Origin of the sequence: Nocardioides sp., assembly GCF_964228225.1 — a bacterium.
In the GTDB taxonomy this organism is placed as follows: domain Bacteria; phylum Actinomycetota; class Actinomycetes; order Propionibacteriales; family Nocardioidaceae; genus Nocardioides.
In genome coordinates this window covers 1-49,948 of sequence record NZ_CAXQZB010000034.1, presented here as the reverse complement: position 1 = coordinate 49,948, position 49,948 = coordinate 1, and the positions used below count along the sequence as shown (strand labels likewise).

General features: G+C 74.9%; 40 protein-coding genes. 15 read left to right on the top strand and 25 right to left on the bottom strand.

Features of this window, described 5'->3' with window-relative positions:
- Window positions 1-141, bottom strand: a 141-nt coding sequence (locus ACERUJ_RS07965) for an acyl-CoA dehydrogenase family protein (RefSeq protein ID WP_370247970.1), incomplete at its 3' end; no start/stop codon positions are given.
- Window positions 142-290: 149 nt separating this feature from the next.
- Here ACERUJ_RS07965 and glgX point away from each other — a divergent pair.
- Genes glgX through treZ form a run of 3 tightly spaced genes read left to right on the top strand, consistent with a single transcriptional unit; the run spans window position 291 to window position 6,612 of the window.
- The gene (glgX, locus tag ACERUJ_RS07960; protein ID WP_370247969.1) at window positions 291-2,567 is read left to right on the top strand and encodes a glycogen debranching protein GlgX; all 2,277 of its coding nucleotides are present in this window, start codon (window positions 291-293) and stop codon (window positions 2,565-2,567) included.
- Entirely contained in the window at window positions 2,564-4,837 is a 2,274-nt protein-coding gene (gene treY, locus ACERUJ_RS07955) for a malto-oligosyltrehalose synthase (protein WP_370247968.1), read from the top strand. Before glgX ends, treY begins: the two co-directional genes overlap by 4 nt.
- On the top strand, window positions 4,834-6,612 hold the full coding sequence (gene treZ / locus ACERUJ_RS07950; RefSeq protein ID WP_370247967.1) for a malto-oligosyltrehalose trehalohydrolase: 1,779 nt from the start codon (window positions 4,834-4,836) through the stop codon (window positions 6,610-6,612). Before treY ends, treZ begins: the two co-directional genes overlap by 4 nt.
- Before the next feature lie 11 nt (window positions 6,613-6,623).
- Here treZ and ACERUJ_RS07945 read toward each other — a convergent pair whose 3' ends face one another.
- The gene (locus ACERUJ_RS07945; RefSeq protein WP_370247966.1) at window positions 6,624-8,870 is read right to left on the bottom strand and encodes an MMPL family transporter; all 2,247 of its coding nucleotides are present in this window, start codon (window positions 8,868-8,870) and stop codon (window positions 6,624-6,626) included.
- Window positions 8,871-8,997: 127 nt separating this feature from the next.
- Here ACERUJ_RS07945 and ACERUJ_RS07940 point away from each other — a divergent pair, with 127 nt between their 5' ends.
- Entirely contained in the window at window positions 8,998-9,771 is a 774-nt protein-coding gene (locus tag ACERUJ_RS07940) for a TetR/AcrR family transcriptional regulator (RefSeq protein WP_370247964.1), read from the top strand.
- Between the two features lie 25 nt (window positions 9,772-9,796).
- Here ACERUJ_RS07940 and ACERUJ_RS07935 read toward each other — a convergent pair whose 3' ends face one another.
- The 4 genes from ACERUJ_RS07935 to ACERUJ_RS07920 are packed head-to-tail and all read right to left on the bottom strand — an operon-like array spanning window position 9,797 to window position 12,394.
- Complete coding sequence (locus ACERUJ_RS07935) at window positions 9,797-10,495, bottom strand: NAD-dependent deacylase (RefSeq protein ID WP_370247963.1); 699 nt, start codon at window positions 10,493-10,495, stop codon at window positions 9,797-9,799.
- 6 nt (window positions 10,496-10,501) lie between these two features.
- Window positions 10,502-11,188, bottom strand: a complete 687-nt coding sequence (locus ACERUJ_RS07930; RefSeq protein ID WP_370247962.1) for a class I SAM-dependent methyltransferase — start codon at window positions 11,186-11,188, stop codon at window positions 10,502-10,504.
- Entirely contained in the window at window positions 11,185-11,589 is a 405-nt protein-coding gene (locus tag ACERUJ_RS07925; RefSeq protein WP_370247961.1) for a hypothetical protein, read from the bottom strand. The genes ACERUJ_RS07930 and ACERUJ_RS07925 overlap by 4 nt, the downstream gene beginning before the upstream one ends.
- A 25-nt stretch (window positions 11,590-11,614) precedes the next feature.
- Window positions 11,615-12,394, bottom strand: coding sequence for an NYN domain-containing protein (locus ACERUJ_RS07920; protein WP_370247960.1), 780 nt, complete (start codon window positions 12,392-12,394; stop codon window positions 11,615-11,617).
- 104 nt (window positions 12,395-12,498) lie between these two features.
- Between ACERUJ_RS07920 and ACERUJ_RS07915 the strand changes: the two genes are divergently transcribed.
- On the top strand, window positions 12,499-13,656 hold the full coding sequence (locus ACERUJ_RS07915; RefSeq protein ID WP_370247959.1) for a hypothetical protein: 1,158 nt from the start codon (window positions 12,499-12,501) through the stop codon (window positions 13,654-13,656).
- Window positions 13,657-13,834: 178 nt separating this feature from the next.
- On the opposite strand, the gene ACERUJ_RS07910 is transcribed toward ACERUJ_RS07915, so the two are convergent.
- On the bottom strand, window positions 13,835-16,357 hold the full coding sequence (locus tag ACERUJ_RS07910) for a LuxR C-terminal-related transcriptional regulator (protein WP_370247958.1): 2,523 nt from the start codon (window positions 16,355-16,357) through the stop codon (window positions 13,835-13,837).
- A 155-nt stretch (window positions 16,358-16,512) separates the two neighbouring features.
- Between ACERUJ_RS07910 and ACERUJ_RS07905 the strand changes: the two genes are divergently transcribed.
- Together ACERUJ_RS07905 and ACERUJ_RS07900 are read left to right on the top strand one after the other, a co-directional pair.
- The gene (locus ACERUJ_RS07905) at window positions 16,513-19,068 is read left to right on the top strand and encodes a LuxR C-terminal-related transcriptional regulator (protein WP_370247957.1); all 2,556 of its coding nucleotides are present in this window, start codon (window positions 16,513-16,515) and stop codon (window positions 19,066-19,068) included.
- 80 nt (window positions 19,069-19,148) lie between these two features.
- The gene (locus tag ACERUJ_RS07900) at window positions 19,149-20,303 is read left to right on the top strand and encodes a hypothetical protein (RefSeq protein ID WP_370247956.1); all 1,155 of its coding nucleotides are present in this window, start codon (window positions 19,149-19,151) and stop codon (window positions 20,301-20,303) included.
- A gap of 243 nt (window positions 20,304-20,546) precedes the next feature.
- On the opposite strand, the gene ACERUJ_RS07895 is transcribed toward ACERUJ_RS07900, so the two are convergent.
- The 6 genes from ACERUJ_RS07895 to ACERUJ_RS07870 form a co-directional block, all read right to left on the bottom strand.
- Window positions 20,547-20,897, bottom strand: a complete 351-nt coding sequence (locus ACERUJ_RS07895; protein ID WP_370247955.1) for a type II toxin-antitoxin system RelE/ParE family toxin — start codon at window positions 20,895-20,897, stop codon at window positions 20,547-20,549.
- The gene (locus ACERUJ_RS07890) at window positions 20,879-21,124 is read right to left on the bottom strand and encodes an addiction module protein (RefSeq protein ID WP_370247954.1); all 246 of its coding nucleotides are present in this window, start codon (window positions 21,122-21,124) and stop codon (window positions 20,879-20,881) included. Before ACERUJ_RS07890 ends, ACERUJ_RS07895 begins: the two co-directional genes overlap by 19 nt.
- 32 nt (window positions 21,125-21,156) lie before the next feature.
- Complete coding sequence (locus tag ACERUJ_RS07885; RefSeq protein ID WP_370247953.1) at window positions 21,157-21,777, bottom strand: hypothetical protein; 621 nt, start codon at window positions 21,775-21,777, stop codon at window positions 21,157-21,159.
- Between the two features lie 463 nt (window positions 21,778-22,240).
- Complete coding sequence (locus ACERUJ_RS07880) at window positions 22,241-22,489, bottom strand: addiction module protein (RefSeq protein WP_370247952.1); 249 nt, start codon at window positions 22,487-22,489, stop codon at window positions 22,241-22,243.
- A 387-nt stretch (window positions 22,490-22,876) separates the two neighbouring features.
- A complete protein-coding gene (locus ACERUJ_RS07875) occupies window positions 22,877-23,140 on the bottom strand; it encodes a hypothetical protein (protein WP_370247951.1) in 264 nt (87 codons plus the stop codon).
- A 160-nt stretch (window positions 23,141-23,300) separates the two neighbouring features.
- Complete coding sequence (locus ACERUJ_RS07870) at window positions 23,301-24,245, bottom strand: 1,4-dihydroxy-2-naphthoyl-CoA synthase (RefSeq protein WP_370247950.1); 945 nt, start codon at window positions 24,243-24,245, stop codon at window positions 23,301-23,303.
- A 58-nt stretch (window positions 24,246-24,303) separates the two neighbouring features.
- On the opposite strand from ACERUJ_RS07870, the gene ACERUJ_RS07865 reads away from it, so the two are divergent.
- Both ACERUJ_RS07865 and ACERUJ_RS07860 read left to right on the top strand, forming a co-directional pair.
- Window positions 24,304-24,750 (top strand): nitroreductase family deazaflavin-dependent oxidoreductase, encoded by a 447-nt coding sequence (locus ACERUJ_RS07865; RefSeq protein WP_370247949.1) that lies wholly within the window; start codon window positions 24,304-24,306, stop codon window positions 24,748-24,750.
- A 52-nt stretch (window positions 24,751-24,802) separates the two neighbouring features.
- Window positions 24,803-26,308, top strand: a complete 1,506-nt coding sequence (locus ACERUJ_RS07860; protein ID WP_370247948.1) for an alpha/beta hydrolase — start codon at window positions 24,803-24,805, stop codon at window positions 26,306-26,308.
- A gap of 29 nt (window positions 26,309-26,337) precedes the next feature.
- Here the strand turns inward: ACERUJ_RS07860 and ACERUJ_RS07855 are convergent, their stop codons facing one another.
- The 9 genes from ACERUJ_RS07855 to ACERUJ_RS07815 form a co-directional block, all read right to left on the bottom strand.
- On the bottom strand, window positions 26,338-26,952 hold the full coding sequence (locus ACERUJ_RS07855; protein ID WP_370247947.1) for an amino acid-binding protein: 615 nt from the start codon (window positions 26,950-26,952) through the stop codon (window positions 26,338-26,340).
- An 81-nt stretch (window positions 26,953-27,033) separates the two neighbouring features.
- Window positions 27,034-28,905: an exodeoxyribonuclease V subunit alpha gene (gene recD, locus ACERUJ_RS07850; RefSeq protein ID WP_370247946.1), complete on the bottom strand. Its 1,872-nt coding sequence runs from the start codon at window positions 28,903-28,905 to the stop codon at window positions 27,034-27,036.
- Entirely contained in the window at window positions 28,902-32,279 is a 3,378-nt protein-coding gene (locus ACERUJ_RS07845; RefSeq protein ID WP_370247945.1) for a UvrD-helicase domain-containing protein, read from the bottom strand. Before ACERUJ_RS07845 ends, recD begins: the two co-directional genes overlap by 4 nt.
- Window positions 32,276-35,704, bottom strand: coding sequence for an exodeoxyribonuclease V subunit gamma (recC, locus tag ACERUJ_RS07840; RefSeq protein ID WP_370247944.1), 3,429 nt, complete (start codon window positions 35,702-35,704; stop codon window positions 32,276-32,278). The genes ACERUJ_RS07845 and recC overlap by 4 nt, the downstream gene beginning before the upstream one ends.
- 69 nt (window positions 35,705-35,773) lie before the next feature.
- Complete coding sequence (locus ACERUJ_RS07835; RefSeq protein ID WP_370247943.1) at window positions 35,774-36,268, bottom strand: PGPGW domain-containing protein; 495 nt, start codon at window positions 36,266-36,268, stop codon at window positions 35,774-35,776.
- 22 nt (window positions 36,269-36,290) lie between these two features.
- Window positions 36,291-36,821, bottom strand: a complete 531-nt coding sequence (locus tag ACERUJ_RS07830; RefSeq protein ID WP_370247942.1) for a nuclear transport factor 2 family protein — start codon at window positions 36,819-36,821, stop codon at window positions 36,291-36,293.
- Between the two features lie 143 nt (window positions 36,822-36,964).
- Complete coding sequence (locus ACERUJ_RS07825; protein ID WP_370247941.1) at window positions 36,965-37,951, bottom strand: SGNH hydrolase domain-containing protein; 987 nt, start codon at window positions 37,949-37,951, stop codon at window positions 36,965-36,967.
- A gap of 88 nt (window positions 37,952-38,039) precedes the next feature.
- On the bottom strand, window positions 38,040-38,789 hold the full coding sequence (locus tag ACERUJ_RS07820; RefSeq protein ID WP_370247940.1) for a lytic murein transglycosylase: 750 nt from the start codon (window positions 38,787-38,789) through the stop codon (window positions 38,040-38,042).
- A gap of 1 nt (window position 38,790) precedes the next feature.
- Entirely contained in the window at window positions 38,791-40,941 is a 2,151-nt protein-coding gene (locus ACERUJ_RS07815) for an acyltransferase family protein (RefSeq protein ID WP_370247939.1), read from the bottom strand.
- Window positions 40,942-41,113: 172 nt separating this feature from the next.
- Here ACERUJ_RS07815 and ACERUJ_RS07810 point away from each other — a divergent pair, with 172 nt between their 5' ends.
- Window positions 41,114-42,658: an adenylate/guanylate cyclase domain-containing protein gene (locus ACERUJ_RS07810; RefSeq protein WP_370247938.1), complete on the top strand. Its 1,545-nt coding sequence runs from the start codon at window positions 41,114-41,116 to the stop codon at window positions 42,656-42,658.
- A 34-nt stretch (window positions 42,659-42,692) separates the two neighbouring features.
- Entirely contained in the window at window positions 42,693-43,094 is a 402-nt protein-coding gene (locus ACERUJ_RS07805; RefSeq protein ID WP_370247937.1) for a limonene-1,2-epoxide hydrolase family protein, read from the top strand.
- An 85-nt stretch (window positions 43,095-43,179) separates the two neighbouring features.
- Here ACERUJ_RS07805 and tpx read toward each other — a convergent pair whose 3' ends face one another.
- The 3 genes from tpx to ACERUJ_RS07790 all read right to left on the bottom strand — a co-directional run bounded on the left by tpx (window position 43,180) and on the right by ACERUJ_RS07790 (window position 46,249).
- Entirely contained in the window at window positions 43,180-43,671 is a 492-nt protein-coding gene (gene tpx, locus ACERUJ_RS07800; protein WP_370247936.1) for a thiol peroxidase, read from the bottom strand.
- Between the two features lie 54 nt (window positions 43,672-43,725).
- Window positions 43,726-45,102, bottom strand: coding sequence for a lytic murein transglycosylase (locus ACERUJ_RS07795; RefSeq protein ID WP_370247935.1), 1,377 nt, complete (start codon window positions 45,100-45,102; stop codon window positions 43,726-43,728).
- Between the two features lie 187 nt (window positions 45,103-45,289).
- Window positions 45,290-46,249 (bottom strand): hypothetical protein, encoded by a 960-nt coding sequence (locus tag ACERUJ_RS07790; protein WP_370247934.1) that lies wholly within the window; start codon window positions 46,247-46,249, stop codon window positions 45,290-45,292.
- A 158-nt stretch (window positions 46,250-46,407) separates the two neighbouring features.
- Between ACERUJ_RS07790 and egtB the strand changes: the two genes are divergently transcribed.
- From egtB to ACERUJ_RS07770, 4 genes are all read left to right on the top strand, one after another.
- On the top strand, window positions 46,408-47,763 hold the full coding sequence (gene egtB, locus ACERUJ_RS07785) for an ergothioneine biosynthesis protein EgtB (RefSeq protein ID WP_370247933.1): 1,356 nt from the start codon (window positions 46,408-46,410) through the stop codon (window positions 47,761-47,763).
- The gene (gene egtD, locus ACERUJ_RS07780; RefSeq protein WP_370247932.1) at window positions 47,760-48,764 is read left to right on the top strand and encodes an L-histidine N(alpha)-methyltransferase; all 1,005 of its coding nucleotides are present in this window, start codon (window positions 47,760-47,762) and stop codon (window positions 48,762-48,764) included. The genes egtB and egtD overlap by 4 nt, the downstream gene beginning before the upstream one ends.
- A gap of 11 nt (window positions 48,765-48,775) precedes the next feature.
- The gene (gene ppgK, locus ACERUJ_RS07775) at window positions 48,776-49,570 is read left to right on the top strand and encodes a polyphosphate--glucose phosphotransferase (RefSeq protein ID WP_370247931.1); all 795 of its coding nucleotides are present in this window, start codon (window positions 48,776-48,778) and stop codon (window positions 49,568-49,570) included.
- The coding region (locus ACERUJ_RS07770; protein ID WP_370247930.1) for a hypothetical protein at window positions 49,567-49,948 on the top strand (382 nt) is incomplete at its 3' end. The genes ppgK and ACERUJ_RS07770, both read left to right, overlap by 4 nt.

Sequence of the window (49,948 nt, the reverse complement as noted above, 5' to 3'; positions counted from 1 at the left end):
GCCGGCCTCGAGCCAGAACTCCCGCGGGATGGCCTTGTTCGTGGCGTAGTCCTCCACGTGGGGGATCACCGAACGCTCCAGGAACTCACGCACCGAGGACCGGAACGCCTCGTGGTCCTCACCGTAGATCTCACGCTTCATGCGCGGGATTCTACTGGCGGGTAACACATCCCGGACAGGTGCGCCCGCCACCGCGCGGAGCGATCTCGGTCACACCGGGCCCCCGCGGAGCCTCCCCCGATGCGGAGCCGTGTGATTGGATCGATCCAACCCCCTGGAAGGCGGTCCTCATGACCACCCCCGACAGCCCCGACAGCCCCGACACGCCCGACACCGCCGGCACCCCGGCCGCGCCCGCGGTCTGGCCCGGCCAGGCGTACCCGCTCGGCGCGACCTACGACGGCAGCGGCACCAACGTCGCACTGTTCAGCGAGGTGGCCGAGGGCGTGGAGCTGTGCCTGGTCGACGACGGCGACACCGAGGGGTCCGCCGGGACCGGCGGGCACCGCGAGACCCGGATCGAGCTCACCGAGGTCGACGCGCACGTGTGGCACGCCTTCCTGCCCGGCGTCGGCCCCGGCCAGCGCTACGGCTTCCGGGTGCACGGCCCCTGGGACCCCGCCCGCGGGCTGCGCTGCAACCCGAGCAAGCTGCTGCTCGACCCCTACGCCAAGGCCACGACGCGCGAGATCACGTGGGGCCAGCCGCTGTTCGGCTACACCTTCGGCTCCCCCGAGGAGCGCAACGACGACGACTCCGGGCCGCACATGACCCTCGGCGTCGTCACCAACCCGTGGTTCGACTGGGAGGGCGATCGCGCACCCCGGGTGCCGTACCACGAGTCGGTGATCTACGAGGCCCACGTCAAGGGCCTCACCCACCGGCACCCCGAGGTGCCGCCGGAGCTGCGCGGCACCTACGCCGGCATGGCGCACCCGGCGGTGATCGACCACCTCACCCGGCTCGGCGTCACCGCGGTGGAGCTGATGCCGGTGCACCAGTTCGTGCACGACGCCACGCTGGTGGAGCGCGGGCTGCGCAACTACTGGGGCTACCAGACCCTGGCCTTCCTCGCCCCCCACGCCGCGTACTCGGTGGCCGACCCCGTCACCGGGGTGCGCGGCGGCGCGGGGCAGCAGGTGGCGGAGTTCAAGGCGATGGTCAAGGCGCTCCACGCGGCCGGCATCGAGGTCATCCTCGACGTCGTCTACAACCACACCGCCGAGGGCAACCACCTCGGCCCCACGCTGGGGTTCCGCGGCATCGACAACGCCGCCTACTACCGGCTGGTGGAGGACGACCCGCGCTACTACATGGACTACACCGGCACCGGGAACTCCCTCAACGTGCGCCACCCGCACGCGCTGCAGCTGATCATGGACTCGCTGCGCTACTGGGTCACCGAGATGCACGTGGACGGCTTCCGCTTCGACCTCGCCTCCGCGCTGGCACGGGAGTTCTACGACGTCGACCGGCTGGCCACCTTCTTCGAGCTCGTGCAGCAGGACCCGGTGGTCTCGCAGGTCAAGCTGATCGCCGAGCCGTGGGACGTCGGCCCCGGCGGCTACCAGGTGGGCGGCTTCCCGCCGCAGTGGTCGGAGTGGAACGGCGCCTACCGCGACACCGTGCGCGACTTCTGGCTCGGCGCGCCCTCGCGCGGCGCGTTCGCCTCCCGGGTGGCCGGCTCCTCCGACCTCTACGAGCACAGCGGCCGCCGGCCCTTCGCCTCGATCAACTTCGTCACCGCCCACGACGGGTTCACGCTGCGCGACCTGGTGAGCTACGACCACAAGCACAACGAGGCCAACGGCGAGGACTCCCGCGACGGCGAGGACCACAACCGGTCCTGGAACCACGGCGTGGAGGGCGAGACCGACGACGCCGCGGTGCTGGCCGCGCGCGCCACCAGCCAGCGCAACCTGCTGGCCACCCTGCTGCTCTCCCAAGGCGTGCCGATGCTGCTGCACGGCGACGACCTGGGCCGCAGCCAGGGCGGCAACAACAACGTCTACGCCCAGGACTCCGAGATCGCCTGGGTGGACTGGAGCCGCGTCGACCAGCCGCTGCTCGACTTCACCCGCGCGCTCATCGACTTCCGCCGCCGCCACCCCACCTTCTGCCGCCGCCGCTTCTTCACCGGCACCACCGTGCGCGCCGGCGACGGCGAGCGGCTCAACGACATCGTGTGGCTCGGCGTCTCCGGCGCGGCGCTGGAGGACGGCGACTGGGAGTCGGAGGAGACCCTGCTGGGGATGTACCTCAACGGCCGCGGCATCGCCGGGGTGGACCCTCGCGGCGAGCCGATCGTCGACGACCACGTGCTGCTGTACTTCAACCCCGGCGACGCCGTCACCCTCACCCTGCCGCCGGCCGAGTACGCCGCCCGCTGGGACGTCGCCTTCGACACCGGCTCCGCGGCGCCCACCGGCGCACCGCTCGCGGCGGAGCAGCAGGTGCCGATCGCGGCGCGCTCGATGCTGGTGCTGGTCGAGCACACCGCCCCCGAGGCCGCCCCCGACCTCTCGGCCGCGGCGAGCGTGGCCGCGCAGCAGGAGGGACGCGGATGAACGCGCCGCGGCGTCCGGTGAGCACCTACCGGCTGCAGGTCCGGGCGGCCTTCGACCTCCACGCCGCCGCCGCGCTGGTGCCGTACCTGGCCGACCTCGGCGTCGACTGGGTCTACCTCTCCCCGCTCCTGCCGGCCGAGCCGGGCTCCGACCACGGCTACGACGTCGTCGCCCACGACGACGTCGACGCCGCCCGCGGCGGTCGCGAGGGCCTGCGGGCGCTCGCCGAGGCCGCGCACGCCGCCGGGCTGGGCGTGATGGTGGACCTCGTGCCCAACCACATGGGCGTGGCCGTCCCGGCCCACAACCGCTGGTGGTGGGACCTGCTGGCCCACGGCGAGGCCTCCCGCTACGCCGAGGCGTTCGACGTCGACTGGGCCGCGGGTGCGGGCCGGGTGCGCATCCCCGTGCTCGCCGACGCCGACGCGCGCGGCGACGTGCAGCGCGCGGCGGGCCCCGACGGGCCGGAGCTGCGGTACTACGACCACCGGTACCCCGACGGCGCCGGCGTGGAGCTGGTGCCGTGGCGCGAGGCCGACCACCACCTGAACTGGCGCCGGTTCTTCGCCGTCACGACCCTGGCCGGGGTGCGGGTGGAGGTGCCGTGGGTCTTCGACGAGACCCACGCCGAGGTGGGCCGCTGGTTCGCCGAGGGCCTGGTGGACGGGCTGCGGATCGACCACCCCGACGGCCTGCGCGACCCCGCCGGCTACCTGCGCGACCTGGCGCGGCTCACCGGCGACGCCCACGTGGTGGTGGAGAAGATCCTGGAGCGTGGCGAGGAGCTGCCGCAGGACTGGGCCTGCGCCGGCACCACCGGCTACGAGGTGCTCGGCCTGATCGACCGGGTGCTCACCGATCCTGCCGCCGAGGCCGCCCTGCCCGGCTCGGAGCTGGACTGGGACGACGTCGCCCACACCGCCACCCGCGCCGCGGCCGAGGGGATGCTCGGCTCGGAGGTCCGCCGGGTCGTGCGCGAGCTCCCGCCGCTGCCGCACCCGCAGGACGTGCTGGTCGACGCCGTCGCCGAGATCGCGGCCTGCTTCGGGGTCTACCGCACCTACCTGACCGCGACGGCCACCACCGGCGCCGACCACCTCGGCGAGGCCGTGGAGCGCGCCGCGCTCTGGCGGCCCGACCTGCGCGCGGTGCTGCGGGCGGTGCACGCCGTGCTCGCCGACCCCGCGCAGCCGGCCGCGCTGCGCTTCCAGCAGACCACCGGGGCGGTCGTGGCCAAGGGTGTCGAGGACACCGCGTGCTACCGCTACCCGCGCCTGGTCTCGCTCACCGAGGTGGGCGGCGACCCGTCGTGGTTCGCCGTGCCGGTACCCGACTTCCACGTCGCGATGGCGCAGCGGCAGGAGCGGTGGCCGCACGCGATGACCACCACCAGCACCCACGACACCAAGCGCGGCGAGGACGTGCGGGCCCGCATCACGGTGCTGGCCGAGATGCCGCGCCGCTGGAGCGCCGCGCTCGAGCGGCTCACGACGCTCGCCCCGATCGGCTCGGCGACGTTCGCGCCGCTGCTGTGGCAGACCGTGCTGGGTGCCTGGGAGCCGGGCGACCCCGACCTGCGGGCGCGGCTGCACGCCTACGCCACCAAGGCGTTGCGCGAGGCCGGGGAGATCACCACCTGGACCGCCCCCGACGAGGCGGCGGAGGCGGCGGTGCACGCCGCCGTCGACGCGGCGTTCGACTCCCCGGCGGTGGGCGAGGTGCTGACCGGCCTGCTCGACCTCGTCGTCGGGCCGGGGTGGAGCAACAGCCTCACCGCCAAGCTGGTGGCGCTCACTGCCCCCGGCGCACCGGACGTCTACCAGGGCAGCGAGCTGGCCGAGCGCAGCCTGGTCGACCCCGACAACCGCCGCCCCGTCGACCACGACCTGCGACGACGGCTGCTCACCGACCCCGCCCTGCCCCACCCCGAGCGGGCCAAGCTCGACCTCGTGCGCGCCGCGCTCACCGCACGCCGCGACCGGCCCGAGGCGTTCACCGGCTACGCCGGGCTGACGGCGTCGGGACCCGCGGCCGCGCATGTGCTCGCCTTCAGCCGCGGCAAGGAGCCGGGCACCGGCGCGATCACCGTGGGCACCCGGCTGCCGCTGGGGCTGGCCGCCGCCGGCGGCTGGGGCGACACCCGGCTCGACCTGCCCCCCGATGCCCTCGCGGGGTACCGCGACGTGCTGTCGGGCCGGCCCGCCACGCCCAGGCTCGCCGACCTGCTCGCCACCGCACCGGTGGCCCTGCTGCTCCCGGAGGACGCATGACCCCCGACCCCGCCCGCGCCGAGCGCCCGCTGACCCGGTTCGACGTCTGGGCGCCGCGGGCCTCGCGGGTGCGGCTGCACGTGGCCGGACAGGTCGTCCCGATGCGTCCGGTGGCCGATCGCGCCGGCTGGTGGACCCCCGACGCACCGGTGCCGGACGGCGAGGTCGACTACGGCTACCTGCTCGACGACGCCGAGACGCCGCGGCCCGACCCGCGCTCGCGGCGCCAGCCCGACGGCGTCCACGCCCTCTCGCGCACCGACGACCCGGCGGCCTTCGCCTGGACCGACCGGGCCTGGACCGGGCGGCAGCTGGCCGGGGCGATGATCTACGAGCTGCACCTGGGCACCTTCACCCCCGAGGGCACGCTGGACGCGGCGATCACGCGGCTGCCGCACCTGCGCGACCTCGGCGTCGACCTGGTGGAGCTGTTGCCGGTCAACGGGTTCAACGGCGTGCACAACTGGGGCTACGACGGCGTGCTGTGGTTCACCGTGCACGAGGCCTACGGCGGACCGGAGGCGTACCGCCGGTTCGTCGACGCCGCGCACGCCCACGGCCTGGGCGTGGTGCAGGACGTCGTGCACAACCACCTCGGCCCCTCGGGCAACTACCTGCCCGAGTTCGGGCCGTACCTGAAGACCGGGCGCAACACCTGGGGCGACCTGGTCAACCTCGACGGCCCCGACGCCGCCGAGGTGCGGCGCCTCATCCTCGACGACGTCGCGATGTGGTTCCGCGACTTCCACGTCGACGCGCTGCGCCTGGACGCCGTGCACGCGCTGCACGACGACTCGCCGGTGCACCTGCTGGAGGAGATGGCGGTCGAGACGGCGGCACTCTCGGCGCACCTGGGACGACCGCTCACCCTCATCGCCGAGTCCGACCTCAACGACCCCACGCTCATCACCCCGCGCGAGGCCGGCGGCTACGGCCTGGACGCCCAGTGGAGCGACGACGTGCACCACGCCGTGCACGTGGCCCTGACCGGTGAGACCACCGGCTACTACGCCGACTTCGAGCCCCTCACCGCGCTGGCCAAGGTGCTGGAGGGCGGGTTCTTCCACGACGGCACGTGGTCCTCGTTCCGGGGCCGCGAGCACGGCCGGCCGATCGATCGCGCCACCACGCCGGGGTGGCGGCTGGTGGTGTGCAGCCAGAACCACGACCAGATCGGCAACCGGGCCGTCGGCGACCGCCTCACCGCCCACCTCGACGAGGACCGGCTCGGCTGCGCGGCGCTGCTCATCCTGTGCTCGCCGTTCACCCCGATGCTGTTCATGGGCGAGGAGTGGGGCGCCACCACGCCGTTCTGCTTCTTCACCTCCCACCCCGAGCCCGACCTGGGTGAGGCCACGGCGCGGGGCCGGATCGAGGAGTTCGCGGCGATGGGGTGGGACGCGGCGGTCGTGCCCGACCCGCAGGACCCCGACACCTTCGCCCGCTCCCACCTGGACTGGAGCGAGGCCGAGCACGGGCGCGGCGCCCGGCTGCTGGAGCTCTACCGCACCCTGGGCCGGCTGCGCCGCACCGAGCCCGCCCTCACCGACTCCGCCCTGCACGCCGTGCGCTGCGAGGTCGACGAGACCACGCGGGTCGTGCGCCTGCACCGCGGCCCGCTGCAGGTGGTGGTCAACCTCGGCGAGGGCGCCGTCGTCCTCAGCGACTCCGACGCCCCCGCCTGGGAGGTGCTGGCGGCCACCGCCAGCGTGGACGGCCAGGGAGCGGGTCCCCTCTCCCTGCCGCCCGGTTCCGGGGTGCTGGTCCGCACCTGAGCCCGTCCCCGTCAGGGGACCGGGGTCAGCTCCGGGCCACCCGCCTCGGCGGCGCCGGATCCGTAGGGCCGCTCCGCGACGACGACGTCGGCGTCCTCCCCGGCCTCGGGGCCCTCGCGGAACCCGAACCGCTCCCACCACCGGGCCAGCGGACCGGGGGCGTACCAGTTCCAGTCGCCCAGCAGCTTCATGGTGGCCGGCACGAGCAGCGCCCGCACCAACGTGGCGTCGATGAGCAGCGCCACCAGCATCCCGATGCCGAGCATCTTCATGAACACGATGCCGCTGGTGCCGAAGGCGCCGATCACCACACCGAGCAGGAGCGCGGCGGAGGTGATGATCCGGCCGGTCTTCTGCACACCGGTGGCGACGGCGAGGTCGTTGTCACCGGTGCGGTCCCACTGCTCGCGCACCCGGGAGAGCAGGAAGACCTCGTAGTCCATCGAGAGGCCGAACAGGATGGCCAGCATCAGGATCGGGTTGGTGGCGTCGAGGAATCCCTGCGGCGTGAAGCCGAGCAGGCCGGCGAGGTGGCCGTCGCTGAAGATCCACGTGATGACGCCGAACGCGGCGCCGATCGAGACCAGGTTCATCGCGATCGCCTTGAGCGGCAGCACGATCGAGCCGAAGGCGAGGAAGAGCAGCACCAGCATGACCGCCACGACGATCGCGCCCATCCACGGCAGGTGCGAGCCGACGGAGTCGATGAGGTCGACCGTCTCGGCGCTCAGGCCGCCGACCAGCAGGTCGCCCTGCGCGGGGGCGAGGTCGCGCAGCTGCTCGACCAGCTGCTGCGAGGCCTCGGTCTGGCTGTTGCCCTCCCAGGTCACGCGGGCCAGCGTGCGCGGACCGTCGTCGGTGGCCTGGGTGGCGATGGTCTGCACGTCGACCACGCCGGGCACGCGGGCGGCCGCGGCGAGGGTGGCCTCGACGTCGGCGGCCGGCACGTCGTCGAAGAGCAGGGAGGCCTGGCTGGTCTCGGGGCCGAACTCGTCGTTGATCAGCACCGCGGCCTGGTGGGCCGGGGCGTCCTCGGGCAGCACGCGGTAGTCGACGCTGCCCCAGCGCACGCCGAGGAACGGCGAGGCGATGAGCAGCAGCAGGGCCACCACGCCGACGCTCACGGCCACGGGTCGGCGCATCACGCCGCGGGCCAGGGCGGCCCAGCGGCCGCCGTCGGAGCCGTGCCCGCTCGCGGCCGCGGCCCGACGACGCCACGGCAGCCGGCCGGCGTCCACGCGACGGCCGAGGAGCACCAGCGCGGCGGGCAGCACGGTGAGGGCCGCGGCGACGGCCACGAGCACCGCGGCCACGCCGCCGTAGCCCATCGAGCGCAGGAAACCCTGCGGGAAGATCAGCAGGCTCGCCATGGCGGCGGCCACGGTGAGCCCCGAGAACAGCACGGTGCGGCCGGCGGTGGCCAGGGTGCGGCGCATCGCGAGTCCGGCGGACTCCGGCGCCTCGGGCAGCAGCGCCAGCTCCTCGCGGAAGCGGCTGATGATGAACAGGGCGTAGTCGATGGCCAGGCCGATGCCGATCAGCGAGACCACGTTGACGGCGAACACGCTGACGTCGGTGACCGTGGTGAGCAGGCGCAGCACCGCCAGCGCCCCGAGCAGCGCGATGACACCGACCACGGCAGGCATGGAGGCCGCCACGAGGCTGCCGAAGATCAGCAGGGCGAGCAGCACGACCAGCGGCAGCGAGATCAGCTCGGCACGCTTGAGGTCCTCCGACGTGATCGCGTTGACGTCGTCGTACACGGCGTAGGCACCGGCCACCGAGGTCTCGAGTCCGCCGCCGGCCGGCAGCAGCGGCGAGATCTCGTCGTAGCTGGCGAGGAAGTCGTCCTGGGTGGCCCCGGCCAGGGAGATCAGGACCTGGGCGTGGTGGCCGTCGGCGCTCACGAGCCGCTCGGCGATGCCCTCCGGTGCGGCGTAGTAGGGCACGACCGAGGAGACGGCGCCCGCCGGGAGCGCGTCGACGACGTCGGCGACGGCCTGCTGGAAGGCGGGCTCGTCGGCCCGCAGGTCGGGGTCGGAGTACACGGCGACGACGTCGACGCCGCGGTTGCCGAAGGTCTCGCGCTCGAGGTCGAGGGCCTGCGACGCCTCCGAGCCCGGGTCGTCGAACCCGCCCTGGGCGAGACGGTCGAACACACCGAGCCCGTACACGGCCGCCAGCAGCGTGGCCAGCAGCCCTCCCACCAGCACCAGGCGGGCCCGCCGGGCCACCACCGCACTCCAGCGATCGATCATCGCCGCACCTTCCTGAGATCATCGACAACTCCGGTGACGGGTCGTCGCTTTGGTTAACACCATTAACGGTAAACGGTGTAAACTCATCACGTCAACACCTCCTCGACCGCACCAGGAGCCACCCGCCGTGACCCCCACCGCCGCCCCCACGACCCGACGCGAGCGCCAGCGCGAGGCGACGTTCGCCGAGATCGTGGAGGTGTCGCGGGCGCTGCTGCGCGAGGGCGCCGAGCTGTCGCTGCGCGCCGTGGCCGGGGCGATGGGGATGACCGCCCCGGCGCTGTACCGCTACGTCGCGAGCTACCAGGAACTGGTGGACCTCGTGGCCTTCGAGGTCGACAAGGCCGCCACGGCCCGCTTCGCCGTCGCGGCCGACGCCGTCGCTCCTGACGACCATGTGGGGCGGCTGCTCGCCGCCGCCACCGAGTTCCGACGCTGGGCTCTGGCCAACCCCCACGAGTTCACGCTCGTGTTCGCCAACCCCGTCGCCGAGTCGGCCTGCCTGCGGCGCGAGATGATCACCGTCGCCAGCTCCGGGGTGCTCTTCACCGACCTCATCCTCGAGGTCTGGCTCGACCGCCGCTTCCCGGTGCCGGCCCTGGAGGAGCTGCCCGAGAGCATGCGCGAGGTCCTCGCCGACCCGCTGATGCCGGCGAAGGTCGAGAAGATCGCCGCCGAGGACCGCGGCCTGGTCTGGATCTACATGCAGGGCTGGACCCAGCTCTACGGCATCGTCGCCCTCGAGGTCATGGGCCACCTCGACCCGCGGGTGATCGACAGCGGCGAGATGTACCTCGACGTCATCTCCCGCTTCGCCCCCACCCTCGGCATCGACGACGCCGAGATGGCGCAGCGCCGCGTCCAGATGCGCGCCCAGCTCGCGCTCCCCTGGACCCACTGAGGGTCACGAGGCCTCGGACGAGGGGTCAGGCGATCAGGCCCGCGAGCACCTCGTCCACCCAGGCGGGCACGAGGTCGCCGGCACGCCCCTGGCGGGCCTGGCGGAAGAAGATGCTGCCCTCGCTGGGCTCGAGGTTGAGCTCGAGGGTGGCTGCGCCGTTGCGACGCGCGACCTGCACGAACCCCGCAGCCGGGTACACCGCGCCGGAGGTGCCGATGGAGACGAACAGCTCGGCCTGCTCGAGCTCGGCCAGGATCACGTCCATGCCGTAGGGCACCTCGCCGAACCACACGACGTCGGGGCGCAGCTCGGGCAGCCCGCAGCGGGGGCACGGCGGGAAGTCCACCAGGTCGCCGGTCCACTCGGTGCGGCAGCCGCAGTTCGAGCACAGCGCCTTGAGCAGCTCGCCGTGCATGTGGTGCACCCGACGGCTGCCGCCGCGCTCGTGCAGGTCGTCGATGTTCTGGGTGACGAGGAACAGGTCGTCGCCGATGGCGTCCTCGAGCCGCGCCAGCGCGGTGTGGGCCGGGTTGGGCTCGACGCCGGCGAGCGCGGCGCGGCGCGCGTCGTAGAAGCGCTGCACCGCGGTGGGCTGGCGCAGGTACGCCTCGGGGGTGGCGACGTCCTCGATGTGGTGGCCCTCCCACAGTCCGTCGGCGTCGCGGAACGTGGGCACGCCGCTCTCCGCCGAGATACCGGCTCCGGTCAGCACCACGATCCTCACGAGGCGTCAGCCTAAGCCCGGCACGACCGGCTGCCGCCAGACGCTCACCCGGTAGCCGCCCGCGCGCTCCCAGGGGTCGCCGGCCCAGGTGCCGTGGTGGGCCGACGCCGTGAGGCCGGCGGCGAGGAACGCGGCGTCGACGTCGTCGGGGTCGACGACGGGGCAGCCGGCGGGCACGTGGTCGGCGTCGTGGCCGTAGCCCACGACGGCGAGGCCGCCGGGCCGCAGCAGCATCGCGATGCTGCGGGCAGCCGCGGCGAGCGTGCCGGGCTCGAGGAACGGGACGACGTTGCCGGCCAGCGCGACGAGGTCGAACCGGCCCAGCGCCGCGAGGGACTCGGCGTCGGCGAGGTCGGCCACCCGCCAGTCCAGGTGGGGCGACTCGCGGCGGGCCACCTCGATCATCGCGGGGTCGAGGTCGCAGCCGACGACGTCGTGGCCCAGCTCGGCCAGCCGGGTGCCGAGGCGTCCGGTGCCGCAGCCGGCGTCGAGCACCCGCGCGGGCCCCGGGAGCAGGGCCTGCACGAAGTGGGCCTCGCCGTGGATGTCCTCCCCGCGGGCGGCGGCGCGGCGGAACCGGTCGGCGTACACCGCGGCGTAGTCCTCGCCCGCCCCGGCACTGGCCACGCGCTGCCACAGCGTGCGGTCACTGCCGTCCGCGCCGGCCACGCCGTCGCCCCGGACCGCGCTCACCACGCGCCCCGCGCGGGGTCGACCCGCGAGCGGCCGGCCGCCACCGAGACCACCGAGAGCACCCCGGTGAGGAGCAGCGCCACGAGGGCGGCCACGACGTCGCGCTCGTGCAGCTCGTCCACCCGCACGACCGCCACCGTGGCGACCACGGCGTGCGCCACCACGAGCGGGGCCCAGGGCCAGAGCCCGCGCCAGGCGAAGGAGACGGCGATGAACAGGGCCGCCGGGGCGAGCACCACCCACCACAGCCCGATCGCGGCGAGGTGGTCGTCGCGGTTGGCGTAGCCGCGGGCGACGTCGACGACGTCGCCGTCCACCGCGACCGCGGCGAGCACCGCGAGCAGCACGGCCGCCGCCAGCACCACGAACGCCAGCGCCCGGGCCGGATTCGCGCGGATCATCGACTCCCCCTCCCTGCGGCGGCGATCATCGCAGTCGGGCCCGGTTCTCCGCGACCTCCACCTGCCCGCCGTAGCGGGAGATCAGATCACCGAACCCCGAGGCTCCGTAGTCGGCCTCGGCGAAGGTCGGCTCCAGGCGCAAGACCTGGACCTTCACCGCCGAGAGCGGATGCCAGTCGCGATCGGGGTACTGCGCCGCCAGACCTCGCAGCGCCTCGATGATGAGCGGGAACGCCCGACGACGAGCCGGGGTGCCACTGCTCGTGACCGACGCGGAGGCCGACTCGGTCTCCTCGACGTGACGCTCGAGGTCAGCACGAGCACCGAGCAGCTCGTCGTAGTCCGCATAGACGTCGCAGGCGCTGGCGAGGGCCCGGCTCACCGACCCCGCCACACCGACGCCGAGCACCACCCGCCCCAGCCGCCGGGCCCGCTGCGCCAGCGGCACGAAGTCGGAGTCGCCGGCCGCGATGACGACGTGGGTGAGGTCGGGGTGCAGGTAGAGGTCCTCGATCGCGTCGACCGCGAGCCGGATGTCGGCGCCGTTCTTGGTCTTGGACGCCGGGAACAGCTGCACGAGCTCGACGGCACGCGCGACGAGCTGCTCCTGGTAGTCGGCGTTCTTCTTCACCGACCAGTCGGCGTAGGCCCGGGAGATCGTGAGTCGGCCGTAGCGGGTCGCGAAGTCGAGCAGCACGTCGATCGCCACGGTGGCGGACCCGCCGGTCTCCTTGACCTGGCTGGCGCGGGAGATCACCACGTTGTCGAAGTCGATGTAGATCGCGACGCGCGAGTCCGAGGCCATGCCCCACCTTCGCACCGACCACCGACAGCCGCCACCGGGGCGGGCCGACGGAACCGGCGCGGGCTCCGTCGACAGGCAGCGTTCGTCCGTGGTGGACTGCGCGCGTGCGCCTCCGTCCCGCTCTCCCCGCCCGCCTCCCCGCCCGGCTCACCGTGCTCGTCCTCGCGGCCGCCGGGCTGGCCGCCCTCCCGGCGGCGCCGACGGCGACCGCCGCACCCGTCTCGACCACGGTGTCCTTCACCAACTGCGTGCTGGAGGACTTCAGCGACGGCACCCCGACGACCCTGGCGCGGAACCAGAGCTGGTCCCCGACCATCAGCCTCGACGTTCCCGGCGTCATGCCCGCCCGGACCGCCCAGCCCGCCCAGATCGGCCTCACCGACCTGCCCGCCGGCACCTTCCCGTCCGACCTGTTCTCCGCCACGGTCACGGCGTCGATGCTGCTCGGGAGCGACGACCAGGAGTTCCCGCAGAACCTGAGCACCTCGGCGACGGTGGACAGCTTCAACGCCGGCCAGGCGCTCCCGCTGCCACTGATCGACGGCATGGTCTCGGAGCCGAACTCCGGGTTCACCACGTATCGGGCGGTCGCGGTCGTCGTCGCGGTGGTCGGCACCGACGGCGCGTGGAGCGACCGCGACTTCCGCTTCACCTGCGACCGGCTCCAGCGACCGCCCGCCCTGCGCGACGTCGCGGTGTACGACCTCGACGCCGACCCGGTGCTCTCCCCCGGCCTGTTCTCAGCCCGCCAGGGCCAGCCGGTGTCGTTCGGTCTGCGCAACATGCTCACCGCCGCGCCCACCGACCCGCCGGCCCGGGTGGTGCTGCGCCTCGACGGGACCGTGCTCGCGCGCGTGCCCCTCGACGGCACCGGCGGCGGCGTGCCGACGCTCGCCATCCCGGAGTTCCTGCCGCCGGGCCGCGACCTCAAGGTCACCGCCACCAACGGCTCCCGGGTGGCGCGCGCCCGGATCACGATCGAGGCCCGGAAGGCGAAGCTCGCCGCCCCCGCCGCCGTCCGCAGCGGCGCGAGGCTGCGGCTCACCGGCGCCGAGTTCAAGCCCGGCGAGCGGGTCGCCCTGACCCTCGCGGGCGGCACGGGCGCCGGCACCCGCCGCTACACCCTGGTCGCCACCGCCGATCGTCGAGGCCAGCTCGACGCCGTCGTCACCCTCGCCCGGGCCGCCTCCGGGTCCTGGACCGTCACCGCCCTCGGCCGCTCCAGCGGCCGGCCCGGCAGCGACACGTTCCGAGTGCGCTGAACGACGGCCGGGAGACCACCGCAGGACGGCTCGTCGACTGGTTCTGCGCCCCGACCCCGGAGGCGGCCGCCGCCACCACCCACCGGGGCGGCGCGAGGGCGACCCCGACGTCCTGACCGACCTGCTGCTGCGGCTCTCCGACCTCGCCCGCCACGCCCCGGGGGCAGGGCGAGCACGTCTACTGCTGGCTCTGCGTCCGACCACGCCCTGAGGCGACGCCGCCACGGGCCGCCGGGTCGGCGGCCACGAGCAACCCGAGCACCTCAGCCAACTCCTCCCGGGCGCTCAGGCCGAGCTTGCGGAACACCCGCGCGAGATGGTTGTCCACCGTGCGCGCGCTGAGCCCCAGGTCGTGGGCGATGTCGCGGCTGGAGCGGCGCACCGCGGCCTGGCCCGCGATCTCCCGCTCGCGCGGCGTCAACCGGACGGCGTCCTCGAACGGCAGCGGCCACGGATGGGCGCCCCACGCGAGCTGCAGTCGCACCGCCTGCCGGCGCGCGTGCTCGGCCGCGGCGGAGTCGTGGGGGAGGTGGAGCCGCTCCACCGCGAGCCAGGTGGCCGCGGCGCGGCCGGGCTGGATCATCCGCTCCAGGTCCGCCGCGACCACGGCCAGGGCGTCGGCGTCGCCGGCGAGGAGGGCGCGGGCCCGCGCGGCGAAGGCAGTCGCGAGGCCACTGCGCCCATCGGCGGCCTCCAGCGCCGCGGCAGCACGGGCCGTGGGCGCGACCCAGAACGCCTCGTCGAGCGCCAGCAGCCCCGAGTGCGCCTCGTCGTGCTCGCTCGCGAAGCGGCCGGCCTCCGCGAGCACCGCGGACGCCGCCGCCGGGTCGCCGTCCTCGATCGCGTCCTGCGCCAGGACGCGGGCCCGGCCGATCCGGGCCCGCGGCAGCAGCAGATCGTCCTCGACGAGGGTCTCGAGCAGAGCGTGGGCGCGGTCGCTGCGCCCGGTGCGGGCCAGCGCCGAGGCGTGCAGGGCGGAGCCGGACGCCGCGAGGCCGAACGGATCGCGCCAGGCGAGATGGCGACACATCTGCGCCCCGAGCCGGACGGCGGCCGCCGCCTGGCCGGCGTGCACCGCGATCTTGGTGCGGTTGTAGCTCCAGAGCCCCAGCAGCGGGTCGGCCGTGCGGTCGGCACGGGCGAACTCGCGCTCGGCGATCTCACGGGCGGCGACGATCTCGCCGTCGTAGACCAGGGAGAGGAACCGGACGAGCGTGCGCAGGTGGGCGGTCGGGCTCGTCCCCACGGACCGACCCGCCCCCGCCTCGGCCGCCCGCCGGGCGCCCGTCAGCGACCCGGTGAGCGTCTCCCGCAGCAGCGCCGCCCAGCGGTCGCCGTGACCGTCGTCCTGGCGGGCACCGCGGATGACCCGACGTCGCGCCAGCAGGGCCGTCACCTCGGCGCGGCGCGGGGCGTCGAGGCGCGCGCCGACCTCCCTCACCCGTCGTTCGAGCCGATCGTCGTCGCGGGCCTCGCCGCCGAGGATCTCCGCCCAGCGCGCGATCACCGCCGCGGTGGTCTCCGGACATCCGTCGTCGGCGACACGGTCGAGCAGGCGGAGCGCCTCCTCGACCCGGCCGAGATCGGCGAGCACGTCGGCGCGGCACAGCAGCGCGGTGGCCTCCTCCGCCCGTGACGCCGGCAGTGCGTCGAGCACCTCCAGGGCCTCCTCACGGCGGTCCTGCGAGCGCAGCCACGCGACGGCCTCCGCGACGGCCTCGCCCGAGCCGCCCACCGTCCGGAGCACTGCCGGCCGGCCCTCCTCACCGCCGGAGGCTCCGCCGTGAGCGGCGAGCTCGTCCGCGATCTCCCGGACGATCCGACGACGTCGGGCACCGGACAGCGCCGGACGCACCAGGTCGCCGAGCAGGGGACTGCGCAGCCGGGCCGTCTCCCCGTCCTCCTCCACCAGCCCGGTGGCCACCGCCGCCTCCAGCCCCGGCCCGACCACGGCCACCGGGAGCGGGCCGGCGAGCGCGAGGCGCTGCAGGATCGGACGATGCCGGGCGACGTCGTCGGCCGCGACGCCGAGCAGCCCCAGGACCCGCGGCGTGACGGGCAAGCGGGTCAGGTGCAGCCCCGCCGGAGTGGGGGTCGCAGCACCCTCCGCGAACGCGGCGTCGAGCAGGGCCACGATCAGGCCCGGGCGACCCTCGACACGGCGTCGCAGGGCCGACCGCGACGGCGGGTCGAGCGGCGCGCCGCCCACGGCCTCGGCCCGGGCGTCGGCCACGGCGTTGGCCACCGGTTCCGGCAGCGGCCCCAGGTCCACGCGGGGCAGCGTCAGCACGACGTCGCGCAACGCCGCGGGCAGGCCGCCCGGGCCGGGGGCACCCACCACGAGGGGTACGCCGGCGCGCGCGGCCTGCGCGAGCAGCACCGCGGTCGTGTCGTCGAGCCGATCGGCGTCGTCGACCACGAGGCCCCGGCCGGCGGCGAGCAGCCGGGGCGGCGCCTGGGTGAGCACGCGCAGCGGCTCCGCGTCCGCGAGATCGAGGTCGGCCAGCAACCGGGTGGCCGGCACGAAGGGCACCCCGACGACGGCCTCGCCGCCGTGCAGCAGCGCCGCACCGCGCTGGTCGGCGACCGCCGCCAGCACCGCGGTGAGACCCAGACCCCGCTCCCCGACGAGCAGGACGGCCGGATGACGGGCCAGCGTCTGCAGGACGTCGTCCCGCCCGATCGGCGCCGTGCCCCGCATCGGCCCACTCGCACTCGCCCGCACACCGCTCCTCTCCGGAACCCGGACCGACCCTCGGACAGCCGCCGTCGGGCGATGCTGCCGCCTGCGCCACGACGCCGACAGAGTAGGTCGTTGCTCACCCACGATTCGGAGGTGCCGGTTACCGTGCGGGCGTGGGGTCGGCGCGGCGGGGACTCGCGGACGGCATCGCGTCGTTGCTCGGCGCGCCGTGCCTGGTGCTCGTCACGGGCCCGGTCGGATCCGGCCGGTCCGCCACCCTGCACGACGTCGCGAGCCGCCTGGAGGCACGGGGCGTCGACCTCGCCCGGATCGCGGGCCGCGACGCGGTGGACGGCATCCCGCTCGCCCCGGTCGCCCCGCTGCTCACCGCCCTTGGTCTGGCCGAGCGGACCACCCTCGAGATCTACACGGCCCTGCCCCGGCTGCTGCGTGCGCGCGGGACCGCGGTGCTGATCGACGACATCGACGCCGCCGACCACGCCACCGGCGTCCTGGCCGCCCAGTGCGCACGGGCCGGGGTGCCGCTCGTCGTCACCAGTCTCGGCGACCTCCCCGCCGTGCTGCGCGACCTCGGCGACCTCCCCCTGCACCACCGCCCGCTGCCGCCGTTGAGCGTGGAGGAGGTCGCCGCGCTGGCCGAGGCCGAGGGGCACGATCCGCTGGACGTGCCCTCGCTCGCCCGCCTGGTGCGCGCCGGCCGGGGACTCCCAGGCCGCGTGGTGGAGCTGATCGCCGCGGGCGCCCCGGACGCCGAGCCGACCCCCGCCGGTCTCCGCCTCGGACCGGGACTGCTCACCGAGACGCTGCGCCGGGAGGTCGGAGCCCGGCTGGCGGGCTGCCTCCCGCAGGACCGCGCCGAGATCGACACGGTGTGCGTCGTCGGCCGATTCCCCGAGGACGCCCTCGACCCCGCCGCGCTCGACCGGGCCCTGGCCAGCGGCCTGCTGCGACTCGAGCCCGGCGAGACCGGACTGGTCGTGCCGGGCGACGACGTCGTGCGCGCCGTCGTCGTGGAGGACCTCGGGACCGCGGCGGTGCGCGCCGTCACCGCCGCCGCCCAGCAGCGGCTCCGGACGCTCGACCCGGTCGACGCCGCCCCGGCCGCCCCCGCCGCCAGGGCCGCCAGAGCCGTGCGTGCGCTGCTCGACGTCGCCCACGGGTGTCCTGTCCCCGACGACGTGCTGCGTGAGGCCGCCACCGAGGAGCTGCGGTGCCACCGGGCGCGCGAGGCCCTCGACCTGCTGGCGGCGCTCGGCGCGCCGTCCCCGGATCCCGAGACGCTCCTGGTGCGCGGCCGGGCCCGGGCCGCGACCGGGGACGCGCTCGGCGCCCGCGACGACCTGCGGCAGGCCGCCCGCACGGCCGCGGGCGAGCTCCTGACGCAGGTGGGACGCGCCCTCGGCGTCGTGCTGGCGATCGACCTGGAGGATCCTGCGGCTGCGGTGGCCGAGGTGGGCGGGCTGCTCGACCGGCTGCCCCGGGAGGCGGTCGCCGCGCTCGAGGTGGACCTCGTCAAGTGGCGGCTGATGGCCGGCGCACCGAGTGATCGCGCGGTGCTGCCCCGCGCCGCGCAGCAGGCGCTCGACGACGCCGACCGGATCGGCGTCGCCCTGATCGAGGCGATGGTGGCCTCGCTCGACGGCCCGCTCGAGCAGGCCGCGGCCATCGTGACCGAGGCGCTCCCGCTGGTCGACCGGGTGCCGGCGGCGCCGCCGCACAGCGCCGACCTGCTCGCGCTCTCGGGCTACCTCGCCGCGGTGTTCGCCGGCGACCTGGCCGGGGCCGACGCCCGGGCCACCGCGGGCTACGAGGAGGCGGTGGCGCGGGAGCACCCCGCCGTCGGCATGTGGGAGTACGCCCGCGCCGAGTTCGACCTCCACCTCGGGCTGCTGGGATCGGCGACCGCGCGGGCCCGCCGGGCCGTGCACCACCTGGCCTGGCGCGACGTCACCGGCCTGCACCCCACCGCACGCGCGCTCCTCGCCGCGCTGGAGGCGCGGCAGGGTCGCGGGGACCCGGCCCGCGACCTGATCGCGACGCTTCCCGCCGAGGCCCGGGAGGACCCCAAGGTCGTGCTCCACCTGGCCCGGGTCGAGGCGGCGCTGGAGCACGCGGCCCGCCCCGGGGACGCCGCGCGCCTGCTGCGGGAGGCCGCCGACCGGGCGGCCGCACAGTCCCACACCCACCTCGCGCTGCTGGCGTACGACGAGGCGCTCATGGTCGCCCCGAGCGGCCCGGACGCCGACGGGCTCGCCTCCCTGCTCGCCCGCGAGGCCGGGCGCAGCCGGCTCATGGCCGCGCTGGCCGACCGCGCGACCGCGCTCGTGGGTGACGACGCGGCGGCGCTGGAACGCGCGGCCGGCGCCCTGGCCGACCTCGGGATGTCGGGCCGGTCGGCACACGCACTGGAGATCGCGGCGGAGCGCCACCGCGATCGCGGCTCCCGCGGAGCCGCCGAGCGCTGCCGTGACCATGCTGCCCTGCTGCGGCGCGACGGGCGGCTCTGGCCCCCGGCGCCCGACGCCGCCGCCCTCTCCCCACGAGAGCGCGAGATCGCGCTGCTCGCGTCGCGGGGGCTGCGCAGCCGCGACGTCGCCGAGCGGCTGGGGCTCTCGGTGCGCACCGTGGACAACCACCTGACCCGGATCTACACCAAGCTCGGGGTGCGGGGGCGCTCCGGGCTGGCGGCGGCGCTCGGGGCTGAGTAGCGCCCTACTCACGACGCCGGAGGCGGTGCGCTGGTGTGCTCGGCCCGCCATCGATCCGTCCCCGACCAGGGAGGACCTCCGTGTCCCGTCTCCGCCCGTCCGTCACCACCCGCCTCGGACTCGCTGTCCTGACCCTCTCCAGCCTCACCGCCGTCGGAGGCGCGCTCACGAGCAGCGCCCAGGCGGCGACCGCCTCCGCGACGGTCCCGTTCACGGACTGCGAGCTGCGCGAGGAGCCCTTCGGCGCCAACACGCGCATCAAGGACAACATCGCCTGGTCGCCGACGATGACCTTCACCATGCCGACCCCGATCGCGGCGGGCACGACGGTCACCGCCGAGCTGACGATCGGTGCCCTCCCCGCCGGGCTGATCCCGATCGACCTCGCCACCGACACCACGCTCTACCCCGAGGTCGAGCTGGTCGACGCCGGCGGCCTGAACCTGCTGCTCGGCCAGACCATCACCATCGGCAGCCTCGACGGCTCCGCGGCACAGCCGATCGGCGAGATCGAGAACGACGTCTCACTGGGCTTCGCCGACATCTACGACTACGGCGTGTCCACGGCGGAGGTCTTCGTCTCGGGCCGCGACAGCGGCGGCGACCTGCGCGAGTACAAGTTCATCTGCGACCGCATCGTCAATCCGCCGACGCTGCTGAGCGTCGCGGTCTACGACCTCACCGCCACCCCCGAGGTCACCGTCGACCGCGGGTCGGCCCGCCAGGGCGCCTCGGTCCGGGTCTCCGGGCGTCACCTGCTCGCCGCCGCCCCCACCGAGCCGCCCGCCCGCGCCACCATCAGCGTCGGCGGCATCGTGGCCGGCACCCTCCCGATCGACCAGTCCGGCGCCTTCGCGGGCAACGTCGTCGTGCCGGCCTTCGCCCCTCCCGGCAGCTCGGTCGTGGTGCGGGCGGCCAACGGACCCAAGGCCGCCACCACGCGGATCCAGGTGACCGCCGCCCCCGCCACCGTCGCCGCCCCGCCCTCGGCGAAGGCCGGCAGGAAGGTGACCGTCACCGGCGCCCGCTTCAAGCCCGGCGAGCGGGTGGCGCTCGTCCTCACCGGCGGCCGCGGCACCGGCACCAAGCGCTTCACCGCCGCCGCCACGGCCTCGGCCACCGGCACCGTCCGGGTCGCGGTGAAGCTGCGCAAGGCCGCGAAGGGCGCCTGGCGCGTGACCGCCGTCGGCGCCGCCAGCAAGCGCTCCGGCACCGACCGGTTCCGCGTGCGCTGACCGTCCCCGCCCGACGTCCCGGTCAAGCCCCACCGATCGCCGGCCGCCCCTCACGGGTGGTCGGCGATCGGCGTCCGTGCCTCGTGGCCCGGTAGTACCCACGAACCGCGGCACGCTCAGCGGCAGTTGGTGGACATCGAGGGCGTGATACCGCTGACCTGAGGAAAGATGATGGTCGACGTTGGGCGCCAAGGGCCGCTAACGACTCTGCTGCCACCTTTCCCCACGCATGGGGCCACGTCGTCAGCCCTGTGATGAGTCTTCGTCGGAGCTGAGTGCGGCCTCCCAGGTCTGGCCGCCGTGGAACACCCCGAGGATGTTGACCACGAGCTCGCCCCCAGACTCGTCGACCTCGTAAGCGACAAGAGTGCGCTTCTTGTAGGTGGTGGTCCGCATCCCCGGCCGTACGTCGTCGCGCGCCCGCCCAGCGTGAGGGAACACGAGGATCCCGTCGACGTGTTCGAGGATCGCCGAGACGAAGCGCCGAGCAACCTCAGCAGTCGCGTTCTTGGCGATCCAATCGTCGATCTCGTTGAGTTGCCGTTCGGCTTCCGGAGTGAGGTTGATCCGGCCCGTCATGAACGGGCGGCCCACTTGGCCTCGAAGCGGGCCCGAACATCCTCAGCCGGGATCGCACGGGACGGGTCGGCCTTGAGGGCGTCGTACGCCGCGGCCGCTTCAGTCCGCAGCCACGACTCAGCTGCCTGGTCGAAGGCCTCGTCCGGGTCCACCGACTCGAGCAACCGGATCGCCAGCCGTCGGCGTGCGTCAGCGGGCAGGGACATCGCCGCCTCGTAGGCCTCGGACTCGCTCACCGACATGCCCCCACCCTACGCGCGACGCCGGACAACCATCAGGCCTTGAGGAGTCGTCTGGCTGCCCCGGCGAGCATCGACAACGTGCCAGCGGCCAGCTCATCGACCTCGGCGAATTCCTTGAGCCATCGCTCGGGAAGCGGGACCCTCTTCTCGGTCACCTCGGTGTCCAGCGTCCGCACCACGACGTCCTCGCCGACTCGGAGGTGCAGGGGTTCGCCCCCGCCGATACGCGCGGGTGCATCACGCATCGGCGGGTTGAAGTCGACGTTGGTGGTGCCGGTGTCGAGCACGGTGCCGTCGAGGGTCCCGGGCAGCAGGTCGTACCGGGCGTACACGCCGCAGCAGGCGGAGAAGCTCTCGAAGCGGAGTCGGTCGATGTTGCTGGTGACCACGGGGTCGGCGGCGCGCAGGATCGCCGCGACCATGCCGGGTGGCAGGTAGAAGCGGGTACGCGCGACCGTGGCCACCGCGAGCAACGCGGCTGCGGCCTGTTCAGGGTGGCCGAGGAGGTCGTCGAAGAAGTAGGGGTGCGTGGCCGGGCCGGCCGCCGTGCGACCACCGCTCGGGGCGAGCATCAGGTCGGCCCGGCCGGCGGCGAAGCTGAGCTCGGAGGGGCGGACGTAGCGGTACGTCTGCTCGTCCGTGGTCGCTGCCATGGTCGTGAACCTCACCGTGCAGGAGGCGTGTGGCCCTGGCGCTGGCGGAAGTACCCGATGCTCCGCCGAGCGAGGTCGTCGATGCGAGATCCGTGGCCGCCCGACCCGACCGAGGCCGTCGGTCGGGAGCTGCGGGGAGTAGGCGGGTTGTCACCCGCTGACCCACTCCTGCCAGGAGCCAGGAAGCCGCTTGTCGTGGGCGAACGCGACGACGACGATCTCCGCGGGCTGGACGATTGCACAAGACGGACCGGGAAGCCGGCCACGCGTCGCGACCTGACCGCGGGGATACTGGGCCAGCCAGGCCAGAGCGCTCCAGACTCCGGCCACTCGACGATGGTGTCGACCATCTCGTCGGCGGCCGCCTCGAAGCGATCACCGAGCCCAGCGACACGGTCCTCGTACCGCGCGATCCCTGCGCGAAGCTCGGCAAGAGCCTCAGGGTGATTCCGGACGTCGGGCGTCACCGCTGCTGTTTCGTGGACCTGTCCGCCGCGAGCTGAGCCCCGACCTCGTCCCGCGACAGGGTCTGCACCCGACCGCTCGTGATGTCGTCGACCCGAGAGGCGATCTCTGCCGTCCATGCCCCATGGACCTCGGCCGGGTCGGCGGCGTCGTCGAGGCTTGCGAGCAGTGCCTGGGCCACCTGGGCACGCTGGTCAGCCGGGAGCGTCAACGCCAACTGCGTGATGTCCTCCATCCCGGCGACCATGGGCCCAGCCTACGCCCGGCTGGCGACAGTCCGTCGGGAACCAATGACACAGTCTCACCCTCGACGCCACCACCATCACGTGCGAGGCGGTGTCCGGCCAAGGTGGTGGTCGCCGGCGAGGTACGTCGCAGCTGGCGGGTGCTCCACGTGGAAGTCGGCGATTCGCGGCTGCTTCAGCGCCTCGGGTCACCGATTCGTCGGCCGTGCTGCCGTCACGGTGGAACGGTTCGCCCAACTGCACGACGTTCCAAAGGGTCGTCAGGGCAGTCTCCAACCAGGTGTCGTCGACCGGCGCCAACTTGATCGCCAGCTCGAAATGGCTGCCGTGCCAGTTGTCGTCGCGCGTGCGATCCGTCGGGCTGGGCTGTGACCTGCTGGCCTTTCGCCTCATCGGTCCAAACCAAGCTCCGACACGCGTCTGGCGACATAGGCATCGAAGTCCCGACGAATCTCCAGCACGTCGGCAACCGTCAGGACCTCGACCCCGCAGTGGTGGAGATCGCAGCCTCGCGGCGCTGACCCATCGATCAAGGAGATGCCGTTGACTTCGCCGTCAGGCTCGACGTTCGTGCAGAGGCACGGATGAAACGAGCAATCCTCGTAGATCATCCCGGGCCGCAGAGCCTCCGCGAATGATTCGTCCCCCTCCATGCCGCCAACCCTACGGCCGCACTGGCTTCGTGTGGTCCCGGCGCACATGCCCTGATCTCGGCTGGATCACCGCGCGGTCACGGCCGAGGTCGCGACTCTTGCCACGCATCTGCCACGCACGAGGCGCTCACCGCTCGACGGTCCAGGTGGACGCGCCGGATCAGTAGTACCAGGGGTAGGGCGACCAGTCGGGCTCGCGCTTCTCGAGGAACTGGTCGCGGCCCTCCTGGGCCTCATCGGTCATGTAGGCCAGGCGGGTGGTCTCGCCGGCGAAGAGCTGCTGGCCGACCAGGCCGTCGTCGAGGAGGTTGAAGGAGTACTTCAGCATCCGCTGGGCGGTGGGGGACTTGCCGTTGATGATCCGGCCCCACTCCAGGGCGGTGGCCTCGAGCTCGGCGTGGGGGATGGCGCGGTTGGCGGCGCCCATGCGCACGGCGTCCTCGGCGGAGTACTCAGCACCGAGGAAGAAGATCTCGCGGGCGAACTTCTGGCCCACCTGGCGGGCGAGGTAGGCCGAGCCGTAGCCGCCGTCGAAGGAGCCGACGTCGGCGTCGGTCTGCTTGAAGCGGGCGTGCTCGGCGGAGGCCAGGGCGAGGTCGCAGGTGACGAACAGGGAGTGGCCGCCGCCGGCCGCCCAGCCGGGCACCACGCAGATGACGATCTTCGGCATGAACCGGATCAGCCGCTGGCACTCCAGGATGTGCAGGCGCGCGAGCTTGGCCTTGTCGATCGGGCTGGGCTCCTCGGCGCCGGTGTCGCCGGCCCCCGCGGCGACGTCCTCGTACTGGTAGCCGGCGCGGCCGCGGATGCGCTGGTCGCCGCCGGTGCAGAAGGAGCGCTTGCCGTTCTTGGGGCTCGGGCCGTTGCCGGTGAGCAGCACGCAGCCGACGTCGGCGGAGGTGCGGGCGTGCTCCAGGGTGCGCAGCAGCTCGTCGACCGTGTGGGGGCGGAAGGCGTTGAGCACGTCGGGCCGGTCGAAGGCGATCCGCACCGTGCCGTGCGCCCTCGCCCGGTGGTAGGTGAGGTCGGTCAGGTCCTCGAAGCCGGGGACGACGTCCCAGGCCTCGGGGTCGAAGGTCTCGGAGACTCCCTCGAGCGCGCTCATGGCCCGCAACCTACCGGGCGCCGGGAATCCCCCACCGCCCCCCGCCGTTGGACCGGACATGACCCTCACCGGTGAGTACGAGCCCAGCCCCAGCCAGTGGGTGCGCGACCAGGTCGCCGCCTATGAGGCCTCCGGCGGCCGCGAGGCCAACACCCTGCCGAACACCGACGACCCCATCGTCGTGATCACCTCGGTGGGCGCGAAGTCGGGCAAGCTGCGCAAGAACCCGGTCATGCGGGTGGAGAAGGACGGCGTCTACGTCGCCATCGCCTCCAAGGGCGGCGCCCCGGAGAACCCCGCCTGGTACGAGAACTTCGTGGCCCACCCCGTCGTCGACCTCCAGGACGGTCCCGAGCCCAAGCCCTACCGCGCCCGGATCGTCACCGGTGAGGAGCGGCAGCAGTGGTGGGACCTCGCCGTCGCCACCTGGTCCACCTACGCCGAGTACGCCACGAAGACCGACCGCGAGATCCCGGTGTTCGTCCTGGAGCCGATCAGCGACTGATCCGCCGGCGGTGACGGGCGTCACCCCGGGGCGCCCGGCTCGTTGAAGGGGCATGGCTGCCCCCCGATCGCTCACGCGCGCCCTGCTGCCCCTGGCCGCCGCCGTGCTCGCCGCCCCGCTGCTGGGCGGACTCACCGCGACGCCGGCGACCTCCGCCGCGCCGACTGGTCCGAGTGACCCGGCCTACACGGCACGGGACCTGCGCAACATCGCCGACGCCTACGCCCGCATCACCGACGGGCAGCTGGGCAACCCCGCCTACCTCCCCGCCCTAGCGCAGAAGATCGGCAAGCTGAGCACCGCGCAGCTGCTGGCCCAGGCCGCCACCCCGACCCGGCTGGCGATCACGCCGGGCAACCTGGTGCCCGGCTGGAACGCCGGCAACCCGCTGCGCGACGGCTGGGAGGGCACCCGCGGCGAGGTGCAGCCGGTGGCCTTCACCAACCGCTACGGCGCGCTGCTGCGCGGCAAGGTCTGGACGCCGCTGGCGGACGCACGCGACCCCTACACCGGCCAGCGGCTGCGCGCGCCCTACCCCGGCGTCGTCATCACCACCGGGTCGGTGCAGGGCTCGCAGGGCATGTACGAGTGGCTGGCCCAGGACCTCGCCGAGCGCGGGTACGTCGTGCTCACCTACGACGTGCAGGGCCAGGGCACCAGCGAGACCCTGCCCCACGTCGGCGGCCCCACCGACGCCGTGCCGTTCTGCAACCCGCTCGCCGCGCCGCTGCCCGAGGAGATGTTCGGCTGTGCGGGCGTGCCGTCGCAGCAGCTCGCGAACTTCACCGTCGGCACCCGCGACGCGCTCTCGTTCCTGCTCTCGACCCCGCGCCGCCCCTACGCCGGGCCCACCTCGAGCGACGCGCCCGTGCAGGAGTTCAACCCCGCCTGGAAGCTGCTCGACCGCCGGCCCGACCCGACGCCGAACGCCCCGGGCCGCACCACCCGCGTCGCGATCATCGGGCACTCCCTGGGGGCGGGCGCGGTGTCGCGCGTGCAGGCCACCGACCGTCGGGTGTCGACCGTGATCGCCCTCGACAAGCTGCAGTCGGAGGAGACCCGGCCGGTCGTGCCGGCGCTGGCCGTGCAGTCGGAGTACGGCTTCACCGTCTCGCCGTGGTTCCTCGCCGGCGGGTCCTCGCTGCGTCCGCAGCCCTCGCCCCAGGGCCCCGACCCGGCGCGGGAGCGCGCCACCGGCTTCGACGCCTGGCGCGCGCAGGGGGTGGACTCCCTGCTCGTCGTGCCGCGCGGCTCGACCCACCTGGAGTACACCGACATCCCGCTCGCGCTGCCGGCCAGCCGCTACGGCCAGGCGCTCACCAGCGTCTACATCCAGCGCTGGCTCGACCACTACCTGCGCGACGCCGCGGGCGTCCGGCCGCTGCTCGCCCGCTCGTTCCGCTACCTCGAGCCCGTCGGCGCGGGCCGCTGGGCGCCGGTGCGGCTGCGCCGCGACCCGCTGCTGAGCTTTTACCACTGCTCGGCCTACGCCCTCACCGACCAGCGCGGCACCCGTCGCACCGACGGCGACGTGACCGGCGTCGGCTGCCGGGACTGACCCGGAGCAGCCGGAACCCGGCCGGGACCCTAGCCGGCGCGGGAGATCGAGGAGGCCAGCCCGCACAGGTGGCCGAGCCGGGCGAGCTCGGAGTCGAGGAACTCCGGGCCGCCCCGGCGCGCCACGACGACGACGCTGTTGCCGTCCACGCGGGCCCCGGCGAACAGCGAGTCCTCGTCGCCGTCCTCGCCCAGCTCGAGCCGCTCGGGCCGCTCCAGCTCGAGGAACGGCAGGTCCGAGGGCGCCGCACCGGTGGCGTGCACGACGCCGGAGGCGCGGTGCACGCGGGCGGCCCAGTCGACCCGGAAGGTGACCGGCAGCAGGTCGACCAGCCGGTCCAGGGCGTGGGCGGGCTCGGCGGTGAGCTCCTCGACGGCCTCGAGGTCGAGCACCAGCCCGCCGGCGGCGTAGCGGCTGATCCACACCACGTTCACTCCGGGCAGCGCGGTGCAGGCCGAGAGGATGGAGTCGGGCATGACCCCGGGCGGGACCTCGAGAAGCACGTCGTCGAGCGCGGTGCCGTCGGCCCGCTTCTCGACGATCTCGATCGCCTCGATGTCGCCGCCGGCCTGACCGATGGCGGTCGCCAGCCGACCCAACGACCCGGGGACGTCGGGGAGCTCGACACGCATCAGGAACGGCACGCCCCGCACGGTACTCGCCCCGCGTTGCGGCCCGATGACGTTTCTCACCCCCGCGACGACGCCGCCGACATGGGAGAGGGGTCAGCGCCAGCGGGCGGCGATCCGGTCGCTCAGGCCGGTGGCGCGGTCGGCCGGGCGCTGCACGGCCGCACGCACCGCGGCCTCGGTGCCGACCAGACGCACCTGCTCCTCGGCCCGGGTGAGGGCGGTGTAGAGCAGCTCGCGGGAGAGCAGGCGCGACTCGGCGTCGGGCAGCAGCACGGTGACCACCCGCGCCTGGCTGCCCTGGCTCTTGTGGATGGTGAGGGCGTGGAGGGTGTCGACGGCCTCGACCCGGCTGGGGGCGAGGTCGCGGCGCGGCCCCGTTCCGCCGTCGAGCACGACCCGCAACCGTCCGTCGGGGCGCTGCGCGTCGCGCACGACGACGCCGGTCTCGCCGTTGTAGATCTCCAGGGTGTAGTCGTTGGCGGTCACGACCACGGGACGGCCGGCGTACCACGGCACGCCGGTGGCGGCCCCCAGCGCGAGCCCCTGCGACTCGGTGAGCCAGGCCTCGGTGCGGGCGTTCCAGTGGCGCACCCCGGCCGGGCCCTCCCGGTGGGCGCAGAGCAGCCGGTGGCCCTGCAGCAGCGCCAGCGCACGGTCACCGTCGCCGGCGAGGGCGGCGGCGCGGATCTGCTCGGCCACGGGCTGCAGCAGCGGCCGGAGCACGGCCTCGGGGGTGGCCGTGGGCAGCCACTGCACCTCCCCGCCCTGCCGGGCGTCGTCGGTGTCGACGGTGCCGGGCTCGACGGCGGCGGCCTCGAGCAGTTCCACGACGGCGTCGGCGTCGCCGGCCTGCACCGCGGCGGCCAGCGCCTGGATGCGGGCGGTGGAGCGGAAGTTGCGGGTGAGCGCGGCGACGACGGGGCGGGGCGCGGTGGCGAGGCCCTCGACGGCGTCGCCGAGCACGGCACCGGCTCCGACGGAGGTCAGCTGGTGCTCGTCGCCCACGAGGATCAGCCGGGTGTCGGGGCGCACCGCCTCCAGCAGCCGGCCCATCATCAGCAGGTCGACCATCGAGCACTCGTCGACCACCACGACGTCGTAGCCGAGCCGGTTGCCGCGGTGGTGGCGGAAGCGGGTGGCGGAGTCGGGCCGCCAGCCCAGCAGCCGGTGCAGGGTGAGTGCCTCGGGGGCGCCGACGCGCTCGCGGTCGGCGTCGGCCAGCCCCGCCCACTCCTCGGTGACGGCCTCCTGCAGCCGGGTGGCGGCCTTGCCGGTGGGGGCGGCGAGGGCCACGCGCAGGCGGCGGCCGTGGGTGGGCTCGACCTGGTCGGCGAGCACGACGAGCAGCCGGGCGATGGTGGTGGTCTTGCCGGTGCCGGGGCCACCGGTGAGGATCGTCAGCCAACTGCGGGCGGCACGCTCGATGGCCTCGGCCTGCTCGCTGCTGAGGTGGGCGTCGCCGACCCGCGCGAGGGTGGCGGCCAGCCGCTGCTCGTCCACCGGGGGCGGCGCGGCCTCGGCCCGGGCGGCGAGGTCGTCGGCCACCTGCTGCTCCAGGCGGTGGTAGCGGTCGAGGTAGACGGCGTCGCCCTCGACCCGCAGCACGCCCGCCGCGGCGAGGGCGGAGCCGGCCACCCGGGCCGCCCAACCCTGCGGCTCCGGCCACGGCAGCGGGAGGGCGGCGAGGTCGGGCGGGTCGTCGCCGTCGGCGAGGTCGCGCTCGATGCGGGAGGCGATGGTGGACAGGTCGACCTGCACCGAGCCCTGGCGCAGCGCCCGCACCGCGAGGGCGAGGGCGAGCACGGCGTCGGGCTCGGTCTCCTGGGCGAGCGCGGCGGCGCGGGCGGCGACGTGCACGTCGGCGACCTCGAGCTCGCCGTGGGCGGCGAGCCGCTCGGCGAGCGGGCCGAGGCCGGCGGCCGCACGCAGCGGGCGCCGCGGCGCGGGTGCGGGCAGGGTGGTCATCGGGCCTCCCCGGGAGCGCCGTCGAGCAGGTCGGAGACGGCCTCGAGCAGCGGCACCGGCGGCTGCCAGGTGAACACCCCGCACGGTCCGCCGTCGAGGGTGGGCGTCTCGGGGCCGCACAGACCGCGCAGGTAGAGGTAGGCGACGCCGCCGAGGTGCTGCGCGGGGTCGTAGCCCGGCAGCCGCCACCGCAGGAAGCGGTGCAGCACCACGGCGTAGAGCAGCGCCTGCAGCGGGTAGTCGGAGTGGGCCATCGCGGCGGCGAGCACCGCGGGACGGTAGTCGGCGGCGTGGGGCTCGGCGTCGCGCTCGCCGAGCCAGTTGGTCTTGTAGTCGACGACGAGGTAGCGGTCCTCGATGCGCGCCACGAGGTCGACCGAGCCGGTGAGGTAGCCGCGCAGCGGCTGGGCGGCCAGGGCGGGGTCGTCGAGCGTGTCGGCGTAGGCCCGCACCGGGTCGCCCTCGGGCAGGTGGGCGCGCAGCAGCGGGGCGAGGTCGCCCAGCCGTGCCGACCCGGAGCCGGCGCGGGCGTCGTCGCCGCCGGCCAGCGGCAGCTCGAAGTCCATCTCGCGGCGGCGGTCGCGCAGCGGGACCTGGCGCAGCGTCCGGCCGCCCCAGGAGGGGCCCAGCGGGGTGTCGTGGACGGCCATCAGCGCGTCGAGCAGGACGTCGTCGTCCAGCTCGACCGGCCACCAGACCCGCTGCTCGGCGAGGTGGGCGGCGAGCTCGGCGCGCAGGTCGCCGCCGTGGGCCGGGGCGTCGGGGTCGGCGTGCTCGAGCACCGCGTGCACCAGGGAGCCGAAGGTCGCACCCACCGGCAGGGTCGCCATCGGCGAGACCGGACCGCGCTCGGCCCCGCCGCCGAGACCGGCACCGGCCCCCGGCACCGGCTCCACGGCGTCGGGCTCGTCGGTCAGGCCGGGGTCCTCGACCTCGCTCAGGGCCGCGGCGGCGTCGGGCACGGCCGCGGCCGCAGGGTCGTGCGGGGCGGCGGCGGCGCTGAGCGCGGAGTAGGACGTGCGGCGCCAGTCCAGGTCGATGGCGCGCGCGAAGGACCGCGCCGCCAGCGGCGGGGTCGGGTCGGGCGCGGTGGGCGCGCCGAGCTCGGGGCGCTGCGCGGCCTCGGGCGCCGGTCCACCGCGGTCGCGCCAAGCGGCGAACAGCCCGACGACCTCGTCCTCGCGGGGCACGGGGGGCGCCTCGGGCACCAGCGGCGACCCGGCCTCGCGCATCAGCATCCGGTGCAGCGGCGAGTGCGGGGCGGTGGTGCTCGGCGCCCACCACGCCACGACCTGGCTGCGCGCGCGGGTGAGGGCGACGTAGAGCAGCCGCAGCCACTCCCCGGCGTCCTCGGCCATCGAGGCGGTGACGTGGGGGTCCCACTGCGGCCCGGAGCCGGTGACGTCGCGGCAGCGGCGGCCGTCCTGGTGGAACAGCGGCAGCCCCACCCGGTCGCGGTCGACCCAGCGGTCGGCCAACGCGGGCAGGTAGACGACGGGGTACTCCAGGCCCTTGCTGGCGTGGATGGTGACCAGCTGCACGGCGGCGGCGTCGGAGTCGAGACGACGGGTGCGCTCGGGGGCGCCCACGCGCGCGCTCTCACGGATCTGGGTGCGCAGCCACGCCACCAGCGCGACCGGCCCGAGCCGCTGGCCGCGGGCGCCTGGACCGCCGAGGGCGGCCTCGTGGAGCAGCTCGCCGAGGTGGCGCAGGTCGGTGAGCCGGCGCTCGCCGCCCACCTGCGCCAGCACCCGGGCGGGTAGGCCCTCGGCCAGCGCGGTCTCGAGCACGGCGGCGACGCCGCGCCGGGCGAGCAGCTCGGACCAGGCGCGCAGCTGCTCGCCGAGCCGGTCGGTGAGCTCCTCGCCGCCGGCGTCGAGCGCGACGGCGTCGAGGCCGAGGAAGGCCGTGAGGGCCGCGGCGCGCAGCCGGACGGCGCGGTGGGGCTGCTCCAGGGCCTCCAGCAGCGCGAGCCACTCCCGCGCCGCGGCCGTGCCGAACACCGAACCCCCGCCCGCGATGACGGCCGGCACGCCCACCTCCCGCAGCGCCTGCTGGGCGTCGGCGAGGTCGGCGTGGCGGTAGGCGATGACGGCGACGTCGGCGGGCCGCAGCGCGCGGCCGTCGTAGGTGGGCGCGGCGTCGAGCAGGCGGCGCACGTCGTGGGCGAGGTCGGCGGCGACGTGCTCGCGCACCCGCTTGATCGGGATCGAGCGCCCCGGCCCGAAGCCGAGGTCGCCGCGGCGCACGACCCGCAGCCGGAACGGGGCCGAGGCCGGCGCTCCGTGGAGCCGGGTGCCGTGGTGGGCCGCGACGGGGTGCACGACGATGCGCGGATCGCCGAGCTCGGCTCCGGCCAGCAGTCGGTGCACGGCCTCGTGGAGCGCGGTGTCGGCGCGCCAGCTGACGCCGAGGGTGCGCACCGTGGTGGCGGTGGCCGCCGCGGCGAGGTAGGTGTGCACGTCGCCGCCGCGGAAGGCGTAGATGGCCTGCTTGGGGTCGCCGATCAGCACCATCGCCGCCACCCCGGCGAAGGCCCGCTCCAGCACCTGCCACTGCACCGGGTCGGTGTCCTGGAACTCGTCGACCAGCACCACCCGCCACCGCTCGCGCATGCGCTCACGGGCCGGGGCGTCGTCGTCGGCGAGGGCGTCGGCGAGCTGGCTGAGCAGGTCGTCGTAGGACAGCCAGCCCAGCCCCCGCTTGCGGGCCGCCATCTCCTCGCGCACCTTGGCCGCGAACGCCACCCGGCGCGGCGCGCCCGGGCCGGGGCCCGGCTCCAGCGCGGCCTGGGGGTCGTCGACCACGACCTTCGCGATCTCGCGGGCCTCGGCGTAGGTGAACGCCGGCGGGTCGGTGCTGGGCGCGAAGGCGCGCAGGTAGAGGTCGTCCACCACCTCGGCGCGCAGCTGGTCGAGGTCGTCGACCAGGCGGGCCCCGGGGTCGCTGTCGCCGGCCACGCCGAGGGAGTCGAGCACGATCGCGCAGAACTGGTGGGTGGTGGCGATCGTGGCGCCGTCGAAGTCGGCGAGCGCCTGCGCCACCCGGGCCCGGCGCTCGGCGCGCACGGCGTCGTCGGCCTCGGCCACCAGCAGCGTGAGCAGCTCGGACGCGGCGACGTCGACCGCGGGATCGCCGGCCAGGGCGCGCTCGAGCTCGACGAGCTGGCCGCGCACCCGCTCGCGCAGCTCCTGGCTGGCCGCCCGACCGAAGGTGATGACGAGCATCTCCTCCAGACGCGCCCGGCCCTCGGCGACGTGGCGGGCCACGAGCGCCGCGATGGTCCAGGTCTTGCCGGTGCCGGCGCTGGCCTCCAGCAGCACCGTCTCGCCGGGAGCAGGCAGCGGGTCGCGGATGGAGAACGGGGTGCTCACAGCGGAGCCACCTGCTCGAGCGGGGCGAGGCGCTGGGCGTCCTCGAGCTCCGCCAGCCCGGGGTCGATGCCGCCGAGCAGCGGGGTCCAGAGCCGGCGGGCGAGGTCGGGCAGGCCGGCGTCGAGCAGCACCTCCAGGGGCGCGGCCTCGCCGAAGCAGCGCACGTGGGCGGCCTCGGCGTCCTCGCCCGGGATGGCGTCGGGACGACGCTCGGTGGTCCAGGCGCGGCGGGCGAGCTCGGCCGGGGTGACGTCGTCGCCGCGCTCGGCGCGCTGCAGCCCCTCGGCCCAGGCCGCGGCGGTGGCGACGGGCAGCGGGAGGGGACGCTGCAGGCCCTCCTCGCGCAGGTCGACCAGGTCGCGCAGCCAGCCCAGCGCGCGGTGGTCCAGCGGCCCGGCCAGGGCGCGGCGCGGCCCGGCACGCTCCCAGCCCACGGCGTGGGCGGTCCAGTGCTCGTCGGGGCGGGCGGCGCTGACGGCCAGCAGGTGCACCCAGCTGGTGAGCCGCTGCTTGGGCTTGAGGCGGGAGTAGCCCAGGGACACGATCCGGGCGCCGTGCACGCCGGGCACCGTGCCAACCACCCGGCGGCCGTCGCCGAGGTCGACGTCGACGTCGATCGAGCGCGCCGCCGGCACCCGCAGCTCGGCGGTGCGGTCGAGCAGCTGGCGCACCTTGCCGGCCACGCGGTCGAGGTCGCGGCGCCCGAGCTCGCCGGGCGGCAGGGTGCCGCGCAGGTGCTCGGCCGCGACGACGGCGCGCGGGTCGGCGCCCGCGAGCGCCTCGCGCAGCAGCCGGTCGCCCACCGCCCAGGCGGCCAGGGAGTCGAGCTCGACGGGCAGTCCGTCGAGCGGCTCGTCGGCGTCGAAGGAGGTGCCGACCCCCAGCCGCTCGCGCAGGAACGCGCGCACCGGCGCCACGACGAACGCCACCAGCTCGGCGACGCTGACGTCGGCGGGCGGCGCGGGCGGCAGGGGTGCGTCGACCAACGGCGGCACCGGGCGACGCTCGGCGACGCTCGCACGCGCCCCCTCCAGCGCGGCGCGGTCGAAGCTGAACGGCACGGGGTCGACGAAGTTGCGGGGGTCGTGGGCCTGCAGCGGGTGACGGCGCAGCACCCGGTCGCGCACGGGCGCGGCGGCGGTGCGATCGAGGGTGTCGAGCAGCTCGCCCAGCGGCACCGCCGGGGGTCGCGGCGCGCCGGTCTGCTCCCCCGCGCCGGCGTAGGTGAGCACGAGGTGCTCGCGCGTGGCCAGGATCGCGTCGAGCAGCAGCTGGCGGTCCTCGCTGCGCGGGTCGCGCTCGCCGGTGAGCGGGTCGCGGGCCAGGGCGTCGTCGCCGTGCACCACGCTGGCGCGCGGGAAGACGCCGTCGTCGAGCCCCACCAGGGCGACGACGCGGTGCGGCACCGAGCGCATCGGGACCATGGTGCAGACCGTGAGGGTGCCGGTGCGGAAGCTGGCGCGCGTGGGCCGCCCGATCAGCTGCTGGCGCAGCAGGGAGCGGACGTCGCTGTGGCGCAGCTGCGCCTGCGGGCCCGCGGTGGCGGCGATCCGGGCGAGCTCGCGCTCGAGCTGGGCCAGCTGCCAGGCGTCCTCGGCGGGGGGCTCGGCGAGACCGCGGACGGCGTCGGCGAGGGTGGTGGTCCAGTCGGCGGCGGTGCGGGCGGCCTCGAAGCCGCGGGCTGCGGCGTCGAGACGGTCGAGCAGCTCGGCGACGCGGCCCACGAGGTCGACCTCGGAGGTGCCGATGTCGTCCAGCGGCAGCCCCCGGCCGACGTGGGCGAGGTCGTCGCCGCTGAGCGCCACCCCGAGCAGGATGCGGTCCAGGCCGGCCCGCCACGTGCCCTGGGCGAAGCCGCCCATCGCGAAGCGCGTGCGGTGCTCGGCGTCCAGGCCCCAGCGCACCCCGGCGTCGGCCACCCAGCGGGCCAGCCGTTCGAGGTCGTCGTCGTCGAACTCGAACCGACGGCGCACGACGGGCTGGCCGGCGAGGTCGAGCACGTCGGAGGCCGTGGCGCGGCCGTGGGTGGTCTCGAGGAGCCGCGCGGCCAGCGCCAGCAGCGGGTTGGTGCCGGCCGGCGACCGGTCGGCCAGCCGCACCCGCAGCCGGTGACCCGGGTGCACCGGGTGGCGCGGGTGTCCGGGGGCGCCCGCCGGCTCGCCCCCCTCGGTCTCGGGCGCGAGGCCGAAGGCGGCGGCGAACAGCGGCGCGTAGGCCTCGATGTCGGGGCACATCACGAGCACGTCGCGGGGTTCGAGGGTGGGGTCGTCGTCGAGCAGGCCGAGCAGCACCTCGCGCAGCACCTCCACCTGCCGGGCCGCGCCGTGGCAGGCGTGCACCTGCACGGTGCGGTCGGCGTCGTGGAGCACGCGGGCGGCCCGCTCCTGCGACCCGGGCGCGGCGTTGGCGCGCAGGTCGTGCTGCAGCCAGCCGAGCAGGGTGCGGGGGGCTTCCTGGTCGGGAGCCTGGATCGGGTGGTCGAGGTGCGGCACGTCGAGGAGCCGGTGCAGCTCGCGAGCGTCGCGGCCGAGCGAGGCGAGCAGCGGGTGCCCGACGTGGGCGGCGGAGGTGTCGAGCCGTCGGGGCACGACACCGCGCAGCGTGGGATCGGTGCGGGCGGCGGCGGTGAGCGCCTCCCAGAGCGCGCCCGAGGGCTGGGGCAGCCAGAGGTGGACGTCGCGGTGCCCGCCCAGCGCGTCGAGCAGCCGGACGTCGCCGACCCCCAGCCGGGTGTGACCGAACAGCGAGAGCCGCGACGGCAGCGCGCCCGGCACCTCGCCGGTGCGCAGCGACTCGACGGCGTGCGTGAGGCGGAGGTCGGGAGAAGGGACGTCGGTGACGCCCGTCATGCGGGCCACCAGGGCCCGCCACAGCGGCGGCTGCCAGGCGAGGTCGGGCGGCAGCGGGCCGCCGCGGGCGTCGCCGTCGCCGCCCTCGCGCCAGTGGGTGGCGAGGTCGGGGCGCTGTACCGCCACGGAGGCGAGGTGTCCGGCGAGCCGGCGGGCCACCGCCCAGCGACGGTCGCGGCGGGCGTCGTCGCCCGGACGGGCGACCGGGCCGTGGCCCAGGTGCACCGCGAGCGGCCGGGCCCACGGCTCACCGCCGGCCGTGACGGCGTCGAGGGTGTCGAGCAGCGGCCACACCAGGCGGTCGGGCTCCCAGGGGTCCTCGGCGTCGCGCCCGAGCAGCAGCGAGACCAACGCGTGGGGTGTGAGCAGGTCGAGCCCGGCACAGACGCCGTCGCCGCCGCGGACGCCGACCCCGAGCCGGTGGCTCAGCCGCTGGGTGAGCCAGCGCTCGACCCCGCGCGCCGGGACGACGACGACCTCGGGCGCGAGCGGATCGCCGACGGGCTCGGCCAGCAGCGCGGCGAGTGCGTCGGCGAGCAGGTCGGTGCGAGGAGCCCGATGCAGGTGCAGCGCCATCGGGGCTCAGCGTAGGGGGGACCCCCGACACACCCAGAGGGACCCGACGACCCCGGCCGGCGTCGGCGGTCAGTGCTGGTGGGCGGCGGCGTCGGCCGCGACGATGTCGCGCTCGAGCTCGGCCACGGCCTCGGGCTTGCCGTGGAAGCGGCGGTAGGAGTAGACGACCAGACCGAGCGCGATCGCCGCCGACGCCGCGAGGGTGATGGCCGTGGCCGTGCCACCGGGCAGCCAGAGGCCGTCGGGCAGGCCGAGGTCGCTCCACCAGCCGGGCTGGGCGGGCTTGCGGAACCACAGCACGGCCATCGCGACCAGCCACACCACGCCCAGCAGCGAGAACACCACGCGCAGCTTGGTCTCGACCGACTCCGCGGCGCCCTTGAGCGCGCGGTACTGGATCGGGGCCAGCCGCCGCTCGGCCCACTCGTACTGCTGGGACAGCACCGCCAGGCCCGCGAACATCATCAGCAGGCCGGGACCGGGCAGCACGAGGGCCGCCACTCCCGCCACCAGCAGGCTCCAACCCACGACCTCGAGCACGATCCGGCGTGCGACGCCCTTCATGGGCACGAGCATCGCAGAGCGGTCAAGCCGAGGGGGTCACCCGCGGGCCGAGCATCGCGCCGTACTGCGCCACGTACGCCTCGCCCTCGGCGCTCAACCGGCCGTGCGCCCGTGCCACCTCGGCCCACCGCAGCGTCATCCGCGCGAAGCGCATCGGGTTGTAGACGTCCTCCTCGCGGGAGAACAGCCCGTCGCCGGCGTAGGTCATGATCGTCAGGTTCGACTCCTCGTGCCGCGACCCGTCGCCGGGGTCGGGCATCAGGTTGCGCACCTCGCACACCAGCCGCGCGGCGTCGGCGTCGACGACCTGCCAGGCCAGCGGGAACCCGGTCATCACCGACCCCGGGAAGCTGGTCATCGTCCGCACCGACCACGCCCGGATCTCCTCCCGACCCCGGAAGGTGCCGAAGGCGTGCTCGACGTAGGTGGCGTCGGGGGTGAAGTGCTCGGCGAACGGCGTCCAGTCCCCCGAGTCGGCGTAGCCCTGCACGCACCGGTGCATCGCGGCGTAGGCCTCGACGATCTCCTCGGTCCGGAACCCGCTGGTCGACATAGAACCTGTTCTACCCCACCTGCTCCCGGCCCCGCTACCGGTCGACCCGTGCCCCGGCGTCTCCCGTCGTCACAAGCAATCGGCACGCGTTTCGGTCGGAAACGCGTGCCGTTCGCTGGTGACGACGGGAGACGGTGACCGCGTCAGAAGCAGAGCAGGGGGATGCTGCAGCCTCCGCCGCCTCCCCCGCCGCCGTCGCCTCCGCCGGTGGAGGTGTCGGCGTCGACCAGGGCGGTGACGGTGCGGGCGAAGGAGGGCGCCAGGGTGCGGGAGCGGGTGGCGCTGAGGTGGAGGTCGTCCCACCAGGTGTAGATGGCGCCGATCTTGCCACGGCAGCCGTTGCCGTCGCAGAACGCGCCGTTGACGTTGATGGGGGCCCGGTTGCCGGCCAGCGGCTTCATCACCTTCAGCAGGTACTGCTGGGTGTCCTTCGCGGTCGGCAGGGCGGCGCGACGGCTCAGGGTGCAGGTGTAGGGGTTCTCGCGGCGGCACGCGGGCGCGTCGGCCGGGACGGTGGCGACCTGACCGACGACGTCGGTGGCGACACCACGGCGGGCCAGGGTCTTCATCAGCCGCGGCGTGCCCTTGACCATGGCCCGGGCCATCTCGCCGGTGTAGCTCTTGTCCTTGGCCCGCAGCGCGGCGCGGTAGCGCTGCCAGCTGCCGCCGAGGACGACGCGCAGCGCCTCCCCGGAGTCCTGGACCTGCTGCACGAAGTCGAGCGCGAGGGCGTTGCTGCGGTAGCAGCCGGGCGCGGCGTCGTCGACGCCGACGAGGTTGTCCATCGGCGGGCAGCCGCCCATGACGATCGCGACGAGGTTGACGTCGGCGTCCTCGACGGCCTTCTGCAGCGCGGGGATCATCATCCAGGCGTGGGAGTCGCCCCAGACCAGCAGCGTGGGCCGGTCGTCGCGGAAGCGCGTGATCTTGCAGACCGTCGGCTCCTGGGGGATGAGCTCCTTGGCCGAGGCGCAGCTCTTGGGCAGGCGCGTGTGGTCGTTCTGCGGCTTCACCGCGGCTCCGGCGCTGGCCGCGCGCGTCGCGCTGAGGCCGAGGAGGCCCGCGATGCACAGCAGGGTCAGCAGGATCGGGAGCGCACGGCGGACGGAGGGGAAGGTCGTCGAGTCCATGGTGGCGCCCATGCTACGACGGGGAGACCCCGCGGTCCCCTTCACGGCACCGTTCCGATCGGGTCGAGCCCGATCCGATGCCGGCCGGTCAGGCCCGGTCGGCGTAGGTGCTGGCCGCGGCGTGCACGGCGAGCAGGTACTCCTCGGAGCGGTTGTAGGACAGCACGCCACCGCTCCAGCCGGTGCCGGTGGTCAGGTCGCGGCCGTCGGCGCACAGGTAGCGGGCGGCGGCGAGGGCGGCGTCGTCGAGGTCGAAGGGGTCGGCGACGCCGTCGCCGTCGCCGTCGGCGCCCCACGACTCCCAGGTGCCGGTGAGGAACTGCATCGGGCCCAGCGCGTGGTCCCAGCGCGGGTCGCCGTGCAGGGCGGTGCCCTCGGGGGTGGCGGGGATCGCGGCCACCGGGCCGACGCCGTCGAGGGCGGGTCCGAGGATCGGGCTGGAGGAGCGGCCGTCGGCGAGCAGGGTGCGCTCAGCGATCGTGCCGTGGTGGGACTCGACCCAGCCGATGCCGGCCAGGGTGGTCCACCCCAGGCCGCAGCCGGCCGGGGCCTGCAGCTCGGCCCGGGCGTAGGCGCTCAGGGCGACCTCGGGGATGCCGGCCGCGCGGGCGGTGCGCGCGACCCAGCGCGGGTCGAGCTGCGGCACGGTGCTGTCGCGGCCGCCGCGCACGGGGCGGGCGACGGGCGCGGCCACCGCCGCCGGCGGGTCGGTGCGCGGGGTGAGGTCGACGACGGGCGGCTCGCGGTAGAGCATCTGCTGCAGGCAGAACGCGCCCACGCCGAGCACGGTGAGGACCAGCACGAACACCGCGCCGGCCACGACGGGCCGTCGGGTCATCTCAGGAGTAGTCGCGGATGCTCGGCGCGAAGAACCGCTTCAGCCGCCGCGAGATCGTGGCGCTGAGGTGGTTGTCGTCGAAGTAGTTCACGACGCCCTCGTTCTCGGCGAAGCAGACGTCGTCGGGGCACAGCGCCCGGGCGACGTCGATGTAGCGCGAGCCCGCGGGCAGGCCCTCCATCTGGTCGCGGAGCCAGGCGACGTTCTCGGCCTCGTCGATGATCGCGTCCGAGCGCGGCACGTCGCAGGAGAACGGCCGGGCGCGCGCCTCGCACAGCGGGGCGTTGCGCGGGATGATCGGCGTGGGGCCCACGACGTCGACCCGCACGCCGAGGTCCTTGAGGGCGTCGAAGAGCGCGGGCGAGCCGTTCTCGTAGTAGCCCGCCATCCGGCTGATGTAGTCGTCGGCCGCACGCTCGGGGTTGCGCTCCTGCATGAAGCCGACCGTGGGCGTGCCGCGGTAGGTCTCGACGCTGGCGGAGAGGATGACCAGCGGCGGGAACTTGCCGTCGGCCTTGCCGGTGACGAAGTCGAGCGCGGCGCGGTTGGAGCGGGCGCAGGCGATGTTGACGTCGTCGGGCGGCAGGAACGGCGGGCAGGCGCCCATCGTGAACGCCACGAGGTTGACGTCGCGGCGCCGCGCGGCGGCCTCGATCGCCGGGATGTACATCCAGGCGTGGGAGTCGCCCCACAGCACGATGGTGGAGCGGCCCGGCTCGTAGGGCACGAGGTCGCAGCGGCCGGGCTTGTCGGGGATCACGGCGTCGGGGCCGAGGCAGTCCGAGGGCATGGCCGGTACGTCGTTGAGCTGCTGGCTCACCGTCTGCCAGTGCGGGTCCTCCTGCTCGCTCTCGGCGAGGGCGAAGGCCCCGCCGGACAGGCCCGCGACGCACGACATGGCCACGACGCCGGAGATCATCACCCGACCCGACCCCCAGGTGGGGCGGGTGGAGGTGGAGCCCGAGCGCTTGTAGAACAGGCCCTCGATGAAGCGGTAGGAGAGGTAGGCGGTGCCGAGCGCGCCGAGGATCAGCAGCACGCGCACGTAGAGCGGCGGCGGGGCGAGGTTGACCGACTCGCCGATCACGAGGAACGGCCAGTGCCACAGGTACCAGCCGTAGGAGACCAGGCCGAGCCAGACCAGCAGCTTCATCGACAGGAAGCGGGTGGCGATCGTGGGGCCGCCGACCCCGGCCCACACCATCAGCACCGCGCCGAGGCAGGGCACCAGCGCCCAGTAGGAGGGGTAGCCGTCGGTGGGCATCGGCTTCCAGATGACCAGGGCGCACAGGGCGATGCCGGCCAGGCCGAGCACCTCGCGCAGGTCGTAGGCCAGGCGCACCTTGCGGGCCACCAGGGCGAGCGCGACGCCGAGCAGGAACTCGAAGGCCCGCGAGACGGCCATGTAGTAGGCGGCGTCAGGGTTGGAGGTCGACCACGCCAGGGCCACCAGCAGCGAGCCGACGGCGAGCGCGGCGGTGGCGAAGAGCATCATCCGCAGCACCGGCTGGCGCAGCAGCCTGGCCAGCCCCACGGCGAGCAGGATCAGGATCGGGAGCGAGAGGTAGAACTGCTCCTCCACCGACAGCGACCAGGTGTGCAGCAGCACGCCGGTGCCGGGCTGGTGGGCGAAGTAGTCGACGTCGTCGGCGTTCATGAAGAAGAAGTTCGACACGAAGCCGGCCGCGGCGGCTGCGGAACGGGCCGTCTGCTGTTGGGCGCCGGTGGGCGTGAGCAGGAAGTAGCTGACCGCCAGCACGACGATGAGCATCGTGGCCTTGGCGGGGATCAGTCGGCGGGCGCGTCGGGCGTAGAAGGCGCCCCAGCGGATGCCGCCGGTGGTCTGGTACTCGTGGATGAGCAGGCCCGTGATGACGTAGCCGGAGACGACGAAGAACAGGTCCAGGCCGATGTAGGCGCCCTCGAAGCCGGGGACCTTGGCGTGGAAGCCCATCACCATGATCGCCGCGGCACCGCGGATGCCGTCGATGTCGGGGCGGTACTCGCCCCGCGTCTGGGTGTGCGGCTTGGTGCCCGAGGCCGCCTTGGCGGCGTCCTGCTCGGCCCGGCCGCGCCGCCACCTGCCGAGCAGGCCGAGGCGCTCGGACGGGGCGTCGTGCTCGGCCGGGGACGGCGCGAGTGTCGACGTCATCAGCCACCTCCGTGCGTGTCGCGAGCTCTCCTCCCGGACCCGCGGGGAGACCCCCGGGTCCGGTCAACCCCCCAAGTATGCGGCCCCACCCGCGCAGGTGACGAAACCTGATCCCCTTCGGGACGTCGGTGAGTCGCGTCACGCCGTGGCGCCGGGCACTACGGTGAACGCTGTGCCCGCCCCCTCCACCCCGTACGGGTCCCGCCTGCTCGGCTCCGGTGAGCAGTCGGCGCGGCGGATGCGGGTGCGCGTGCAGCTGCTGCTCACCGTGCTGGTGATGGTGACCAACCTGCTGGGCGCGGTGATCGTGTTCGTGATCACCTCCTTCGTGATCCCGGCCCCCAGCCCGACCCGCGGCACCGTGGTGTCCCTGGCGATCGCGGTGCCGACCTACGTCGTGTTCGCCGTCGTGGTGGGCGGCACCGTCGGCACCACCCGCGCGCTGCGGGCTATGCAGTGGTGGACCCTGGGCCGGGAGCCCGGCCCGGTCGAGCGTGACGCGACGCTGCGGGTGCCCTGGCAGCTGACCCGGATGCAGGGACTGCTCTGGACGCTGGCGTTCCTGCTGTTCACCGGCCTGGCGGTGACGATCCAGCCCGAGCGGGCCCTGACGACGGGCGCCACCCTGCTGGTGGCGGGGGTGCTGGTCGGGGCGATCGCGCACCTGTTCGTGCAGTTCGCGCTGCGTCCGATCGCGGCCCGCGCGCTCACCGCCGCGCCGTTCACCGGCGCGCCCGGCACCGGTCGGGCCAGCCGACTGGGACGCCGGATGGTGCTCTACTGGCTGCTCGGCACGGCGGTGCCGGTGCTGGCCCTGATGATGACCGGGCTGCTGTCGCTGGCCGGGCGCGAGACCAGCGTGACCGAGCTGTCGGTGGTGATGCTCGTCGTCGGCGGCGTGGTGCTGATCTTCGGACTGTTCATCACGGTGCTGAACACCCGCGCCGTGGTGGCCCCGGTGGAGTCGGTGCGCGACGCCATGCGCGCGGTGGAGCGCGGGGACCTCGACCGGACGGTGGCGGTGTTCGACGCCACCGAGCTGGGTCAGCTGCAGGCCGGGTTCAACCAGATGGCGGCGGGCCTGCGCGAGCGCGAGCACCTGCGCGACCTGTTCGGCCGGCACGTGGGCCACGAGGTGGCCGCGGCGGCCGCCGCCGGGGCGGTGGAGCTGGGCGGGGAGGCACGGGTCGCCACCGTGCTGTTCGTGGACCTCGTCGGCTCGACCCGCTACGCCACCGAGCACGGCCCCACCGAGGTCGTGGGCGTGCTCAACCGCTTCTTCGGGGTCGTGGTCGACGAGATCGACGCCCAGGGCGGCCTGGTCAACAAGTTCATCGGCGACGCCGTCCTCGCGGTCTTCGGTGCTCCCGTCGATCGCCCCGACCACGCGCGGGCCGCCCTCGAGGCCGCCCGCCGGATGGCCGCCCGGCTGGCCGTGGAGGTGCCGGAGGTGGGGGCCGGCATCGGCGTCACCACCGGCGAGGTCGTGGCCGGCAACGTCGGCCACCGCAGCCGGTTCGAGTACACCGTGATCGGCGACGCCGTGAACAGCGCCTCCCGGCTCACCGACCTCGCCAAGCAGGTGCCGGGCCGGGTGCTGGTGGCTCGCGCGACCCTCGACGCCGCCGGTCCCGCCGAGGCCGCCCACTGGCGCCCCCACGACGACGTCGTGCTGCGCGGGCGCACCGCGCCCACCGCCACCGCCGTCCTCGCCTGAGGACCGGCCGCAGGACCGCTGCGATGATGGGCCCATGACCACGCCCCGCACCCCGGTCGAGACCGTGCGCACCTTCCTGCTGGCACTGCAGGACGCCGACACCGACGCGGCGCTCGCGCTGCTGGCGCCGGAGGCCTCGTGGGCCAACACCGGCCTGCCGACGCTGCGGGGCCGGCGCGCGCGGGGCGCGCTCCGGTCGATGGCCGAGCGCGGGGTGGGGTTCGAGGTCGTGATCCGCCACATCGCCGGCGACGGCGCGGTGGTGCTCACCGACCGCACCGACGTGCTGGTCCTGGGGCGGGTGCGCAGCACGTTCCGGGTGTGCGGCACCTTCGAGGTGCACGACGGGCTCATCACCCGCTGGGACGACCACTACTCCCCGCTGGGGCTGGCGTTCGCCACGTTGCGCGGCGCCGTCGCCGCCCTGCGCCCCTGAGGACGCCCCTGAGGACGGCCCTCGGCACGAGACGACCCCCGGCGCGTGTGCGCACCGGGGGTCGGGGTCGGGAGTCGCTGGGGGATCAGCCGAGAGCGGCCACCGCGGCGTCGTAGTCGGGCTCCTGGGCGATCTCGGGCACCAGCTGGCTGTGCACCACGGTGCCGTCGGCGTCGACGACGATCACGGCACGGGCCAGCAGGCCCTCGAACTTGCCCTCGGTGAGCAGCACGCCGTAGTCGGTGCCGAAGCTGGACTTGAAGCCGGAGGCCGCGACGACGTTCTCGATGCCCTCGGCGCCGCAGAAGCGGGCCTGGGCGAACGGGAGGTCCTGCGAGACGCACACGACGGTGGTGTTCTCGAGCCCGGCGGCGAGCTCGTTGAACCGCTTCACGCTCGCGGCGCACACACCGGTGTCGACGCTGGGGAAGATGTTCAGCACGGTGCGGGTGCCGGAGGCGAGGGAGACCTCGGCGAAGTCCGAGGCGGTCAGGGTGAACGCGGGCGCGGCGGAGCCGACGGCCGGCAGGTCGCCGACGGTGGAGACGGGGTTGCCGCCCAGAGCAGTAGTGGCCATGGCCCTGTTCTAGCAGGCCGCGGTCGGGGCGGGGTCCCCCGGTCGGGGACTGGATCAGGCGGTGCGGCGCGCCGGCTCCGGGGCGCCGCCGGGAGCGGTGGCCGGCGACGGGTCGGCGGTGTCCGAGGGGCCGGACGGGTCGGTGGGGTCGCTCGGGTCGGTGGGCACCACGTAGACGGCGATGCACTCGTCGTACTCGTCGTCGTCGGCCTTCGGGTCGTCGGCCCAGCCCTCGTCCTCACCCAGGGCGGTGCAGTACTCGGCCGCCTCCTCGGCGGTGAGCGAACCGGGCTCGGGCTCCTCGACGGCGCCAGGGCCGCCAGGGCCGCCGGAGTCGCCGCCGGGCGCGTCGGTGCCGTCGTCCTCACCGGTGCTGTCCTCGCCCCCCTGGTCGGAGGGGTCTCCGGGCTGCTCGGGGGCCGTCGGGTCGACGCTGGAGTCGTCGGTCCCCGTGGAGCCGCCGTGCCCGCCGGAGCCCCCGGAGCCATGGCCGCCGCCACCGGGGGTGGTGGCGCCGGGGTCGCCGGTCCACTTCTCGCCGCGCTCGTCGTCGTCCTGCGGCGTGAGGGCCTCGACGTCGTCGGCTCCGGGCAGGGGGTCGGGGTCGAGCACCGGGGTGACCGCGCCGGCGAGGGTGGTGGTGGAGGGCAGGGTCAGGCCGGGGTCGGCGAGGTAGCCCTCGTAGAGGCCGATCACCGTGTCGGCGTAGGTGCCCGAGGGGTTGTAGCGCAGCAGCGCGCCCCGCAGCCCCGGGGCGTCGGCGAGGCTGTCGGGACCGGAGCAGAGGTACACACCGGCCGCCAGCGCGGCGTCGTCGAGGTCCTGGGGGTCGCGGACGCCGTCGTCGTCGCCGTCGACGCCGACCTGGGCCCAGGTGGCGGGCAGGAACTGCATCGGGCCGACGGCCCGGTCGTAGACCGTGTCGCCGTCGAGCTCCCCGGCGTCGGTGTCGGTGATGCGGGCGACGTCGCCGCGGCCGGTGAGGCGCGGGCCGAGGATGGCGGGCGTGGCCCGGCCGTCGGCACCGAGCACCGAACCGCCGGCCTGACCGTGGTCGGACTCGACGCGGCCGACGGCGGCCAGCATCTGCCAGCGCAGCCGGCAGGACGCGTCGGCCGAGCGCATCACGGTCTCGGCGCGCTGGTAGGCCGCGAGCGCCGCGGCGGGGATGTCGGCCACGGTGCGGCCGCCGAACACGGCCGAGACACTGCCGTCGCCGGCGATGGCGGCCATCGGGGCGATCGAGGTCGGGATCAGCGGGGTGCTCGTGGCCGGGGCCGGCAGCGCGGGGGTGGCGCCGGGCACGGGCAGCCCGCTGGCCACCGGCAGCACGGTGGGGTCGGCCATCAGCTGGCAGGTCCACGCCCCGGAGAGGAGGGCGAGCGGAGCCAGGGTGGCGGCGCGACGGGCACGGGCGGCGGGGAGGGTCACGAGATGCGGGCTTTCGCGGACGGCGGTCGGGTGAACTCGCACGAGTGTGACACCACGGGCGGGCCCACACGGACGAATCTCATGTTACTTACACTACTTTGTCTGAATTTCCGGCGACGGGGAGGTGGCCGGCAGGTGACGCCGCCGCTCCCCCACGGGGTATCGACCCGGCGTGGGGGTCAACCTACTAGCGACCGCCCACCGCGGAGAAGGCCTTCGTGCCGAGCGCCAGCTTCAGCCCGGGGATGCCGGAGTTCTTCTGGGCGAAGTTCAGGGCCCGGGACAGGTCGCTGACGCCGTTGGACAGGGGCAGCGGGGCAAGGGCGAGGGTCGAGAGCACGCCGACCGCGCGGCCGCCGTTGCTCAGGAAGCCGGAGCCGGAGTCGCCGGGCACGCCCGGGGTGAGGGTGTAGACGGAGTGGGTCCAGCCGCCGGCCTCGTCGCCCAGGCTGAGGCCGAACTTCGGCGAGAGCAGCGACACCCCGCCGCGCAGGCTGGAGTTGCCGTAGGAGAAGACGGTGTCGCCCGCACCCGTGCCGTCGGTGTCGATCGCCGTGGGCCCGCCGAAGAACGGGACGCTGGGGTTGACCTTGCCGAGGTCCTTGCGGTCGACCTTCACCAGGGCGAGGTCGTTGTAGGCGCACGCCGCGGCGTCGGTGGTGCCGATGCGCTGCATCGTGGCCCAGGAGCTGTAGGCCAGCGTGCCGGTGCCGAGGCGGGTGCCGTCGGCCAGCGTGCTGCCGCCCTCGGCGAAGACCACCTTGGTGCCCAGGGGGAGCGACTTGGTGGTGCAGCCGTCGGTGTCGGTGGCCGCACCCGTGCCGGCGCAGTGCGCGGCGTAGCCGAGGTAGACCGCGCCCTCGGCGTCGGTGAAGACGAAGTTGGTGGTGCACTGGGCGCCCGCGGTGTAGGCCTGGATGCCCGGGGTGAGGGTGGCCCGGCCCACCGGCGCGAAGGAGGTGACGCGCTGACCGCGCGCGGACTGGGTGGCGGCCTTGGCGCCGGCCGTGGAGGCGACGGTGTCGGACCCCGGGCGGGCCGGGGCGGCGGTGGCGCCCCCGGTGGGCAGCAGCAGCGCCCCGGTGAGCACCGCGGCACCGGCGGCTCCCACGAGGCCGGCGGCGGACAGGCGTGCGGACTTCGACATCTTCGGTTTCCCTCCCTCGACGGACACGGGCACAACGATCCTGACTCATGGCTGGTTACGCGCGTCACACCACGGGGGTGGTGAACAGACGATGACGGATCGGCGCACGCCCGGCGGGAGGGTCGACACGGGCGCTCCACGGGCGTTGGGTGGACGGCATGGCTGCTCCCGAGTTCGACCACCCGACGTCCGCGGACCTGGTCGCGCGCTACACGGCGGTGCGCGCCCACACCGAGCGGCTCGCGCAGCCGCTCTCCCCGGAGGACCAGACGGTGCAGTCGATGCCCGACGTCTCCCCCACCAAGTGGCACCGCGCGCACGTGACGTGGTTCTTCGAGACCTTCGTGCTGGCCGACGCCGAGCCCGAGCACGGTCCGTTCCAGGACACCTACTGGTTCCTGTTCAACAGCTACTACGAGTCCCTCGGCCCGCGGTACGCCCGGCCCGACCGCGGGCTGATCACGCGGCCCGGCGCCCACGAGGTGGGCGAGTACCGCCGTCACGTCGACACCCGGATGGTCGAGCTGATCGACCGGCTCGGCCGTGACGACGAGGGGGCGCTGGTCAAGCTGCTCCCCACCCTGGAGCTGGGCTTCCACCACGAGCAGCAGCACCAGGAGCTGCTGCTCATGGACATCAAGCACGTGCTCTCCCGCAACCCGCTGCGCCCGGTGTACGTCCCGGCGCCCGCCCCGGGCGACGCCGCCCCGGGCGGGCCGGGGCCGATCCGCTGGGTCGAGGTCGACGGCGGGCTGGTCGAGGTCGGCCACGCGAGCGGAGGGCCCGGCTTCGCCTTCGACAACGAGTCGCCCCGCCACCGGGCCTGGCTGGAGCCCTACCGGCTCGCCGACCGGCTGGTCACCAACGGCGAGTGGGCGGCGTTCATGGCCGACGGCGGGTACGAGCGCCACGAGCTGTGGCTCTCCGAGGGCTGGGCGCGGGTGCGCGGCGAGGGCTGGCGCGCGCCGCTGTACTGGAGCGAGGCCGACGGGCCCGGCAGCCCGTGGCTCGAGCACACGCTCCACGGCACCGCACCGGTCGACCCCGACGCCCCGGTGGCGCACGTGAGCTACTACGAGGCCGACGCCTACGCCACCTGGGCCGGCAAGCGGCTGCCGAGGGAGGCGGAGTGGGAGCACGCCGTGGCGCTCGCCGGACCCTCCGGACCCTCCGGGCCGGGGGCGGCGCCGGGGCCGGACGGCCCCGTGCTGTTCCACCCCCGGGCGGCCGCCGACGCCGGTGGGCAGGGTGGGCAGGGCGGGCTGCGGCAGCTGCACGACGCCTGCTGGCAGTGGACCTCCTCGGCGTACCACCCCTATCCCGGCTTCACCCCGCCACCGGGCGCGATCGGGGAGTACAACGGCAAGTTCATGTCCGATCAGATGGTGCTGCGCGGCGGTTGCGCGCTCACCCCGCCCGGACACGCGCGCACCACCTACCGCAACTTCTTCCCCCACCACGCCCGCTGGGCGCTCACCGGCGTCCGCCTCGCCGACGGCGGGGTGCCGGCATGAGCGGCGCGCGCGAGGACGGCGTCGGACGCGCCCGGGTGTCGGTGCTCCTCGACGCCGACTGGGCCGCGGGCTCGCTGGTGGCCGACGTGCGGCGCGGGCTGGGGTCGGCCCCGCTGCGGCTGCCCCCGAAGTGGCTCTACGACGACGTCGGCAGCGACCTGTTCGACCAGATCACGCGGCTGCCGGAGTACTACCCCACCGAGGCCGAGCGGGCGATCCTCACCGACCGGGCGGCCGAGATCGTGACCGCCAGCGGCGCCACCACCGTCGTCGAGCTCGGCAGCGGCACCAGCGACAAGACCCGCACCCTGCTCGACGCCTTCGCCGCGGCCGACCGGCTCGCGCGGTTCGTGCCGATCGACGTGTCCGAGGGCACGCTGCGTGCGGCCGCGGAGGAGCTGTGCGCCCGCTACCCGCGGGCCCGGGTCGAGGCGATCGTCGGCGACTTCACCCTCCACCTGGGGCAGCTGCCGCCCAACGACCCCGGGGCCCAGCGGCTGGTGGCGTTCCTGGGCGGCACGATCGGCAACTTCTACGTCGAGGAGCGCGCGGCGTTCCTCGGCGCGCTGGCCGACTCCCTCGACGCCGGCGACACCCTGCTGCTCGGCACCGACCTGGTGAAGGACGCCGACCGGCTGGTGGCGGCCTACCACGATCCGGGCGGGGTGACCGACCGGTTCGTGCGCAACAGCCTGGCGGTGCTGAACCGCGAGCTCGGGGCCGACTTCGATACCGGCGCCTTCGCCTACATCCCCTTCTGGGACCCGCACCTGGAGCGGATGGACCTGCGGCTGCGGGCCGAGTCGCCCCAGCGGGTGCGGATCCCCGGCGCCGGGCTGGACCTCGAGCTGGCCGTGGGTGAGGAGATCCAGGTGGAGATCTCCGCCAAGTTCCGGCTGCCCGGCATCGCCGGCGAGCTCGCGGCGGCGGGCTTCGACGTCGTCACGTCCTGGACCGACGCCGGCCACGACTACGCCCTCACCCTCGCCCGGCGCCGCTAGCCTCGCTTCCCGTGGACACCGCACCGGGCACGGCGATCGGCACGGCGATCGGCACGGCGATCGGCATCGACATCGGCGGGTCGGGCGTGAAGGGAGCGGTCGTCGACGTCGCCACCGGGGCGTTCGTCTCCGCGCGGGTGCGGGTGCCCACGCCGGAGCTCTCGACGCCGGACGCCGTGGCCGCCGTCGTCGCGGAGGTGGTCGCCGGCCTGCTCGGGGCGCCGGGGCCGGCCTCGCTGCCGATGGGGGTGACGGTGCCCGGCGTGGTGCGACGCGGCGTGGTGCACAGTGCGGCGAACATCGACGCCGCCTGGGTGGGCGCCGACGCCGCGGCCCTGTTCGCGCCGCTCACCTCCGGACCCGTGGCGGTGCTCAACGACGCCGACGCCGCCGGACTGGCCGAGGAGCGCTACGGCGCGGCGCGGGGCGTGCCGGGGGTGGTGCTGGTGACGACGCTCGGCACCGGCATCGGGTCGGCGCTGCTGCACGACGGCCGGCTGGTGCCCAACGTCGAGCTCGGGCACCTCGAGATCGGCGGCCGGGTGGCCGAGCAGTGGGCCGGCGACCGGGCCCGGACCCGCGAGGACCTGGACTTCGCGACCTGGGCGGAGCGGCTCAGCGTCTACTACGGGCACGTGTGCCGCCTGGTCTCCCCCGACCTGATCGTCGTGGGGGGCGGGGTGAGCAAGCACGCCGACCGCTTCCTGCCGCTGCTCGACCCCGCGGTGGTGACGGCGCCGGTCGTGCCGGCCGGGCTGCGCAACCGGGCCGGGATCGTGGGGGCGGCCGCGCTGGCGGCCCGATGAGCGGCGACGGCGTCGTCGGCGGGCCGGCCGAGGAGTGTGCCGAGGCGTGGGTGCGGGGCTGGGCCCGCTGCCGGGGCGTCGAGGCGCGGGCCCGGGGCGAGGGCTGGCAGGTGCTGGTCCACGGGGCGGCGCGCGAGGTCGAGCTGGTGCTGGCCGCGCCGTCGGCGGCGCTCGCGCAGCGGGAACTCGCCGCGCTCCCCGGGCTCCCGATCCGGACCTGGCTGACGCTCCTCGACCCGCCCCCGGGGCTCCGTCCGGTGTCCGGCACGGTGCTGCGCGAGGACGGCGAGGTGCTGCAGCACCTGCCCACCCTGCCGGCCACCGCTCCCGACGTGCGGGTGTCGCTGCACCCGGAGGGCGACGACGTCGTCGCCGCGC

Coding starts and splice junctions, on each gene's coding strand:
- glgX (WP_370247969.1), top strand. CDS start 291: ATGACCACCCCCGACAGCCCCGACAGCCCCGACACGCCCGACACCGCC.
- treY (WP_370247968.1), top strand. CDS start 2,564: ATGAACGCGCCGCGGCGTCCGGTGAGCACCTACCGGCTGCAGGTCCGG.
- treZ (WP_370247967.1), top strand. CDS start 4,834: ATGACCCCCGACCCCGCCCGCGCCGAGCGCCCGCTGACCCGGTTCGAC.
- ACERUJ_RS07945 (WP_370247966.1), bottom strand. CDS start 8,870: ATGATCGATCGCTGGAGTGCGGTGGTGGCCCGGCGGGCCCGCCTGGTG.
- ACERUJ_RS07925 (WP_370247961.1), bottom strand. CDS start 11,589: ATGATCCGCGCGAATCCGGCCCGGGCGCTGGCGTTCGTGGTGCTGGCG.
- ACERUJ_RS07920 (WP_370247960.1), bottom strand. CDS start 12,394: ATGGCCTCGGACTCGCGCGTCGCGATCTACATCGACTTCGACAACGTG.
- ACERUJ_RS07910 (WP_370247958.1), bottom strand. CDS start 16,357: ATGCGGGGCACGGCGCCGATCGGGCGGGACGACGTCCTGCAGACGCTG.
- ACERUJ_RS07890 (WP_370247954.1), bottom strand. CDS start 21,124: ATGTCGGTGAGCGAGTCCGAGGCCTACGAGGCGGCGATGTCCCTGCCC.
- ACERUJ_RS07885 (WP_370247953.1), bottom strand. CDS start 21,777: ATGGCAGCGACCACGGACGAGCAGACGTACCGCTACGTCCGCCCCTCC.
- ACERUJ_RS07880 (WP_370247952.1), bottom strand. CDS start 22,489: ATGGTCGCCGGGATGGAGGACATCACGCAGTTGGCGTTGACGCTCCCG.
- ACERUJ_RS07875 (WP_370247951.1), bottom strand. CDS start 23,140: ATGGAGGGGGACGAATCATTCGCGGAGGCTCTGCGGCCCGGGATGATC.
- ACERUJ_RS07870 (WP_370247950.1), bottom strand. CDS start 24,245: ATGAGCGCGCTCGAGGGAGTCTCCGAGACCTTCGACCCCGAGGCCTGG.
- ACERUJ_RS07865 (WP_370247949.1), top strand. CDS start 24,304: ATGACCCTCACCGGTGAGTACGAGCCCAGCCCCAGCCAGTGGGTGCGC.
- ACERUJ_RS07860 (WP_370247948.1), top strand. CDS start 24,803: ATGGCTGCCCCCCGATCGCTCACGCGCGCCCTGCTGCCCCTGGCCGCC.
- recD (WP_370247946.1), bottom strand. CDS start 28,905: ATGACCACCCTGCCCGCACCCGCGCCGCGGCGCCCGCTGCGTGCGGCC.
- recC (WP_370247944.1), bottom strand. CDS start 35,704: ATGGCGCTGCACCTGCATCGGGCTCCTCGCACCGACCTGCTCGCCGAC.
- ACERUJ_RS07835 (WP_370247943.1), bottom strand. CDS start 36,268: ATGAAGGGCGTCGCACGCCGGATCGTGCTCGAGGTCGTGGGTTGGAGC.
- ACERUJ_RS07830 (WP_370247942.1), bottom strand. CDS start 36,821: ATGTCGACCAGCGGGTTCCGGACCGAGGAGATCGTCGAGGCCTACGCC.
- ACERUJ_RS07825 (WP_370247941.1), bottom strand. CDS start 37,951: ATGGACTCGACGACCTTCCCCTCCGTCCGCCGTGCGCTCCCGATCCTG.
- ACERUJ_RS07820 (WP_370247940.1), bottom strand. CDS start 38,789: ATGACCCGACGGCCCGTCGTGGCCGGCGCGGTGTTCGTGCTGGTCCTC.
- ACERUJ_RS07815 (WP_370247939.1), bottom strand. CDS start 40,941: ATGACGTCGACACTCGCGCCGTCCCCGGCCGAGCACGACGCCCCGTCC.
- ACERUJ_RS07805 (WP_370247937.1), top strand. CDS start 42,693: ATGACCACGCCCCGCACCCCGGTCGAGACCGTGCGCACCTTCCTGCTG.
- tpx (WP_370247936.1), bottom strand. CDS start 43,671: ATGGCCACTACTGCTCTGGGCGGCAACCCCGTCTCCACCGTCGGCGAC.
- ACERUJ_RS07790 (WP_370247934.1), bottom strand. CDS start 46,249: ATGTCGAAGTCCGCACGCCTGTCCGCCGCCGGCCTCGTGGGAGCCGCC.
- egtB (WP_370247933.1), top strand. CDS start 46,408: ATGGCTGCTCCCGAGTTCGACCACCCGACGTCCGCGGACCTGGTCGCG.
- egtD (WP_370247932.1), top strand. CDS start 47,760: ATGAGCGGCGCGCGCGAGGACGGCGTCGGACGCGCCCGGGTGTCGGTG.